The organism is Paenibacillus sp. Dod16 (genome assembly GCF_049893405.1).
Taxonomy (GTDB): domain Bacteria; phylum Bacillota; class Bacilli; order Paenibacillales; family Paenibacillaceae; genus Paenibacillus_AQ.
On the sequence record NZ_JBNDYG010000023.1, the window covers coordinates 57672 to 98770 of the forward strand.

At 51.2% G+C, this 41099-nt stretch carries 34 protein-coding genes (1 of these 34 only partly in view); 25 read left to right on the top strand and 9 right to left on the bottom strand.

Annotated features, from left to right (window positions below; translation table 11 throughout):
- Positions 1-222: the 5' end (the start) of a M50 family metallopeptidase gene (locus ACPV3A_RS17390; protein WP_426200451.1), read on the bottom strand. It extends 441 nt beyond the left edge of the window; only the first 222 of its 663 coding nucleotides appear in the window; the start codon lies at positions 220-222; its stop codon lies off the left edge, out of view.
- 138 nt (positions 223-360) lie between these two features.
- On the opposite strand from ACPV3A_RS17390, the gene ACPV3A_RS17395 reads away from it, so the two are divergent.
- From ACPV3A_RS17395 to metG, 15 genes are all read left to right on the top strand, one after another.
- Positions 361-2343, top strand: a complete 1983-nt coding sequence (locus tag ACPV3A_RS17395; RefSeq protein WP_426200452.1) for a TerB N-terminal domain-containing protein — start codon at positions 361-363, stop codon at positions 2341-2343.
- Positions 2344-2416: 73 nt separating this feature from the next.
- On the top strand, positions 2417-3754 hold the full coding sequence (locus ACPV3A_RS17400; RefSeq protein ID WP_426200453.1) for an ATP-binding protein: 1338 nt from the start codon (positions 2417-2419) through the stop codon (positions 3752-3754).
- Complete coding sequence (locus ACPV3A_RS17405; protein ID WP_426200454.1) at positions 3751-5970, top strand: DEAD/DEAH box helicase; 2220 nt, start codon at positions 3751-3753, stop codon at positions 5968-5970. Before ACPV3A_RS17400 ends, ACPV3A_RS17405 begins: the two co-directional genes overlap by 4 nt.
- Positions 5918-6775, top strand: coding sequence for a phosphotransferase (locus tag ACPV3A_RS17410; RefSeq protein WP_426200455.1), 858 nt, complete (start codon positions 5918-5920; stop codon positions 6773-6775). The genes ACPV3A_RS17405 and ACPV3A_RS17410 overlap by 53 nt, the downstream gene beginning before the upstream one ends.
- A gap of 176 nt (positions 6776-6951) precedes the next feature.
- On the top strand, positions 6952-7971 hold the full coding sequence (locus tag ACPV3A_RS17415) for a LacI family DNA-binding transcriptional regulator (RefSeq protein WP_339220952.1): 1020 nt from the start codon (positions 6952-6954) through the stop codon (positions 7969-7971).
- 117 nt (positions 7972-8088) lie between these two features.
- A complete protein-coding gene (locus ACPV3A_RS17420; RefSeq protein ID WP_426200456.1) occupies positions 8089-9078 on the top strand; it encodes an ABC transporter permease in 990 nt (329 codons plus the stop codon).
- A gap of 23 nt (positions 9079-9101) precedes the next feature.
- Positions 9102-9986: a carbohydrate ABC transporter permease gene (locus tag ACPV3A_RS17425; RefSeq protein WP_194540420.1), complete on the top strand. Its 885-nt coding sequence runs from the start codon at positions 9102-9104 to the stop codon at positions 9984-9986.
- A gap of 83 nt (positions 9987-10069) precedes the next feature.
- Positions 10070-10219 (top strand): hypothetical protein, encoded by a 150-nt coding sequence (locus ACPV3A_RS17430; protein ID WP_426200457.1) that lies wholly within the window; start codon positions 10070-10072, stop codon positions 10217-10219.
- Positions 10216-11643: a sugar ABC transporter substrate-binding protein gene (locus ACPV3A_RS17435; protein ID WP_426200458.1), complete on the top strand. Its 1428-nt coding sequence runs from the start codon at positions 10216-10218 to the stop codon at positions 11641-11643. Before ACPV3A_RS17430 ends, ACPV3A_RS17435 begins: the two co-directional genes overlap by 4 nt.
- Before the next feature lie 109 nt (positions 11644-11752).
- Complete coding sequence (locus ACPV3A_RS17440; RefSeq protein ID WP_426200459.1) at positions 11753-13102, top strand: glycoside hydrolase family 30 protein; 1350 nt, start codon at positions 11753-11755, stop codon at positions 13100-13102.
- 176 nt (positions 13103-13278) lie between these two features.
- On the top strand, positions 13279-14991 hold the full coding sequence (locus ACPV3A_RS17445) for a PrpR N-terminal domain-containing protein (protein ID WP_426200460.1): 1713 nt from the start codon (positions 13279-13281) through the stop codon (positions 14989-14991).
- A gap of 238 nt (positions 14992-15229) precedes the next feature.
- Complete coding sequence (locus ACPV3A_RS17450; protein ID WP_194540424.1) at positions 15230-16219, top strand: 2-keto-3-deoxygluconate permease; 990 nt, start codon at positions 15230-15232, stop codon at positions 16217-16219.
- A gap of 15 nt (positions 16220-16234) precedes the next feature.
- A complete protein-coding gene (locus tag ACPV3A_RS17455; protein WP_426200461.1) occupies positions 16235-17536 on the top strand; it encodes a four-carbon acid sugar kinase family protein in 1302 nt (433 codons plus the stop codon).
- Positions 17533-18537 (top strand): 4-hydroxythreonine-4-phosphate dehydrogenase PdxA, encoded by a 1005-nt coding sequence (gene pdxA, locus ACPV3A_RS17460; RefSeq protein WP_426200462.1) that lies wholly within the window; start codon positions 17533-17535, stop codon positions 18535-18537. Before ACPV3A_RS17455 ends, pdxA begins: the two co-directional genes overlap by 4 nt.
- 643 nt (positions 18538-19180) lie before the next feature.
- Positions 19181-20821 carry a methionine--tRNA ligase gene (gene metG, locus ACPV3A_RS17465; RefSeq protein WP_426200463.1) on the top strand — a complete coding sequence of 547 codons (1641 nt, stop codon included), beginning with the start codon at positions 19181-19183 and terminating at the stop codon, positions 20819-20821.
- A 1078-nt stretch (positions 20822-21899) separates the two neighbouring features.
- On the opposite strand, the gene ACPV3A_RS17470 is transcribed toward metG, so the two are convergent.
- Positions 21900-22754 carry an alpha/beta fold hydrolase gene (locus ACPV3A_RS17470; RefSeq protein ID WP_426200464.1) on the bottom strand — a complete coding sequence of 285 codons (855 nt, stop codon included), beginning with the start codon at positions 22752-22754 and terminating at the stop codon, positions 21900-21902.
- A 353-nt stretch (positions 22755-23107) separates the two neighbouring features.
- On the bottom strand, positions 23108-24226 hold the full coding sequence (locus ACPV3A_RS17475; protein ID WP_194540430.1) for an ATP-binding protein: 1119 nt from the start codon (positions 24224-24226) through the stop codon (positions 23108-23110).
- Between the two features lie 165 nt (positions 24227-24391).
- Between ACPV3A_RS17475 and ACPV3A_RS17480 the strand changes: the two genes are divergently transcribed.
- Entirely contained in the window at positions 24392-25345 is a 954-nt protein-coding gene (locus ACPV3A_RS17480) for a GNAT family N-acetyltransferase (protein ID WP_339295296.1), read from the top strand.
- Positions 25346-25537: 192 nt separating this feature from the next.
- On the opposite strand, the gene ACPV3A_RS17485 is transcribed toward ACPV3A_RS17480, so the two are convergent.
- Both ACPV3A_RS17485 and ACPV3A_RS17490 read right to left on the bottom strand, forming a co-directional pair.
- On the bottom strand, positions 25538-26596 hold the full coding sequence (locus tag ACPV3A_RS17485) for a hypothetical protein (RefSeq protein WP_339295297.1): 1059 nt from the start codon (positions 26594-26596) through the stop codon (positions 25538-25540).
- 310 nt (positions 26597-26906) lie between these two features.
- Complete coding sequence (locus ACPV3A_RS17490) at positions 26907-27671, bottom strand: DeoR/GlpR family DNA-binding transcription regulator (protein WP_426200476.1); 765 nt, start codon at positions 27669-27671, stop codon at positions 26907-26909.
- Between the two features lie 252 nt (positions 27672-27923).
- Here ACPV3A_RS17490 and ACPV3A_RS17495 point away from each other — a divergent pair, with 252 nt between their 5' ends.
- From ACPV3A_RS17495 to phnX, 5 genes are all read left to right on the top strand, one after another.
- Entirely contained in the window at positions 27924-28676 is a 753-nt protein-coding gene (locus ACPV3A_RS17495; RefSeq protein WP_426200465.1) for an ABC transporter ATP-binding protein, read from the top strand.
- On the top strand, positions 28669-30285 hold the full coding sequence (locus tag ACPV3A_RS17500) for an ABC transporter permease subunit (protein WP_426200466.1): 1617 nt from the start codon (positions 28669-28671) through the stop codon (positions 30283-30285). The genes ACPV3A_RS17495 and ACPV3A_RS17500 overlap by 8 nt, the downstream gene beginning before the upstream one ends.
- Before the next feature lie 261 nt (positions 30286-30546).
- Positions 30547-31542, top strand: a complete 996-nt coding sequence (locus tag ACPV3A_RS17505; RefSeq protein ID WP_426200467.1) for an extracellular solute-binding protein — start codon at positions 30547-30549, stop codon at positions 31540-31542.
- Between the two features lie 22 nt (positions 31543-31564).
- On the top strand, positions 31565-32659 hold the full coding sequence (gene phnW / locus ACPV3A_RS17510) for a 2-aminoethylphosphonate--pyruvate transaminase (RefSeq protein WP_426200468.1): 1095 nt from the start codon (positions 31565-31567) through the stop codon (positions 32657-32659).
- Positions 32656-33474, top strand: coding sequence for a phosphonoacetaldehyde hydrolase (gene phnX / locus ACPV3A_RS17515; protein ID WP_426200469.1), 819 nt, complete (start codon positions 32656-32658; stop codon positions 33472-33474). The genes phnW and phnX overlap by 4 nt, the downstream gene beginning before the upstream one ends.
- 224 nt (positions 33475-33698) lie before the next feature.
- Here phnX and ACPV3A_RS17520 read toward each other — a convergent pair whose 3' ends face one another.
- Positions 33699-34526 carry an alpha/beta fold hydrolase gene (locus ACPV3A_RS17520; RefSeq protein ID WP_426200470.1) on the bottom strand — a complete coding sequence of 276 codons (828 nt, stop codon included), beginning with the start codon at positions 34524-34526 and terminating at the stop codon, positions 33699-33701.
- 146 nt (positions 34527-34672) lie between these two features.
- Between ACPV3A_RS17520 and ACPV3A_RS17525 the strand changes: the two genes are divergently transcribed.
- On the top strand, positions 34673-35146 hold the full coding sequence (locus ACPV3A_RS17525) for an Lrp/AsnC family transcriptional regulator (RefSeq protein ID WP_426200471.1): 474 nt from the start codon (positions 34673-34675) through the stop codon (positions 35144-35146).
- A 142-nt stretch (positions 35147-35288) separates the two neighbouring features.
- On the opposite strand, the gene ACPV3A_RS17530 is transcribed toward ACPV3A_RS17525, so the two are convergent.
- Entirely contained in the window at positions 35289-36236 is a 948-nt protein-coding gene (locus ACPV3A_RS17530; RefSeq protein ID WP_426200472.1) for an alpha/beta hydrolase, read from the bottom strand.
- A gap of 213 nt (positions 36237-36449) precedes the next feature.
- On the opposite strand from ACPV3A_RS17530, the gene ACPV3A_RS17535 reads away from it, so the two are divergent.
- The gene (locus tag ACPV3A_RS17535) at positions 36450-36893 is read left to right on the top strand and encodes a DUF3888 domain-containing protein (RefSeq protein ID WP_339220984.1); all 444 of its coding nucleotides are present in this window, start codon (positions 36450-36452) and stop codon (positions 36891-36893) included.
- Between the two features lie 144 nt (positions 36894-37037).
- Here the strand turns inward: ACPV3A_RS17535 and ACPV3A_RS17540 are convergent, their stop codons facing one another.
- Both ACPV3A_RS17540 and ACPV3A_RS17545 read right to left on the bottom strand, forming a co-directional pair.
- A complete protein-coding gene (locus tag ACPV3A_RS17540; RefSeq protein WP_426200473.1) occupies positions 37038-38786 on the bottom strand; it encodes a M28 family peptidase in 1749 nt (582 codons plus the stop codon).
- A gap of 168 nt (positions 38787-38954) precedes the next feature.
- Positions 38955-39716 carry a kanamycin nucleotidyltransferase C-terminal domain-containing protein gene (locus ACPV3A_RS17545; RefSeq protein ID WP_339220987.1) on the bottom strand — a complete coding sequence of 254 codons (762 nt, stop codon included), beginning with the start codon at positions 39714-39716 and terminating at the stop codon, positions 38955-38957.
- Positions 39717-39796: 80 nt separating this feature from the next.
- Between ACPV3A_RS17545 and ACPV3A_RS17550 the strand changes: the two genes are divergently transcribed.
- Both ACPV3A_RS17550 and ACPV3A_RS17555 read left to right on the top strand, forming a co-directional pair.
- Positions 39797-39988 carry a hypothetical protein gene (locus tag ACPV3A_RS17550; RefSeq protein ID WP_426200474.1) on the top strand — a complete coding sequence of 64 codons (192 nt, stop codon included), beginning with the start codon at positions 39797-39799 and terminating at the stop codon, positions 39986-39988.
- Between the two features lie 215 nt (positions 39989-40203).
- The gene (locus ACPV3A_RS17555) at positions 40204-40917 is read left to right on the top strand and encodes an SAM-dependent methyltransferase (protein WP_426200475.1); all 714 of its coding nucleotides are present in this window, start codon (positions 40204-40206) and stop codon (positions 40915-40917) included.
- Positions 40918-41099: the final 182 nt, after the last annotated feature.

The window sequence follows — 41099 nt, forward strand, 5'->3', positions numbered from 1 at the left end:
CGGACTCCAGCCGCCGGAAGCCAGCATGGAATAGGTCACGCCGCTGTGATCCGGATTCAGCTCAATGCTGAGTACCCGCCCCGACATCAGTAGGGTCATAACGGCATGCCCCAGCTCATGGATCATCGTATCCAGGATACGGAACCAGGAAGAGAAGGGGATCAGCCTTGTCAGAATAGCCGCGCCCACTAGAAATAACAATGCTTTCAGCCATTTATTCATTTGAAGGTCCTTTCAGCATAAAGTCATTCGCTAGACTGTCATTCCGTCCATTATAATACAGATGAGAAACATGTGGAAACCGGGTAGTCCCTATAGGTTAAATGGTATAATTGAAGTTGTGACGGAGGTTCATGTTCGATGACAAACGATAAGCCTAACAACGACAATCACATAAAAGATATAAGACAAACTACGCACGTGAGTGACCAAGGGATTCGTTTTGCCGAATTCGAGCTGGCGGGTGATGAGCAGGACGTTTCGCTGCCGGACAAGCAGTCAGTTATGCTGAATCAGGAGCAGGAACCCATGAATCCTGTGGCATCAACGAAGAATTCCCTGATTGTGAAGCCGCAGCAGCCGCTGGATATGAATTGGGATGAGGACTTCCGCTACGTGACCAAGGAGCAGCAATTCGTTCAAAAGGCGAGGGAACTCGCATGGCATGTAGAGGGGGCAACCCCTTTTGTAGCCTTCAAAAGCTATTGGCCAATCTACGACCAGATGGCCAGCGACCAGTTCAAATGGTATTTTTACTGGCGGGAGGAAGTCAGGTCCGGGCGGTACCCGGATACGGACTTATCCTATTTGTTTGTCTATTTTTACGAGCTGATCCACGGCGTGGGCTGGAGCGATCCTCTGCAAGGCTATGAATTGATGGAGCAGGCATGGATGGCCTACCGCAAGCGTTATTCCAAGCTGGATACGTACCTGCGGGAGTGGCTATATGATTTTATGATCGTGCATGGCTTGGATATGCCGATCCGCGAAACGTACCAGCGCTTTCCGCGCGTTCTATCCAGTGAGCTGAAGGAGAAGGAATGGAAGCGTCGGTTCTCCCTCCAGCCCGTGGAGCTGACGTGGGAGCTGCTGCTCGATTTACTGGATTATGACGTGGAGAAGAGCCGTTTTTATCAGGAGAGTGGCCGCAAGGACTTGGAACAGTATGCCCCCAAAGTCATTGCGCTCGTGGACAGCTATTGGGCCAAAATAAAGGGGCAGCGCTTCATCGATCGCTTTCAGCCACGGCCCCGGCAGGTGAAACGGCATTTATTCCGCAGCGCGGTGTACGATCATGGATTATACGGGCGAAACGTCGTGCTGACGGTGGTTTCTTTAAGCGAGCACGCACCGCTGCGCTCCTATATAACAGGGCTGGTCCGATTGACCGAGAATAAGCTGCGGGAATTGAGAGGCTTCAAGGGACGGCTGCGCGGCGCGGATGTGGTTGAGCCCGAAGTGGAAGAGGTCATCACCCGTTATCTGAAAAAAGAGATTCAGGAGCAGCTGGAGGCCCAGCGCATACAGGCGATACCTGAGGTTCAGATCGATACAGGGAAGCTGCGCAGATTACAGCGGGAGTCGGACCAGGTCCGCGACATGCTGCTTACGGAGGAAGCGGGGCAGCAGCAGGCTGAAGTAATCAACAGCCAGCCGGCACCGGAGTCTGCTCCATCTGTTGGTGCTTCTTCAGGTCACTCCGAAGATACGGGAACAAGCACTAACCTGGATGTACCTTCCAAGGGACGGTCTTCCCGAAAATCGGCGGCGAAGAAACCGGACGTGTTCCAGGCGGTGATGGATTTTGATGCGGATCCTTATGAGCTCGTCTCCTTAGAGGAGCGTGATCAGCTTGATGAAGCAAATGTCATCGTTCGTTCCGTGAACACGGCAGAATCGGAATCAGAAGCAGCGAACGGAAGGTCTATGGAGCCGTCAGGGAATGCTGATGATCGCTTGATACAGTCCATGGGCTCTCTAGAAGAGCATTCATCTGAAGCTGGGGGCACCCACGTTATAGACCCGCACGTCGTAGATATAGAGGCCCTTATAGGGATGCCTACAGTAGGAGAGCAGTTGTGGCAATGGGAGGTAGAGGATGAGGAATGGCAGGAGCTTGTAGAGCGTCTCAATCCCACCCACCTGGAAGTTCTCCACGCCCTCAAGGCGGGACCGAACCGCTCGGAGCTGCAGCAAATTGCGGAGAAGGCCGGTTCCATGCCGGCGTTATTGCTCGATGAGATCAATGAAGCCGCGATGGATACCATCGGTGATCTTCTGATCGATGGAGAGGCCATTGCGGATGATTATATAGATATGCTGGAAACATTGAAGTCCGTGTAACCGGACGTGTTGAAACAGCCTGGCTTTTTATGTTTTGAGAGATGTTTGTAAGATGCTTGAAAGAGGTGGAACTATGACGGAACTAAAAATACCGAAACGGCTCACAACGGCCCTCGTAAACTCTTTAACGGCAGGGGTCGTGCCGCGGGTTGGGCTTGAGTTCATCGCAGTCGGCCGCAAGCCGGAGGTGGAGTCCATCCTGCGCGATATGGATAATATCGCCGAGGGCGGCGCCGCCTTCCGCCTGATTACGGGCCGCTACGGAAGCGGTAAAAGCTTCCTGCTGCAGATCATCCGCAACTACGCGATGGACCGCGATTTCGTGGTGGCGGATGCGGATTTGTCGCCGGAGCGGCGGCTGGTGGGCACGAAAGGGCAGGGGCTTGCCACATACCGCGAGCTGATGACCCATCTGTCCACAAGGACGCGTCCGGACGGGGGCGCGCTGGAGGCCATTTTGCAGAAATGGATTGCCGCGATCCAGCAGGACATTATGCAGGAGACAGGCATGCGGCCAGATGATCCTGCCCTGAATGATCGGGTGGAGCTGCAGATCTATGCGGTGACAAACGGCATGCAGAATCTGGTGCACGGGTTTGATTTTGCGAAGGTTCTCGCTGCTTACTGGAACGGCTATAAGCTTGGCGACGATGACCGCAAGGGAGCGGCGCTGCGCTGGCTCCGCGGGGAAGTCCCGACGAAGACGGAGGCTCGCAAGGACCTTGGCGTCGGGGTCATTATTGATGACGACAACTGGTACGATTACATGAAGCTATGGTCGGAATTTACGGCGGCCATCGGTTATAAGGGATTGCTGCTGTTTATTGACGAAGGGGTGAACCTCTATAAAATCACCAACAGCGTGTCTCGTCAGAGCAATTATGAGAAGCTACTGACGATGTTTAACGACACGATGCAGGGCAAAGCCGAGCATTTAGGCATTTACATGGGCGGAACGCCGCAGTTTGTCGAGGATGAGCGCCGGGGACTGTTCAGTTATGACGCGCTGCGCTCCCGCCTGATCGACGGACGCTACGGCAGCAGCTCGCTGAGAACGTACACGTCGCCCATCCTGAAGCTGGACATGCTGTCGTATGAGGAGATTCTGATCCTCCTGCAAAAGCTGCGGGATATCCACGCCCTGCACTTCAAATATGAAGCGCAGTTAACGGATGATCAGCTCATCGCCTTCATGCAGACGACCGTGAATAGGTTGGGAGCAGAGGAGCTGCTCAYCACCCGCGAGGTGGTGCGGGATTTCATGGATCTGCTGCATACGCTGCATCAGCATCCCGAGGCCACGTTTGAAGAGCTGCTAGGCGAGCGTGCCGCAGCGCAGCCGCAGGGCAAAGGGCCGAATGATGCCGATTCGGACGATCTGGACGATCTCCTCGCGGAGTTTGAATTATGAGTGCGAACCCTTTTTCCAGACTGGCCCCGTTCATTCAGGAGTTCATCTATAAAAAAAGATGGGATACACTCCGTGAGGCGCAGGTGGAAGCCTGCCGGGTGCTGTTCGACACGTCCAATCATCTGCTGATCGCTTCCGGTACGGCATCGGGCAAGACCGAAGCCGCGTTCTTCCCGGCGCTGACGGAGCTGTACAACGTGCCTTCCAGCTCAGTAGGGATCCTGTATATCGGCCCGCTTAAGGCGCTGATCAACGATCAGTTTGAGCGCATCTCCGATCTGTTGAAGGAGGGCCAGGTGCCGGTATGGCATTGGCATGGCGATGTGTCCCAAGCCGAGAAAACGAAGCTGATGCAGAAGCCGTCGGGCGTGCTGCAGATTACGCCGGAATCGCTTGAGGGGCTGCTCATGAACCGGCCGAACGCCATCCCGGCGCTGTTCCAGGATTTGCGGTATGTCATCATTGACGAGGTGCATGCCTTTATGGGAGCGGATCGGGGCATTCAGGTGCTGAGCCAGCTGACCCGGATCGAGCGGATGGCTTCCTGTTCCCCTCGCCGTATCGGGCTGTCGGCTACGCTTAGCGATTACGAGACCGCAGCCGGCTGGCTGGGCGCAGGCACGAAGAACGCGGTCGAAGTTGTCTCGCCGCAAGGGGGGCGGAAGCTGCGGCTGTCGGTCGAGCATTTCTCCTTCCCCGATGCGCGGGATGAGAAGCAGGCGGAGCAGCTGGAGCTTGCCCGTAAAGCCTATTACGATTTCGTATACGACAACACGCATCTGAAAAAAGCGCTGGTCTTCACCAACAGCCGCTCGGATGCCGAGCTGACCACGCTCGAGCTGCGCAGGATTGCGGCCAAGCGCGAGCAGCGGGACGTCTTCCATGTGCACCATGGAAGCATCTCCGCGATGCTGCGCGAGGAAGCCGAGGCCGCGCTCCGTGAAGGTCCGGGGCCGGCGGTTGCGGCGGCCACCCTGACGCTGGAGCTCGGCATCGATCTCGGCGAGCTGGAGCGAGTGATTCAGCTAGGCGCACCGTACAGCTGCTCCAGCTTTGTTCAGCGGCTCGGCCGTTCTGGCCGCCGCGGGGATCAAGCCTCCGAGATGATGTTCCTCTGTCCGGAGGACGAGGATGAGGAGGCCATGCTGCCTGCGCGCATGCCGTGGATGCTGCTTCGAGCTATTGCGGTCATCGAGCTGTATATTCGCGAGAAGTGGGTTGAACCGCTGGCCTTGCGGAAGAAGCCCGTGGGCGTGCTTTATCATCAAACGATGAGCACGCTTAAGAGCATGGGCGAAGCCGAGCCGCCGGATCTGGCGAGAGCAGTGCTGTCTCTCCCGGCTTTCCGCGGCATTGAGCCGGAGGAATACAAGGAGTTCTTGCAGTATTTGCTGCAGACGGACCATATCCAGCGTACGGAGGAAGGAAGCTTGATCATCGGCCTTGGCGGGGAGAAAATCGTGAACAACTACCGCTTCTACGCGGTGTTTAAGGACGATGAAGAGCATGTCGTATATAACGGGTCCGAAGAAATCGGATCGATTACGACCGTGCCGCCGCCGGGCTACTGCTTCTCGCTCGCGGGCAAGCTGTGGAAGGTGGAGGAAGTCGATACGAAGCATAAGGCCCTGTATGTAAAGTCGGCCAAAGGCAAGGTCGATACCTTATGGCTTGGCGCAGGCGGCGATGTGCATACTCGCGTGGTGCAGAAGATGCGGGAGGTGCTGGCGGACAGCGCCATTTATCCGTATCTGGCGCCGGGCGCGGTGAATCGTCTGGAACGGGCTCGTCGTCTCGCCCGGGAAAGCGGACTGCTGAAGCAGGTGGTCCTACCGGCGGGCGGCGACTCCCTGTTCATCCTGCCTTGGGCGGGCAGCAAGCAGTTCCGCACGCTGGAACGACTGCTGAAGCATAATCTGTCCGAGCGGCTGGCGCTGCGCTCCAYCGTGCCGATGGAGCCGTATTATATGGTGGTTGCGGGTAGGGTCGATAATAAGACGCTGATGGAGGAAATCAAGCAGGAACTGATGGATTGCGAGGACGCAAGCGCGCTCCTGGATCCGGACGAAGCGCCATATCTCGGCAAGTATGACGAGTTCGTCCCGCCGAAGCTCGTTCGCACCGCTTTTGCCGCCGACGGATTGGATCTGGAGGGATTGGCTGATGTGCTGGGGATGGCACATGGAGCAGCGGGAAGGGGAGCTATGGATGTGTGACAAGGAAGAAATACTTCCTGGTGGCAATGTGAACGAAGTCGTACGCATCGGTAATAACGTTCATCGTACTACTGAATGGAGTTCTTTCGTGCATGACTTGCTTCGACACTTGGATAAGCAGGGGTTTGAAGGCGCCCCTAAGTTCATAGGCATTGATCATAGCGGTCGCGAGATCTTGTCCTACATTCCTGGCGAAGTGCCGGGAAACCAATATCCTGATTTTAAACCCTATATATGGTCGGATCATGCCCTTATCCAGAGTGCTGTGTTGTTACGGCGTTATCATGACGCCGTACAGGGCTTTGCCGCAACTTCAATCCAACCGAAAGTTGCACATACCCCTCAGATTTCGGGGGAATGGGACGAAGAAGTGATTTGTCACAATGATGCCGCGCCATACAATATCGTGTTTCAAGACGAGGTGCCGGTTGCACTGATTGATTTTGATCTGGCTGCGCCAGGTCCAAGAATCTGGGACGCAGTTTATATGCTGTACACCTCAGTCCCGCTGGCAAGCTTTGCAATAGATTACACTACAGGGACATCGATACCTTATCAATCGGAATTACATGCTGCGGATCGTACGCAGAGAGTATCGCTGTTCTTTAAGTCCTATGGCATATCACCGCCTCCCAACTTGAAAGAATGGACTATTAGACGCATCAAGGCATTATGCGATACACTTACAACCGGTGCGGCACAAGGCAACAAGGCTTACCAGAACATGATCGATGACGGGCATGTGGCCCATTACGAGCGAGAGATTCAATTTCTGCAGGCACACTTTGAAGAGTGGTACCGATGAAGGGTACCGATTTGAAGAGTGTCTGCTTTTTTTCATATCTATCCCCCCCAGGGTCGTTGAGCATAACTGAAATAAATTTGTAACCCCTTCCAAAAAAGCATTGTGTTCACCTCACGTATGTGGTAACTTATGTACATAAAAACGTTTTTATCGCAAAGGAAGAATGGAATGGTTATATGGGTAAAGTAACAATCAAGGATGTGGCAAGAGAAGCCGGCGTCTCCATTTCTACGGTTTCGAATGCATTGAACGATGTAGATGTATTGAACCCGGAGACTAAATCCCATGTGCTGAAGGTGGCGGAGCGACTCAATTATGTGCCTAACCTGAACGGGAAGCTGCTGAAGTCGGGAAAGACCAAGATGCTGGGCTTCTTTACGACAAGCGTGTCAGGGCCTTACTTCTATACACTGGTGGAGTCGATGTCACGTGAATGTGACCGTCTGGGTTATGGACTGAACGTGTTTGTGACAAAGGATAAACAGGTAATCATGAGCAATATTATGGGCGGCCGGGTGGATGGCGTCATTATCTTTGAAGAGCTGAAGATCGACGATAGAGACATCGCCGCTATGGAGAAGGACAAGATTAAGGCCGTTTTTCTGGATCGCGAGGTTCAGAGTGAGACGATGGGCAGCATCATATTCGACTCTTACGTAGCCGGTTATGAAGCAACCAAGTACCTGATCAGCCTGGGACATAAGAAAATCGCCTACATTTCCGGCGTGGATACGATGTTTGACAGCGTGCAGCGGAAGGAAGGATATCTGGCTGCGCTTCGGGAGTGCCAGTTCCCGATCGACGGAGACTACATACTGCAAGGCTATTTTGAGGAAGAGGGTTCCTATAACGCCGTCAAATCGTTTCTTCACCTACACCCTGGCAAAGTGCCGGACGCTTTCCTTGCCGGTAATGACGTGAGTGCCATCGGCTGTATTCGGGCTTTGAAGTCCCATGGATACGAGGTTCCGCAGGACGTCAGCGTCGTAGGCTTCGACGATATCGATATCGCGCAGTATTTTACGCCGCCTTTATCGACCGTACGCAATCAGATTGCCAGACAGGGGATTCTGGTCGTGGACCATCTGGTGCGCATGATTCAGAAGAAAGAGAAGGGCAAGATTCAGAAACTTCCAGGGGAACTGGTCGTTCGCGGCTCCAGTCATGTGAAGATGAATCGGAATGAATCGGGTTAAGCGAGGAGACGAGACTTACCAAGTCGTTTTTTAAAAATGATTCAATAAAATCAGGGCGTTTTTTCGCAAAAAATAAAAACGTTTTTATGGCGGTTCGAATCAAAGGAGGCTAAGCAGGTGAGCAAAACAGCTGCAGTTCAGTCAACCGGCACGGGAGCGGTTCGACCCACCGGGAAAAAGCCGATGGGGCAGAGGATCAAGGAATTCTTTATGGATTACAAGCGGCAATGGGAGCTTCAATCGATGATCATTCCCGGCGTCATCTTCATGTTCATCTTCTGCTACATACCGATTTACGGTTTGACGATTGCGTTTAAAAATTACACCGTTATCGATACGTTGGATTCCGCGCCGTGGGTGGGCTTGGATAACTTCAAAATTATTTTGTCGGACAAGTATTTTTGGGATTCCGTCGTCAACACGCTGGGCATCAGCTTCTTGAAATTGGCGATCGGCTTTGTCATTCCGATCATTCTGGCCATCATGATTTACGAGGTGGGCATGGGGCGCTTCAAAAAAATCGTCCAAACCGTCTCCTACCTGCCCCACTTCTTGTCCTGGATCGTATTGGGTGGCATGCTCATTACTTGGTTCTCGACATCCGGCCTGTTCAACGAGATATTGCTTGCTTTGGGGCTGATCTCGCAGCCGCAAAACATTTTGCTTGATCCAAGCAAGTATTGGTGGATCGCAACGCTGTCGGATATTTGGAAAGAGGCCGGCTGGGGAACGATTCTGTATCTGGCGATCATGGCCAAGATCGATCCTACCTACTACGAGGCTGCAAGAATCGACGGGGCCAGCCGACTAAGACAGATCTGGAACATTACCTTACCGAACATGAAGATGATTGTCAGCTTGAATCTGATCCTGACTGTAAGCGGTTTATTGGGATCGAATCTGGATCAAACTTTGGTGCTCATGAATTCGCAGAACCGGGAAAAGGCTGAAGTCATTAACTCGTACGTGTACCGGATGGGTATGACGCAGGGAGATTTCTCCTATGCCACAGCCGTTGGTTTGGGTGTATCCATCATCTCCGTCATTCTGCTCGTTACGGCGAATAAGGTGACCAGTAAATTAAACGATAATCAATCCGTTCTATAGGTCATGCAGAAGGGGGTATAACGGTGAATTTCAAAGCAGCAAAAGGGGATCTCGACAGCCGGATCTTTGATACGATCAACATCATTTTACTGGTTACGTTTACGATCATCATTGTCGTTCCGTTATGGAACGTCGTCGTCTCATCCTTCAGCTCGGGCAGGTCCCTTGCCGAGGGTGGGTTCATCTTCTGGCCTACCGAATTCTCGCTTGAGAATTATCAGGCCGTGTTCCGGGATGCGAATATATGGAACGCCTTCTTTATCTCGGTAGCCAAAACTGTGATCGGGGTCATCACGCACGTGTTCTTCTGTGCCATGGTGGGTTACGGCTTGAGCAAAAAATACGTACGCGGCCGCAAGTTCTACGTGGCAATGGGCGTCGTCACCATGTTTTTCTCGGGCGGCATGATTCCGACGTACTTGTTGATCAAAGACTTGGGGCTGTTAAACAGCTTCTGGGTTTATATTATCCCAGCCCTGTTAAGCTTTTACGACGTCATCATTCTGATGAATTTCTTCCGCAACGTGCCGGATTCGCTGGAAGAGTCGGCGAAGATCGACGGCGGGGGAGACTGGAGGATTTTCCTGAGCATCTTCATTCCGCTTTCGATGCCGGCTATGGCGACGATAGCCCTGTTTAACGGGGTGGGGCAGTGGAATGATTTTATGACCACCAAATTGTATATCACCGATCAGTCGCTGTATCCGTTACAGATGATGCTGTATGAGATTATTGTGCAGTCCCAGACCCAATCGATGCAAAATATCGGTTCGGTCGCGATTCAGACAACGACCAAAGGGGTCCAACTAGCAACAATTGTCGTGACGACGCTGCCGATTGTTGTGATGTATCCAATATTACAGAAATATTTTATCTCCGGCATGATGCTCGGAGCTGTTAAAGAGTAGAGAAACTGCTCTTTAAAGGGGTGGAACAGAAGCAAGTCAGGGTCTGGTAAGTAAGCGCTTTTATTAAAAGGGAGGGTTACAGGATGTTGATGAACAAAGCATTTGGCAAGAAAGGACTTACGCTAATTACGGCATTGATGGCGGTTGTGCTGGTTGTGAGCGGCTGCGGCGGGTCTGGCGGGAATTCTGGCTCCAAGAAGGAAAAGAGACAACCGAGCTTACGTGGTACGTGAATGCGGATTGGTGGAATACGGATTTTGGCAAGGACGTTGTAACTAAAAAGATTAAGGAAGACCTGAACATCAACATCAAATTTATCACGGGTGACGACACCAAGCTGAATACGTTTTTTGCCGGCGGGGACATGCCGGATCTGATTACAACGTTTGACTCCAATTCTCCGGTTGTGCAAAAGGCGGCGACATGGGCGCTGCCGCTGAACGATCTGGCCGAGAAATACGACCCTTACTTCAATAAAGTAGCGGCGCAGGATACCCTCAACTGGTTCCAATTGAAGGATGGCAAGACGTACGGATATCCGAACTACTCCAATACCCAGGAGGATTATGACAGCGGTAACATTCCGGCCAAAACGGCATTTATCATCCGCAAGGATGTTTACGAAGCGTTAGGTAAGCCTGCTATGGGAACGCCGGAAGAATTCTGGACCGTTCTTGCTGATATCAAGAAGCAATTCCCTGCTCTGATTCCACTTGGATTCAACTCCATCGGCGAAGGAACGGGCTCGCTTGGCGACGTGCTGCAGGATTTCATCGGCGTACCGCTGGAGGAGAATGGCGGTTTCTATAACCGTAATCTGGATGAAGATTATCTGACTTGGGTGAAGGCGTTCAATACCGTATATCGGGACGGCGCGATCAGCGATGACAGCTTTGCCGATGACGGAACGGCTTTTGAAGAGAAGGTAAAGGCGGGCAAATACGCAACGATCATGCTGGACGGCACGCCGCAGCAGGGCGGAAACCTGCAGAGCTTCTACAGCAACAACAAAGGCAAAGAATACATCGCAATTGACGGACCGCAAAGCACGGCAGGACGCCAGCCGACGTTGAATCAATCCGGTATCACCGGCTGGATGATCAGCTTCATTACGAAAAATAATGCAGATCCTGCCAAGTCGATTCAGCTTTTCACCTACCTGTTAAGCGAAGAAGGACAAATGCTGATGAACTACGGCATCGAAGGTGAGACTTACCAGGTGAATGCAGATGGAACGGTGGAGTTCCTCCCTGCTGTAAAGGATCTTCAGATGAACAATCCGGATACGTTCAAAAAGGATTACCGCATGGGCGAATTTATGTTCTTCGGGCATGACCGCCATAAAGCGCTGAGCGGGGATGCGTTCCCGGATGCGATCAAGCAAATGCAGGAATGGGGCAAAGGCAAGCTGACGCCGCACTTTATTTTGGAGAACATCAACCCGGATCAGGGAACACCGGAAGCACGCTCCCTGACGGCCATCAATACGAAATGGAACTCCACGCTCGTCAGCATGATTCGTTCCAAGGACGACGCAGCCTTCGATAGTCTTTTGAATGAATATAAAAAGTTCCTGGACGATAACAACTGGGATAAAATCGTCGAAGTCCGCAACGAGAAGATGAAAGCGAACAAAGAGAAGCTGGGGCTGAAATAACTTTGTTGTAATGGCGGGAGGGCCCCTTTTTGACAGGAGAGGGGCTCTTTCCAAGTTATCTTTGGTAGGCCATGGATAGGAAGAAATAAGAAACCTGGAGGGAAACAACATGCTGAACATCACCATCTACCAGTCAAACGGGGAAGAAGAATTATTCGTGAAGAAAGACAAGGCGCAGCTGACACCCGTAACTACGGGTGCACAGCAGCATACGGTTGTCATCGATGAGGAGCAGACGTTTCAGGAGATGGACGGCTTCGGCGCGTCCTTCACGGACTCCGCTGCTTATCTGATCCATCAGGTGCTGGATGCGACGCAGCGTTCAGAGCTCATGAATCAGCTCTTTGATCCCAGCGAAGGGATCGGATTATCTGTACTCCGCCAGCCGATGGGGGCATCCGATTACGCGCGTGACTTCTACAGCTATAATGATATGCCTGAGGGTCAGACGGATGTAGAGCTGGAGCATTTCTCCATTGTGCATGACGAGGAAGACGTTATTCCTCTCCTGCAGGAAGCGCTCCGTTTGAATCCGGACGTCAAGCTGATGGGCTCCCCGTGGAGTCCGCCCGGCTGGATGAAGACGAGCGGGTCAATGATCGGTGGAGAGCTGAAACCCGAATACTATTCGGTGTATGCTAATTATTTTGTGCGTTACATTCAGGGGTATGAAGCTAACGGTCTGCCAATCTATGCAATCACGCCGCAAAATGAGGCATTGTACTCGCCGGGTCATTATCCAGGCATGATCATGCTGCCCGAGGCGCAAAGCGATTTCATCAAGAATCATCTGAAGCCGCAATTTGTGAAGAACGGTATCGATACGAAAATCTTTTGTTATGACCATAACTGGGACAAGCCGGACTACCCGTTGACCGTTTTTGAGCAAGCGGGAGACGCTGTGGATGGCGTCGCTTGGCACTGGTACGGCGGCAAGCCGTCGGCCCAATCCGAAGTGTTCGATGCATTCCCGGGGAAAGAGGTTCATTTCACGGAAGGATCGGGCGGGGAGTGGATCCCGCCGTTTGAGCAGGCCTTCTCCAATGTGATGCGAACCGGAATCGAGATACTTCGCAATCACAGTAAATCCTACGTGCTGTGGAATATGGCGCTGGACGAGAAGAACGGCCCTACCGTTCCGGGCTTTGGAAAAAGCACCTGCCGCGGCATAGTCACGGTAAATCAGCAGACGAAGGAGCTTACCTATACGCTGGACTACTATGCGCTGGCGCATTTTAGTAAGGTGATCCGTCCGAAAGCGGTTCGCATTGCTTCTACCAGCAATGAGTGCATCCGTTCGGTAGCATTCAAGAACACGGATGGATCGATTGCCGTTGTGTTGTTTAACGACAGCGAGCAAGAGGAGAGTACTGCACTGCACTTGCGAGGAACGGAACACCTTAACCTCAGCCTTGCGCCGAAAAGCGCTGTGTCTGTATTGATAGAGGTGTTAGGGTGAGGTAACATTTTCATAGGTTAGATAAGATAAGGCACCCTGTTCGGCGCCGTCGGCCTTTTTGGTTGATGGTTGCCTTGGCTGAGGTGCCTTTTCATATATAGAGTTGGTTATTTCATATAGAAACGGTAGAATAATAACAAGAATAAGGTTTACCAAAGAAAATACAGGTGACAATCATGACCATTAAAACGTTATTTATTGCTCCGTATCCCGCAATGAGCCATTTAATAGAAGAATGCCGGAAGGAAGAGCCGGAGCTGGATGTGCGAGTCGAGGTCGGCAATTTGCTAGAAGCGGTTCCTCTGGCAAAGGAAGGCGAACGCCTGGGATATGACGTGATCATTAGCCGGGGCGGTACGGCTAAGCTGATCGAACCCGAGGTGCGCATTCCCGTTATCGATGTCCATGTTTCAGGCTATGACATGCTGCGCGTGCTCACCTTAGCCAATCATTTTCCAGGCAAAAAAGCCATTGTGGGCTTCTCCAATATTACGCTTGGAGCCAAAGCCATTACCGATGTGCTGGATATCGAGGTTGACGTGTTCACGGTAGAGAAGGCCGAAGAGGTAGATCGGCTGCTGGAGGATCTGAAGGCGAAGGGCTTCGAATTAATCATGGGCGATGTGGTAACGATAGAAGCAGCTGCCAAGCACCATTTGGAAGGGATTCTGATTCAATCCGGGCGCGAGGCCATCTTCGATGCATTTCAAAAGGCCAAATCCGCGTTTCGGTTACATGAACGGACGCAGTGGGAAATTTCCTTTCTGCAAGCACTGCTGAAGGAAACGGCTGCAAACCTTGCCGTACTGGATGCGGAGGGGCAGGTTGTATATGAACAGTGGCCGGATTACGGTTCCTGTCCGCTCCCGGTGGAAGCCTTGCAAGCCGATTTACGGCTAAACCGGGAGGCAGAAGCCTCGGTCCTGATTCAGGATGACGGAACCCGGAAGCTTAAACAGAGAAGGACGCTGAAAGTAATACAGGGAAAGCGGTACTACCTGTACACTTTTTCCGAGTTGAAGCAAAATGGGGAGGCCGCAGGCTATCATGTCGAGGCCGTGGCCCAATTGCCGATGTTGATATCGCAAAGCGAGGCGATGCGCGGCTGCCTGCAGCGGATCGAGGACCATCTGGACAGCTGTGCCTTGATTCTCATCGGCGAAGCCGGTACAGGCAAGCAGCTGCTCTCCCGGTATATTCATTACCGAAAGAACGAAGGCCGGGGCTTGTATGTCCGGATTACCGGAAAGCAGGCGGTGGCTTTGTCGGAAAACCACGAAAAGGAAGCTTGGGACAGCGATATCCGCACGCTATATATCCATGGATTGGATGCGATCGACCCGAAACAAATGGCGGATTTGAAGCAGTGGATGAACGAGATGAAAAACCGGGCGTTCACGATCATCCTCTCGCTGGAAAAGGACGATTCGAATTATCATCCCCTCCTGCTGGATGAGGAGGCGGTAAGGATAGCCGTGCCGGCTCTACGCGAGCGTAAGGACGACATCAAACCATTGGTGACTTATTATATTGCCTCCTACCATGGCACGCTTGGGACTTCACCGATCAAGATCAAGGATGAAGCGATTCAGCTGCTGACCCAGTACGATTGGCCGGGCAACGTGTCGGAGCTGAAAATCCTGCTCCAGGACGCAGTGACGGAGGAGAAGGGCTACGTGATCGGCAAGCCGCTCATTTCCCGGCTTCTTGCCAAGAAGGAAGGTCATCCGTCAGCTGCGATGAGCCCCGAGTTTCTTCATGGTACGTTGGATGAGATCGAGAAGAGGATCATCGACGCGATTATGGAGGAGGAACAATTTAATCAGACGAAGGTTGCGGAGCGGCTGGGTATCAACCGTTCGACCCTGTGGAGAAAGCTGAAACAATAGTTTCAGCTTTTTTTGTTTTGCGATCAATAGATCTCTCCGTTTCGGCAGATATTAGGATAGAGAGGGATTTATTTCAATAAACTAGAGGCAATGCAACAATTGATTGTTTAAATTTGCAACAATTAATCTTTAATATGTTGCAAATTTAATTGTATGCACTTACAATAAACCCTGCAAGCGATTTCAATATGAGATCACTGTTTAATATTGAAACAATTATTAAAGGGGTGTTACAATAATGAAGATTAAAGCGACGTTGGATCGGATTCCTGGAGGTATGATGGTGGTACCGTTGCTTATTGCAGCAGTCATCAACACCTTTGCACCGGATCTACTCCGGATCGGGAATTTTACGGAGTCTTTATTTGTAAACGGTTCAGGTACATTGATTGCGCTGTTCCTCCTCTGTACGGGGGCACAGATTAACGTCAAATCCTTTGGCGTTTCCGTTGGAAAAGGGGCCACGCTGCTTGCAACGAAGTGGGTGGTCGGCGCGGCGTTCGGACTGATCGCTTATCTGTTTGCTGGAGAGAATGGATTGTGGCTAGGTCTGGCGCCGATTGCCGTCATTGCGGCAATGACCAACAGTAATGGGGGATTGTTCGTAGCTTTGGTAGGCCAATACGGCAGTAAGGAAGACCGTGCTGCGTATTCGCTGCTTGCCCTGAATGACGGACCTTTCCTCACGATGGTGGCCTTATCAATCTTCGGCGCCATGGGATTCGTGGACGGCATGTTCTCCTTTGTATCCTTCATCTCGGTTCTTCTTCCGATTATTGTGGGGATGGTGCTGGGTAATTTGGATGAGGAGATGCGCAAGTTTTTGGACAAAGGCAGCTCCATGCTGATCCCGTTCTTTGCATTTGCGCTCGGAATGGGCATTGATTTCGGAGCGATCGTGGATGGCGGCTTGTCGGGTATCATTCTTGGACTGCTGACGGTTTTCGTTACAGGTACCGCAGGATACTTTGTGTTTAAAGCGTTGAAATGGAATCCGATCGTGGGGGCAGCGGAAGGCTCCACAGCCGGTAATGCCGTGGCTACACCTGCTGCAATCGGGGCGGCGAATGCATCCTTTGCAGCATTTACCGATATCGCGACGGTGCAGGTTGCAGCGTCCGTGGTAACGACCGCCATCCTGCTTCCTTTATATGTCGGGTTTTTAGTGAAGCGTCTAGAGAAGAAAGGGCACTCATTTGATACAAATACAGCAGATGCCGAATCATAGAAGGTGTGATGAAATGTGATAAAACAAATTGGAATCATCGCGGACGATCTGACCGGTGCGAATGACTCGGGTGTACAATTGGCGAAGAAGGGGCTGGTTTCCACCGTCGTCTTCGATCATCGCCATTACCGTCAGGACACCCGTGCCGAAGTGTTGATCGTGGATACGGATAGCAGGGCGAAACGCAGTGTGGACGCCTATGAAGCGGCGTATGAAGCCGCTCAATTCCTTGAAGAGCAGGGCTGCCGCCACATCTACAAGAAGCTGGATTCGACCTTGCGCGGGAATGTTGCAGAGGAACTGCGGGCGGTGCAGAAGGTATATCGACCGGACTTGGTGCTGATCGCTCCGGCTTTTCCCAAAATGAACCGCACGACGGTACAGGGACATCACTATGTTCAAGGTGTACTGATCACGGAGACGGAGTTTGCCAAGGATCCCAAAACGCCCGTCATGGAAAGCTATATCCCGAAGCTGCTGCAGAGGGAAGGAGAGCCTGAGGCGGTGCTGGTTTCATCAAGTCAAGTGCGGCAGCCCGCCGCGCAATTTCTGCCATGGCTCCAATCCAAGCTGGCCGAAGGTCAAACCTGGTTTGTATGCGATAGTGAGACGGAAGAGGATTTACAGGCGATAGCGGCATTATTTTCACAGCTAGACAAGAAGATTCTGTGGGCCGGTTCCGCTGGATTGATCGAATACTTGCCGGAGGCGTTGTCCCTGACCTCCTTGGAGGAGGGGAGCCAAGACTGGGCCCAGGCGGATAAAGCGCTGATCGTATCAGGAAGCTTGTCCCAAACGACCCGGCGGCAGCTTCGTGCCGTCGAGGACATGCCCGGCTCGTTGATGCTGGAGATCGATCCGGCTGCGCTGATTCGTGAAACTTACGACACAGAAGATGTCCTGCAGCAAATCGCTCAGGATATGGACAATCGCTACTTGGTCCTGTACGTCGACGCTTCGGAAGAAAACCGCAGACTTGCAAAAGAAGCAGGGGATGAGCAGGGATTATCTTCAACCGAGGTAAGCGAAGCGATCTCGCTGGGACTCGGAAGAATGACAAAAGCCATTTTACAGGCATACGTTGACATCCAAGGGTTGGTATTAACCGGCGGGGATACGGCTAAGGCTATCTGTATGGAACTTGGCATGGGAGAAATGCAGCTGTATTCGGAAGTAGAGCCTGGCCTGCCGTTCGGAAGGCTTCAGGGCATGGGAAAAGGCTACTGGACCGTCACCAAAGCCGGGGGCTTCGGAAATGATGAATCCCTGGTAGATTCCTTGCACTATATAACAAATAAGAAAAAGGTGAGAACATGAGCCAGCATAAACCGGTTATCGGGATTACCATGGGAGACGCCGCAGGCGTAGGTCCTGAAATTATACTCAAAAGCCTCATGAATGAGGAGATGTATCATATCAGTCACCCGGTTGTGATCGGGGACGTGAAGATACTGGAGCGGGCAAAGTCCTTCGTGGGCAGTGACTTGACTATCGAAGCGATTACTGCCGATGAGCTCGAGCAGGTTGACTACCGTTTTGGCACGGTTCATGTGCTTGATCTGGATCTGCTGCCGGCGGACTTGCCGATAGGACGAGTTGCCCCGGAAGCCGGACACGCCGCGTTCAAATTTTTGGAGACGGCCATCGAATTGGCGAAGGACCATAAAATCCAGGCCATATGCACCGCTCCGCTGAATAAGGAAGCCCTGCATAAAGGGGGTCACAAATATCCGGGCCATACGGAGATTCTGGCGGATTTGACCGGAACCACGGACTACTCCATGATGCTGTCGGCGCCGAATCTGAAGGTTATTCACGTGACGACCCATGTCGGCATCATCGATGCCGTCCGGTCCATTCATCCGGAGCGCGTGTACCATGTCATTAAGCTTGCTCATGAGACGCTGCAGAAGTCCGGCATCGCCGCTCCGCGGATTGCCGTTTGCGGAATTAATCCTCATGCAGGCGAGAACGGATTGTTCGGATATGGCGAAGAGGAAGAGAAAGTCATACCGGGCGTCGAGAAGGCGCAGGCGGAAGGAATCCAGGTCGTAGGCCCGCTGCCGGCCGATACGCTGTTCTTCCGGACAGTTCGCGGTGACTTTGACATTGTAGTGGCCATGTATCACGATCAGGGACATGGTCCCGTCAAAGTGCTCGGCTTGGACGCAGGCGTCAACATTACCGTTGGTCTTCCGATTATCCGCACCAGTGTCGATCACGGTACGGCGTTCGACATTGCCGGTCAAGGCATCGCCGATGAGAAAAGCTTGATGGAAGCCATCCGTCAGGCGGCGGAGCTGGCGCCTAAAGCGTAATGATGTTGCTGCTTGGCGGTGCTTAGCGGCCGCCAATATCTTTTATCGAAGTGACTGCAGAAGGTTCCGTAGGAATCAGCTGTCATAACAAAAAGATGACTCCAACTGTGGGGTCATCTTTTTTTATTGTTTCTCAGGTTTCTTCGATGTAACGGGATTCGTACCTCATGACTGGGATAATCCGAACACGAAACTGAGGATGATGCTGGGGAAGAAGCTGGGAGCGATACGGGATGGCCGAGAAAGAGCTCGAAAAGCTGCTTATTCGTCCCCTTGACTTCATCCATGATGTTCGGGTATGATTTCCAGTAACTTGAATACCGTTAAACAAAAGCAATGAAGAGAAAGAGTGCCTTGGCGACGTCTTTGAACAGAGAGCCCCGGCCGGTGAAAAGGGGTAAGGAATGAACCAGGGGAATATGGTCTCTGAGCTGTGCACCGAAACCCTGTAAGGGTTGTAGGCTGTGCCGGATCCCGCACCCGTTAACGTGCTAGGGTATACACGCGATATATGGCGTCGTACCCGAAGAGGTGAATGCCGCAAGGCATGAATGAAATTGGGTGGTACCACGTGAGCGGCAAGCTCTCGTCCCTTTTGGGATGAGGGCTTTTTTTGTTGTCTAAAAAAAGGAGGAAGATTGACATGGCGAACATTTTTATCGGCGGTGCCTGGCCTTACGCTAACGGGTCCTTACACTTGGGGAGACTTGCAAGCCTCTTGCCCGGCGACGTATTGGCACGTTATTTCCGCGCGAAAGGCGTTCAAGTCCTGTACGTATCCGGTAGTGATTGTCATGGAACGCCTGTGGCGGTTCAAGCCATTCAGGAGGGTGTGGCTCCCGGGGATATTGCGGATCGGTACCATAGGGAGTTTGTGGATTGCTTCGAACGGCTGGGTTTCTCCTACGATTTGTACACGCGAACCGATCAGGCGTTTCATCACGCGGTGGTGCAGGAGTTGTTTCTGAAGCTGCTGGACAACGGACATCTGTATCGTAAAATCGTGCTGCAAACGTATTGCGAAACCGATCGACGGTTTCTGCCGGACCGCTATGTGGAAGGAGACTGCCCCGTATGCGGCAGCAGGGCCCGTGGCGATCAGTGCGACGCCTGCTCCACGATACTTGATCCGTCCGACCTGACGAACAGGACCTGCAAAATTTGCGGAAACCCTCCGGAGGAGCGTCCTACCGAGCATTTTTACGTATCGCTGTCGCATTTTCAGGGGGAGCTGACCAATGACCTGAATAACGCTCAAGGCTGGCGGGACAATGCGGTGCAACTGACCCGCAGATATCTGGAGGAGGGCCTTCAGGATCGGGCGGCTACAAGGGATCTGACGTGGGGCGTAGATGTGCCTGTTCCGGGATTTGAGGATAAGAAAATCTACGTTTGGATCGAAGCGGTAAGCGGCTATTTATCCGCCAGCAAGCAGTGGGCCGCAGAGACGGGCGGCGATTGGGAATCCTTTTGGCTCAAGGGGAGGGATGAGATTACGGCTTATTATGTTCATGGGAAGGATAATATCCCGTTTCATACGCTGATCTGGCCAGCGCTGCTGAAGGGTGCCGATGATCTGCATTCGCCGGACCGAATCATATCTTGCGAGTATATGACGCTGGAAGGGAGGAAGTTCTCGACCAGTCGGAATTGGGCGATATGGGTGCCGGATGTGCTAAGCCGTTACCAGCCGGACTCCATTCGTTACTTCCTCATTGCGAACGGACCCGAGAAGCGGGATACCGACTTCTCCTGGAGGGAGTTCATTCACAGTCACAATGGCGAACTGCTTGGAGCATTTGGGAATTTCGTCAACCGTACTTTGGTGTTTGTGAACAAATCGTTTGAGGGGAAAGTGCCTGAGGGCTGCATATCCGAAGAGTGGCAGAATAGAGTTGAGGCACTGTATCGCGAGGCCGGGGCGCTTATTGAGGGTGGGCGACTGAAGGAAGCGTTGGAACTGATTTTTAGCACCGTGCGCCTGGCAAACAAATATTTTGATGAACGGAAGCCGTGGATTCAGGTCAAGGAGGATCATGAAGCGTGCGGGACAACGCTGTTCATTTGTGTTCAGATCATAGCCAATTTGGCGAATCTACTGCAGCCGTTCATTCCGTTCTCTTGCGATAGGATACGGGACTTTCTCTCGCTGGAGCCGCCTGTGTGGAAGTGGTGCCAGGTTCCGGCGGGCAGGCCGATTCATGACGTAGAGCTATTGTTCGAGCGGATCGATACCAGCCGTATTGAGGAGGAGACGCGCAGGCTGGGGGAGCTGTCCCACTAATGATAGGGCTCTTCGTTTCTCAAACCCCAAAAGGCGAGTCGATGGAGTTGAGAGGGCGCGAGAAGCTATTGTCGTTATGATGCAAATCGTACGATACCCTGCGAGGTAAAATAGGAGCTGCATCAAGGGATCTAGGGATCTGGAGACAAGGAATCTGGGTATCAAGGTATGAAGAGTTAAGGATAGGATCGAGGTAAGGTATCAAGATACCGGGAGTGAGGATTAAGTAATTAAGGATGGAGAATCGGGAATTGAAAATTGAGGAATCAAGTAATTAAGGTATCGAGAGCTGAGGATTGAGGATCGAGGGATCGGTAACCGAGGATTCAGTAATTAAGTAATTAAGTAATTAATGTATCGGTAACCGAGAATCGAGGAATTGAGTAATTAATGTATCGAGAGTTGAGGATTGAGGAATCAAAGTATCAAGGCACCGAGAGCGAGAATCGAGAATTAGGAAATTAAGGTATCAAGGTAACGAGAGTCGAAGTAAGGCATCGAGGGGCGACGTCTCAAGGACTCAATGCATCTAGGTTTTTTGATGGGGCTGGTTTGTGTTTTAAAGGACAGCCGTTCCGCTATTTCTATGTTTTTGGCCATTTCGTAGTGGTTTGAGGACATGAGATCCGCTATTCGCAAAATATTCCGGGATTTTTCCGTGAATGTGTTACATTAACGGATCCAGTGTCCGTTTCTTGAACTCAAAATAGCTCAATATCAGCAAATAACGGATCCTGTGTCCGCATGTTCTCAAAAACAGCGCTCAATATCAGTGAATTATGGATCCTGTGTCCGCATGATCAAAAACGATCGAATATCCGCAAATAGCGGATATTATGCCCGCATGAACACAAAAACAGCCCAAGATATCAGCCAATAGCGCCTCCCATGTCCGTCTGGACTCAAAAAGGCGCGGTTCTCAGCGAAAAGAGCACCCATCCGCACACTGCAGTCGAAGCTGTATGAAGCGAGAGTTTCAAGAGTTTACCGACTGAAACGTGCAAATAGATGTAAGAGGAGCCCCCAGAGCTGAAGGCTCCTCTTCATTACAGTAACGCATACGTTGTATCTTCACGGGTTAGTTGTCCGTTTCATGAATCCAATCCGTCAATAGGGCGTTAAACAGATCGGGCTCTTCAAACATCGGATTATGGCCGCTTTTTTCAAAAATGACCTTCTTCACGTTAGCTTGCGAGCCGTTAATCGCATCCCAAAGCGATACGGGGCTAACGAAATAGTCGTACCGTCCAAGACCAATGAGGACGGGCTTGGCAACCTCTTTCAGCGAATCGATCAGATTGAGCCGCGCGAAGGCTTCTCCCCATAAATGATCGATGACGGGCATGTTGGTGAAGACGCCTTCCCACATCCAGGCCGCGTCATAGGCATAATCATAGAAGCTGTGCGCTCCCATTCGGATGCACATATGAGCAAACCGCCGTTCAGGCTCCCTCTGGATATCACCCTCCAGCAGGGCGATATCCGCTTCAAACTGCCGTTTCCGCTCAGGACACGCCGTCTCATTGAAAAAAGCAAAGCTCTGCTGCTGCCGCTCCGGGCTGTTGGTCGGGGCGGTGTTCAGCAGGACTACCTTCCGGACGTGTTCCGGGTATTTTTTGGCATACTCCAGCGCCATGAAGGCGTGCCCCGAATGCCCCAATATAATAAAATCCTCCAGTTCCAGCGTTTGTCTTGCCGCTTCGATATCATCCAGAACCTTATCCAGTGTGTATTCTTCCGGCTCCAGTGTCCGAGGGGGCTTAACAAAGCCTCGATGGTCCAGGAAAATCAGTTGAAATGAAGTGTAGAGTTGTTCCGAAAACAAGCGGGGGTAGTAAATACTGCTTCCCACCACCAAAATGGGCCTGCCATTTCCACGAATGGAAACATTCAATGCAAATCCTTCGCTCATTACCGTACTCTGTATGTTCATGTTTATCGTCCTCGTTTCATTTTTTAAATTAAACGCACCATCCCCTTTCCTGTTCAGATTCCATTACATTCTCCATAGAACGTTCCAACATTCTATCTCACCTCGATTAGCGTTCGTTCAAGCTCAGTATAGCACCAGACATGCGCTCGGTCGACAGCCATTCAAGCATGCCCCGGACCACACATAGCGTCTCTACATCCGGACCGGTATTCGTTCCAGGACCGTTGGTTCAGCCACGGTTTGCATAGGGAGCAGTACCCTCGATGCGGCATCTGCGCGTATCGCTGCTGTAAAAAACGCTGCTGTAAAAAGCATGGTGCAAAGGCTTCGAACTACCTATTCTCCAGCTCCCCTTATTCAGCCGTATTGCGGATCGTCAGGGTGATTCCAGGATAATCCGCGGCAATTGCGCTCTTACGCTCGATGATGCGGTTAATATCAAAGGCAGAGCTGAATAATTCGGGCTCAGGCTTGAATGTCACGCTGGTGCCCGTCTCTTGAGTCATGCCGACAATCAGAAGCCCGGTCTGCGGAATGCCGTGCCTGTACTCCTGCCGGTATATGCTACCGTCACGGCGAATTTCCACGGTCAGATGCTTGGAGAGAGCATTGACTACTGCGATGCTGATGCCCTTCTCCGCGCCGGGGGCCAGAAAGTGTGCGCTGGTGTTCAATCGGTGGACATCGGTTAGTACCGATTGTACGACTGGGATGTTGGAATTCGGAAGGGCCTGCACGGGAATGCCTCTCCCGTTATCGGTAACCGTCACGCTGCCATCCTCATGCAGGTAAATGCCAATCTGATCGCCATACCCACTCGTGTGCTCCAATATGGAATTTTCCACGACGGCCCAGAGCAGCTGATGAATATCGAAGCCGTGCGAAGTCCCAAAATACATCCCTGCATTGTTGCGGGTTTCGGTCATCTCCAGGTAATCGCTTGTATCGAGCAGATCGCCAGCAGCAGAGAGCAGCAGTAGGAACGGCAGGCTCCGATGCTTAGGAAGAGCGTACTTTCCGCCTTGCTCCTGTACAAGGAGATCCGCGCCGAGCAGCGCCTTGAGATGGTGATACAGCTGACCCGTCGTTCCCATATTCAAACGTTCTACCAGCTCGGTGCCGGATAGGGGCTCTGCCATGACGGCCTTTAAAATATCCAGGCGCTGCTTGTTGCCCAGTGCTGCGAGGATTTTGGCGGCCTTCTCGGTGTTCATGTCCAGCAATTGATCCATTCGCCGTTCCTGCGGCTCCCAGCGGATGTTTTGTCCATTCAGGTGCACTTGTCCGGAGTAGAAGACGGAGCCGTCCTCGGAGGCTGCTTTATATATCGTAGGTGTTGGCGAGATTTCTTGGCGGTGTTGGTTTGATGCGGAACCAGGTTTGCGTTCCATAAGGGCTTGATAGACAAGCTGCTGCAGTTCCGTCATTTGATTCTTTAAGACATCCATCTCATAAACCAGATCACGTGTCATGGGGAATCATCAACCTCGCTTTATCATTGTTATGTTATTACGTAATTATTATATTGCGTAATTAAAACGTTGTAAACCCATAATAAGGAAAACGGTGCATGGTTAAGCGATTTGTTCGTTTATAGTTGTTTTTTATCTATTTTTATCATTCAGGGTCGTCTTACAATGAACGCAAAGGCTGGTGACATTCATTTGGGTGAAAGAATCATTCGGAATTTTAGGCAGGGCGATATGCCTCTGCTGGGGGAGCTGTATCAGGCAGTATCCGCAGCGGATGCGTTGTTTTGGTGGGTAGGTGACCAGGAGAATTGGGGCAATGTGTTCTGTGCTATTGAAGACGGGAAGATGGTGGCCAAGGGACAGGTGGGCATTATTAACGTGATCCCGCCGGGATGTGCGCCTAATTGCAAGCATCACATTTATGTGAATCTCAAGGCTGTACCTCAGCGGGAGCGGGATTATGATCTTCTAGGTGAAATGTATAAGATGCTCTATGAACATGCCCTTGTGTTAAAGAGGACGCTGCCGAAGATGTACGGGACGTATTTGTGCGTGGGCAATTATGTTCATGAGATCGCCAATAATGCTTTTTTTACTGAGGAAATCGGATTTCAGCCGCTGGAGAAGCTGTATACCATGAAGCGGTCACTTGAGGAGCCTTTACAAGCCTTGCCGTTAGATGATCGCTATCGCTATCGACTGTGGAAGATGGTGTCTGCGGAAGAGGAAGAGATGTATCTAAAGCTCGAGGCCGAGGTTTGGCCGGAAGCGCCGCTGGGGCTTGAACGCTTACGGGAATATAAAGAGCATCCCGGCTGGACTGCGATGAATGTCCTGGAAGGGGACATGATTATAGGCAGTACCATGGCATGGCTGGAAGAGGGGAACGTCGGCGTGATTGAAGATGTGTTTGTGAGAGAGCCGTGGAGACAACGGGGAATCGCCAAACATCTGCTCTACCGTGCCATGTCCTATCTTCAGGCTCAGGGATCCACCTCAGTAAAACTTGAAGTGAAGGCAGCCAATGAAACGGCGTTGTTACTCTATCAGTCGGTTGGCTTTGTCAAAGATCAAGAGGAGCACCGATTTTATCTGCCTTTGCAGGAGGAAGGCCGCTAATAGGTCATACGACGGCCATGCGTGCGTCAAGCATGTAGGACGGTCATCCAAGCATGTTGGTTGACAGCCATGTGAAGCATCCCTCCCGTGCACTTATCGTACGCACAGGGTGTCATACGCACGATGGGATATAACAAAAACCACGCACGGATCAATCCTGGCGTGGTTTTTGTTATATGAAATTTAGAAGAGTTATGAGGTCGATTCCCGCTCGCCTGTTACATTCGGATTGGCATCCAAGATGCTTTCCGTGACGCTCCAAAGTTTCGGCAGGAAATGGAGAACCTCGTCTGCCCGCTGCAGCAGGTCATCGGTGGAGGTTATGCCGAGATCCGCAAGGATCGCATCAAAAGCAGGGATATACTGCTCCTGAAACTCAGGAGTCCCGTCGACCTCCAATATGTTGTGGCAGCGAGCGAAGGTAGCCACCATCCAGAAGACGGCTTCCCTATGGCTTCCGTTTAGGATCAGCTCGCGGCTGCCGTCAATGGCAATGGCTCTTGCATCCGGCGTAATGTCACTGCTGAAGAAGAAAGGGGTCTTCGCAATCGCAGACGCGGCATCGAAGGTTCGGGCCAATCCATTGAGATGAATCATGGCTTGTTCGGCTCTCATGTCTTTACAGCCCAAAAGTCGTAACAGCTCCTCATATACCTCCTCTTGGTTATACTCCTTGAGCACATCGCGAACCGCTGCATAGCGGAGCCTGACCGTAGGGTTTCGAAGAGCGGCGACCAGGAGCATATGGGTAGTTACGCCGGTAGGGAACAGCCAGGAGGTAACCTGGCGATGCCAAGGGCCAGAAGGATCTATGGATCGGAGTCCGGTTATGATTCGTTCGCGCACGTTCTCACAGCGGCGGGTAACCCATATCCGGTCGGAAAAACGACGTGAAACCTCCGTCTGCAGCTTGCGCAGCTGCCCAGTCGGATCGGACATCAGGGTGTCTACACGAAAGCTGCCGGCAAGATGATAGGACGTTAATACCTGCTCGGGCGAGGCGAGGTCTCGCCAGGACAGATAGGTGGCTTCGATCAAAGCGTCCTGGTAGATAAATTTTCCCAGCTTAAGAGGGGGCTCCGCATCCTGGGTAACGATAACGATGTCAATATCCGAGGACGGGTCCATCTCCGCCTCATCCGGCTTTCCGACTGTGGAGCCGCTAAAATAGGCACCCATGTATCCAGGCTCCCTGCTGGCATGCTGCAAGACCCAGTCCGTTGCCGCAGCGCGTGCTGATCCAACGTTCATAATCAGTTTCCTCCTCTACCTGCATGGTGTCGCAGAAAATAACAAAAATATCCTGTTTCCCATTCATTAATCATTATATGGACTTCCCTTCTAATGTACAACCGCTTACAAAAGGGGGGCGTCATGCACATAATAAAGAGATGGTGATGCATGGGGGGAAGAAGATAACCCGTATGGATGCAGGATACTGGAAAAGGCTCGGTACATATAAGCTGGCATCGGTCTTCGCCAGTGTGAACTAAAAAACGGACATTCCAATACTCGCTGACGTTCGGCGATCGGTAATGTCCGTTTTTTGGCGTGCTCTATTCTATTCATCCGCAATGACTAGCGTTGTATTGGTTTTTTTGAATTTTGGGATGAAGCTTGCATGGACGTTCGCATCGGTCACGATCGTATCAATCTTGTCGAGCGATGCGATGGAAATGGTGACGTCTTTGCCGAACTTGGTGCTGTCCGCCATGACAACCACCTCTTTGGACAGCTCGATCATTTTTTTGCGCGTAATGGCTTCTTCCAGATTGTAGTCGGAAATGCCTTTTTCGATGGTAATGCCGCTGCAGCAGATAAACGCCTTCAACACATTCAGCTCATGAAAGTTGAAAATGTATTCATACGCGACGACGGATTGTTCCTCCCGCCGGATTTTGCCGCCGATCATAATCAGTTCCACATCGCTGTCCATCAGCTCAATCGCAACCGGTAGCGAATTCGTAACCACCGTCAGCTTCTTCTTATGCTTCACGTATTTGGCCATCTGATACGTAGTCGAGCCGCTGTCGATATAGATGCAATCGCCGTCATGGACGAATTCGCCGCATTTGCGGGCAATCCGGTCCTTCTCTTCCAACTGGCTGACCATGCGCTCGTCCATGGAGGATTCGCCGAACCGGGACTCGACGAGCTTAACCCCGCCATATATTTTCTCGATCCGCCCCTGCTTGGTCAAGGTGTTCAAATCCCGGCGCAGCGTATCCACCGAGACGTTCAGCTCTTCCGTTAGCTCCGTGATCTTCAGCACTTTTCGAATCGTAAGCAGCTCAAGTATTTTCTTTTGCCTCTCCAGTGGAAACATTCGCTCACCCATTCAATCCGCATTAGTAGTTGGTGCCTGCATTCATGTCTAGTTTACCGATTCGCTCGGCCATGTTCAATAGAAATACCTATATTATTCGTAAGTTAGGCAACTAACGTGGATGAATATGGTCAATAGTTGGTCTTAATTTATGAATGATATATGCATAATTTACTTACATTTAACAGTTCTCATGATTCTTGTTTACATATGGTTTCTATACTGAGGATGTGTTTAAGGGAGGTGAGCCGTTTGCTGAAGCTAGAGCATATTAGCAAACAATTCGACGATAAAGTGGTTTTGGATGACATCAACGTAGAAATCGGTTCGGGCGAGATCGTGTCACTGCTCGGTCCGAGCGGCAGCGGAAAGACCACATTACTGAATATTATTTTGGGACTCACCCGGATGGATCAGGGAAAAATCGTGTTCCAAGATCAAAATCTGAGCAACGTGCCGATGAGAAAGCGGGGGTTTAATATCGTTTTTCAGGACTATGCCTTATTCCCCAATCTGAATGCCTACGACAATATCGTATACGGCCTGCGCAACAAGAAGGGGAGCGTGAGTCAGCAGGAGGTACAGGAATATATCGAGTTTCTGGAGCTTCAGCCTCACTTAAACAAGCGGATCGGCGAATTGTCGGGGGGGCAGAAGCAGAGAGTGGCCCTGGCCAGAACGCTGGTTACGAAACCGAAGATTCTGCTGCTCGATGAGCCGCTCAGCGCGCTGGACGGCGTGATCAAGGAGTCGATCAAGCAGCGGATTCAATCGATTGCCAGAGAATTCAAACTGACCACGATCATTGTGACGCATGACCCGGAGGAGGCGCTGACGCTTTCGGACAAAATCCTGATTATCCATCAGGGACAGATTGCCCAATTCGGCACACCCCAGGAGATTGTCCATCATCCGAGCAATGATTTTGTGAAGCAGTTTATTATCAAGCAGTTGCACATCAAAAGGCAGAACATCTACAACCTGTTCGGTGAGCAGTATGCATAACGTGAAACCGGAAATGCGGATTATCTTTACCGTCATCCTGTTATTGTTCGCCGTGTTTCTGTTCTTGCCGCTGCTCATCCTGCTCATCCGTTCCTTCGAATCCGATCAGGGGTTTACCCTCGGGCATTATGTATCCATAGGGTCGAATCGGGAATTCATCACAGCGATTGGTAACAGTTTGAAGATATCGGGCATCACGGCGGTGATCACAACCGTCCTGGGGTTTATACTCGCGTATTCCATTCATTGCACCAAAATATACCGGCCTGTTAAAGGCCTGCTGAAAACGGTCATCATCATCCCCATGCTGCTCCCGACCATTACATATGGGTTCGCCATTATGTATTCGTTCGGTAATCAGGGATTGATCACCCGGCTTGCCGGGCGTAATTTGTTTGAAATCTACGGATGGAACGGACTGCTCATAGGCTACGTCATTTACACGCTGCCACCAGTATTCCTGCTGATCCATAACGCGTTTAAGTATATTGATAAAAAGTTCATCATCGTCTCCAAGTTAATGGGTGACGGTACGATGAGGAGTTTCCTGAATACGATTTTGCGCCCCCTCGCCGGAGCGCTTGGCGGAGCCTTTGTGCTTTCTTTTATCCTAAGCTTTACGGATTTTGGCATTCCGGCTTCGGTTGGCGGTACCTATCCGGTCGTGGCAACGCAGCTGTATCAGGTGATGCTGGGCTCCATTCCGGACTTCAACCAAGGCGCTGTCATTGCGGTGATCATGCTGATCCCCGCTGTGTTCGGCATCTGGCTGTTGAACTACCTGGAAAAGTGGAATTTCCACTATGACAAGCTGTCGGATATCGAGCTGCCGCGGCAGCGCATTCGGGATATCGCCTTCGGCATAATGTCATCGGTCATCGTGCTTGGCATGCTATCGGTTTTTGTCGTGATGTTCATTGCGCCATGGCTGAGCAGCTACCCCTATGACCTGACGTTTACGCTTAAGCATGTACGGGACGTCTTACAATCGGGTGATTTGACGGGGGTATACCGCAATTCGCTCTGGGTGGGCTTGCTGACGGCTTTGTTTGGCACCTTGATGGCCTACGGATCAGCGCTGCTGAATGTGCGTACGCCGTTAAAAGCCCGATCCACGGTGGATATGGTATCGATGATCACGAATACAGTGCCCGGCATGGTGCTGGGGATATCCTACCTGCTCTTCTTTAATGGAAGCAGCCTGAAGGGAACCTTCATCATTATCGTTCTGTGCAATATCGTTCATTTCTTTACGACGCCGTATCTGATGGCCAAGAACTCCTTGTCCAAGATGAATCCCTCATGGGAAACCACGGGAGAACTGCTGGGGGACAGCTGGTTCAAGACCGTTTATCGGGTGATTCTGCCAAACTCGGCTTCAACCGTCATTGAGATGTTCAGCTACTATTTCATCAACGCTATGGTGACGATCAGCGGCATTATCTTTCTTGTATCTGCCCAGACGTCGCTTGTAGCCAGCAAAATCAAAGAGCTGCAGCATTTCGCCAAGTTTAATGAGATTTTCGTGCTGTCGATGCTGATCTTCTTCACGAATCTGATCATCAAGCTGGTTTGCGACGCATGGCAGAGGAGAACGGCGCAGCGCTAAAGCCGCCATTACGTTCATGTCCGCTGCGATGCCGGATCTGCGGCTGGCAAAAAACATACTCGAACACCGAGCGGAGAGGACGAATCGTATTGGAGAAGCGTATGCGTTCGCCTTTGTCTGCGGGTTTCTACAGTGGATTCATTCTAATCAGAGAAATCTGAAGACAACAGCGATCGGAGGTACGATACGGTATCGCAGCGGACATCAAGCACTGAACCTGTTTTTTTAATACCAATACAAATTCAAGGAGTGGAGTTAATCATGATGAAGACGCTTAAGGGAATGCTGCTGTCATTGATCGCAATCAGTATGGTGTTTGCTTTGGCTGCTTGCGGAAGCGGAAGCGCGGGGGAAGCAAAGAAGGTGGTCATCTACACCAACGGGGATGAAGAGGCCGTCGCCGCTATGGAAACATCGTTGAAGAATGCCGGTTACGAAGGGCAGTATCTCGTGCAATCCATGGGTACATCCGAACTTGGCGGGAAACTGATGGCTGAGGGGAACAAAATTGAGGCGGATCTCGTCACGATGAGCTCGTACTTTATCGAAAGCTCACAGACCAAGCATTCCATGTTTAAGGATTTGGCTTTTGACGCAGGCGCTGTCGGAACTTATCCGAAATATTACACACCGATTCTGGCGAATACCGGCGCCATCTTCGTGAATACGCAGGTGCTGAAAGACAAAGGTTTGCCGATACCGACCTCCATCACGGACCTGACCAAACCCGAATTCAGCGGACTCGTATCGATTCCGAACATTATGGATTCCTCCACCGGTTGGCTGCTGGTTCAGGCGATTATTAACCAATACGGCGAAAATGCGGGACGCCAAGTGCTCCATGATCTGATTGCCAATGTGGGACCGCATCTGGAGAGCTCGGGCTCGGGTCCGATCAAAAAAGTACAGGCTGGAGAAGTGGCTGCGGGCTTCGGACTCCGCCATCAGGCGGTAGCGGCCAAAGCTGACGGTGCACCGATTGATTACGTGGATCCGGTCGAAGGAAACTTCTCGCTCACCGAGTCGGTTGCGGTGGTGGACAAGAAGAATGCCACGACGGATTTAGCGATGAAAATGGCAGAGACCATTGTGAAGGATGCCAGAAAAGACCTGATCGTGAACTATCCGGTGGCCCTGTACGAAGGGGAGACCGTGGATGAAGTCAACAAACCTGCATACTCGATGACCTTTGAGAAGCCGCTGACCGTAGAGCTGCTAGAAGAGCACCAGCAATTCTTCAACGGATCCAAAGAATAAGCCAGCATAGGAGCGATGTGAAATGAATACCTACAAGCTTTTGACCCCAGGACCTTTGACGACAACCAAGACGGTGAAAGAGGAGATGCTCTTTGACCGCTGTACCTGGGATGATGAGTATAAATCGATTACGCAAAAAATCAGATCACAGCTCCTGGCACTTGCCGGGGCGGATCAAGAGCGGTACACCGCCGTGTTGATGCAGGGAAGCGGCACCTTTGCCGTCGAAGCCGTCATGACGTCAACCATCTCTAAAGATGATAAAGTGCTGATCGTAACGAACGGCGCTTATGGTGAGCGGATCGTGAAAATGGCGGAGTATATCGGACTGAATTATGTGGAGTACAGAGTGAATTACGACGAACATCCAAGCGAGGATGAACTGCGAGCCATACTGCACAAGGATGCGCGTATTACGCATATCGCGATGGTACATTGCGAGACGACAACCGGGATTCTGAATCCGTTGGAGATGGTTTCGTTGTTGTCCAGAGAATACGGCAAAACCCTCGTAATCGATGCGATGAGCAGTTTTGGCGGAATGGAAATCGATGTTCAGGGTCTTGGCATCGACTACCTGATCAGCAGTGCGAATAAATGCATCCAGGGCGTTCCGGGGTTTGGCTTCGTCATCGCCAAGCTGGACAAGCTTGCAGCCTGCGAAGGGATTGCACGCAGCTTGGCGCTCGATCTGTATGATCAGTGGAAAGGCATGGATCAGGACGGAAAATGGCGATATACTTCGCCGACCCATGTTGTGGCCGCCTTCTCCAAAGCGTTGGATGAGCTGAACGAAGAAGGCGGTGTATCGGCGAGATTCAGCCGTTACCGGAATAACAATCGCCTGCTGCGGGAGAGATTGGCGCAAATCGGTATCCAGGCTTACATTACCGATGACAAGCAATCCCCGATCATCACCACGTTCTTATGCCCGAGTGAAGGGTTTAGCTTCGAGCATTTTTACGCTTATATTAAAGAAAGAGGCTATGTGATATATCCCGGCAAGCTGACCGACGTGGATACCTTCCGCATTGGGAATATCGGAGAAATCTATGAGCAGGATATCGAACAGTTATGTCATATTATCGAAGAATATATGGGGGTGACGGCACAATGAGCCGAATCGAAGGCGTTATATTGGACTGGGCCGGAACGGCTGTGGATTTTGGATGCTTTGCACCGGTGAACGTGTTCGTCGATATTTTTAAGAATGCGGGCATTGAAGTGACGATGGATGAGGCGAGAGCGCCGATGGGGATGCTGAAGATCGATCATATTCGTGCCATGCTGTCCATGCCGAGAGTGTCGGCGCTGTGGGAAGCGAAGTACGGAAGAGCCTTCGATGAGCAGGACGTAGAGCGGCTGTACGCGGAATTCGAGCCGGCCTTGATGGCATCCTTATCCGAGTACACGGACCCGATCCCGGGTGTCATCGAAACGGTTGAAGTTTTAAAGAGTCAAGGCTTGAAGATCGGTTCTACGACAGGCTATACAAGCAGCATGATGGAGGTCGTGGTCGCCAATGCCCGGCAAAAGGGCTACAGCCCGGATGTCTATTTCACGCCGGATGACACGAATTCCCAAGGAAGGCCTTATCCTTACATGATTTATCGGAATATGGAGTCTCTCCGTTTATCGGCATCCTGGAAAGTCGTTAAGGTAGGGGATACCGTCTCGGACGTGAAAGAAGGCGTGAACGCAGGCGTATGGTCGGTTGGCGTTATCATCGGCAGTTCGGAAATGGGCCTGAGTGCAGAAGAGTTCCATGCCCTGTCAGAATCAGACCGGGAAGCCGCGATTTTGAAAACCGAACAGACGTTTATCCGTAGCGGTGCCGATTTTACGCTTCGGACGATGAACGAGCTGGCGGAATTAATCGAGAGAATTAACGGTATGCTGGCTGAGGGGAAAAGACCGGGGCTTCAGCGCTAGGAAGCCATTGAGGCCTATCGATATGCCGGTAAAGCATTGCGGGAACATATAACCCGAGAGCTGAAGGAAAGGGAACGGTGCTATAGGTTACCCCTCACCTCGCTAAAAAAGAGCAGTCCACATGGACTGCTTTCGCCCCAGTAATGATAGAAGAACCAAGTATATACGATCCCATACTTGGTTCTTTGTGATATCCACGTATACCCACCTCGTAATTCACTTTATTATTTCGACTGCAAAAACTCCAGCACAGTACTCAGGAACTCGGATTGATATTCCACATTCGTTAAGTGTACGGATGGGAACAAGACGAACGTGGAATTCGGCACCGTTTTAGCGATCAATTCACCGTGGCTCGGAAGCGTCACGGTATCATACTGCCCGCTAATGACGAGTGTTGGGCTGCTGATCAGGGAAGCCGTCCGGCGCATATCCATATCACGGATAGCAGCCCAGCTTCCTGCGATTCCATGTGGGCGAGTCGTCAGCACCATCTCCCGAAAAGAAGCAACGATCGCGTTTTCTGACTCCACCATATGTGAGGGAAACCAGTTCTTAATGAATGTATCGGCGAACTCGGGAAGGTTCTCAGGTTGCAGCACAGATGTGATTAAACCTTGCCATTGCTCAGCCGGTCCCAGATAGGAGGACGTATTGCTTAGGACGAGCCGGTCGATCCGCTCCGGAGCGTGGATCGCAAGCCATTGTGCGACCGCACCGCCTAACGATAGCCCAAGGAAATGCACGCGGTCAATGTGAAGCGAGTCAAGCAGCTCGATGACATCCCGTCCCAGTCGGTCGAACGAATAGGGAACCTCAGGTGTATCCGATTCGCCATGTCCCCGATAGTCGTAGCGAAGCACGAGGAAATGCTCTGAAAGATCAGCTATTTGGCCGTCCCACATGTGTATTGTGGTTGCAATTGAGTTCGCCAGCATCAGTACCGGTTTACCGGCTGGACCATCCATTCGATAAGCAATTCTAACTCCATCAATGGTCGTGAAAAAGTTTAACCCATTTATCATTGTGCTCTCATGTAATTTCGTAGTCATATTCTCCATCTCCCTTGTCGGATTATAATGAAATTATATTTGAATTATTTTACAATCGAAATGGAGTTATAAAGGAGTTTGGGGTCAAAAAACTTAATAATTACGTTGCTTACGCCATTAACTTTAAAAAATGAGGTGCATGGATTATGGATCACATAGACAATAAAATCTTATCGATCCTTCACGAAAATGCTCGAATTACGATCTCCGAGATGAGCCGATTAATCGTGATGTCCCAGCCAGCCGTGACAGAACGGCTTCGGAAGCTGGAGGAGCAGGGAGTTATAACGGGGTATCGTGCAGTGCTTGCCCCATCGAAACTCGGCAAGTATACCACTGCGTTCGTACTGTTTAAATCGAATAACTGCAGGGAGTTCGAGGCATACGCAGAGTCGGCTCCGGAGATCGTCGATTTCTACAGGACGAGCGGAGAGTACAATTATTTATTGAAGGTCGTCACCGCAACGAGTGAAAGCTTGGAAACCTTCCTTGAAACGTGCAACACGTTTGGCCATTCATCGACGCTTGTCGTTCTGTCCACACGATTCGAGGATAAAAGTCTGGTCTCAAGCCAGGATGCATCGAACACCATTCCACGCATTAATCCGCCGGATATTTGAGCTGCATCGTTGGAGCAGCAAGATCTCTAGAAATAGAGCAAGAATTACCAAGTAAATGATATTTCCGGCACTGCTTGTACACTATCGCCTAACACAATTCCGCTAAAAAAGAGCAATCCACATGGACTGCTCTTTTTTCCTCTTATTGCACATACGCACCAATAAACTCCGTCACTTCGCGGTCATATCCCTCGGGATCGAACTGGCGCGCCATGCCGTGGCCTGCTTCGGGAACGATGAACAGCTTCTTTTGCTCCGGACCATTCTCGTACAGCTCATACACCATCTCGGTAGGTACGAACAAATCGCCGCCGCCGTGAATGAACAGCGTTGGTGTTTTGGATTTCTTCACCTGCTCGAGTGCGGATGCTTCGCCGAAGGAGTATCCGGCGCGGATCTTGGTCAACAGGCTCGTGGATTGAACCAGTGGGAAGGAGGGCAGCTTATACATGCGCTTCAGCTGATATTTCAGCTCATCCGTGACCGAGGTATATCCGCAGTCCTCAACAATGGCTTTTACCTGGGGAGGAAGCTCTTCGCCACTGGTCATCATGACCGTTGCACCGCCCATGGATACTCCATGAAGGACAACTTGCGAGCTTTCACCCGTATGCTCGATGACTTGATCGATCCATTTCAGATAATCCTTGCGCTCCGGCCAGCCGAAGCCGATGTAATCGCCTTCGCTTCGTCCATGACCTCGCGCATCGGGCAGAAGCACGTTGTAACCCAGGTCCTTATGGTACATTTGGGCGAATCCGCTCATCTGCTCCGAATGCCCGGAGTAGCCATGAGCAATGATGACGGTTTTATCCGTCGATACCTCGGCAGGTAAATAGTAAGCATGCAGCTTCAGACCGTCGTCTGAAGTAAGGTTCCATTCCTCGAAGCTCTGCTGGGCCCACCAATCCTTGCTGTCCGCAAAGGGATTGTCGATATTCGAATTGGCTTCCAGCTCCGGGTTGCCGTTCAGAAAGCCCTTGTCGGCGCGGGCAATAGCGACGTTATAGAAGTAGAAGCTTGCTCCGACAATAATGAGAACTAGAAATGAGATGATTGCTGCTGACATGATCATAATCCTTTTTTTCATGTTGATGGTTATCCTCCCCGTATCCATGGGACAAGCACGATGAATGTGATAAGGAAGGCATAGTCGATACGATATCATTCCTTCCACCTATCATATCGCACGTCCCCTGATTAATCTATATCGCGGATCACGTTCGTTTCATGGGTGTTACATCAATTCTATCGGTTGGGGTAGCCTAAAGATAAAGAGCTAGAGCAGGAGGCGAGGGAGAATATGAACAAACGCTTCATCAGCCTAATTCTTGCCGTCGTTATGGTTATGGGTTTAACGCTGCCGTCCTATGCCGAGGAGACCTATTCTTCACCGAAGAAGGATAGTGCGCAGCTGCAATATCAGGATATGCTGATGCTATTTCTGCTTCCTCATATCGATGAGGCGGTTCGCGGGCATTATATCCACACGTTGAAGGAGCAGCCGCTGGTTTATCCATACTTTGTGGATGTGACCGAAGTGAAGAGGGTGAATGGATTCCGCGGTTTTCATTTCATCATTACGCTTGAGGCCAATCCAACGGTTGGTCCCCATATTTCGGTTGGAAAGGATCGGCTTGTGTTTGAAGTGGCTCCGACGATTCCCGGCGGTATGGTCAAGCTGGTGGAATACAAACATTTGAAGACATATGAACTACCTCCGCATTGGCAAAATATCGTGAAGTAACGGCGGCGGAATCGATCCAATGTCAAAAAACAAGCAAACGCGGTTCGCGCGTTTGCTTGTTTGGCATGGAGATCATGGTGCGTTTATCGGGTCTCACACCCTCAAGCATTGAAGCAGCAGGTAGGGTACCTGGCGAGGTAATGCTTACCAGTTCTCATAAACCGGTCGATCCGGTCCCGGTTCGGCCTGGATCCAGCCGATGGCGAGCAGAACGATGATGGCGATGAAGGCAGCTGGCAGTACCCATTTCCAGGCAGATGCGAGCATTCGCACAGCAGGGGACATTAGGGCAAGAATCAGCCCGATCAGCACCACGCTGAACAGGTGAATCCCTGGCGGCAGCATAAGGAACACAATATGAAAGACCGAAGTGAACATCAGAACAGGGACCAGGGACGTTCCCAGTACGACCGCCGGATGGTTTAAGGATTCGATCGGGTCCCGGGTAAATGCCGCCCATGTCAGTGCCGCGTAATGGACCAGCAGCGGAATCGCAAATAAATAGCTTGCGCCCGGCAGGAACCCGGTTGAGCCGACAAGCAGCAGCAGGAACAGGAGTGAGCCTCCCAGCAGCATCTCCATTTCATTCACTTTCCGCACGATCCAGCGGGTGAGCGCAACATGAACGATGAAGGTTACCAGGATGAAGCTGACACTGTACAGAAGCGAATCATAGGTTGCCCCTGTGGGCTGCGTCATTTTGCCGGCCCACAACGTATCAACCAGCGACCACAGGCCAAAGCTTAGCGCTGCCGAGAGCACGATGGCCGCAATCGGGGTTAGCAGGCCGAGCAAACTTCCCTTGAGGGAGAGTCTGGAGATACGGGCAAACAATACTGCGAAAGCCATCCATACCGCCGCGAACACCACGGTGATCGGGATCGCCCATTTTGCAGGGTAATGAACCAGCAGGCCAAATAGATTGAAATAAATACGGTTGTCTGTTGAAGCCAGGTCAGTCAAATCAAGATTGCCAAAATGCTTTGCCACGGCCAGCGCATTCTCGCCGTGATGCTGCATGGTTTCAAGGGAGACGTTCTCCGTGTTGTCCATCGGGGTATGATAAGCGACCCACCCATCGCCATAGGCAAAGTTTAGTCCCGGGAGACCATGCTCAAGCGCCACCGTCAAATCGGTATCGTTCGGCAGTTGTTTGTAGAGGTCCACCAAGAGCGAGTTGCTGACAGGATTGGATACGGCTTGTGCGTATTCTTCAATGATCCGACTATTGCTGTCGCTGGTCTGAAACATGAAGGAGGAACCCTTCGATCCCCGGGCTTCAAAATTCGCAATCATGCCAACCTCAAGGTGCTGCGGGTCACGGAAGAACACTTCCGCCCCCAGTAGGCCCTTCTCTTCCCCGTCTGTCAGCAGAATCCATATGTCATTCTGCGGCGGAGGTCCGGCTTGGATCGCTCTTGCCGTCTCCAGCAACGAAGCTACGCTTACCGAAGCATCATTGGCTCCGGGTCCGGTAGAGACCGAGTCATAATGGGACATAAGCAGGAGCGGTTTGCCCGATCCGGTGCCCTTAATGACACCCAGAATGTTCGTAAGCTGAATGTCGGCGTCGATGTACTTGGTTGTCAGTCGGCCATTAAATTCTTGAACGTCCGGGTTCAAGCCGAGCTGCTTCATCTGTTCCACCAAGTAAGCTCTGACTTCCGCATTGGCAGGCGAACCCATCGGATGGGGTTCTTGTGCGATGCGCTCGACATGCGCCATCGCGCGTTCGGCAGAGAACTCGGTTGCGGGCGCATCGATATTTCTGGCTTCTGGCGGCTTCTCGAACCACAGCATGAGGGAGATAACGAGTATGACGGTGAGGATGGTTGTAAGCGGCAGCCAATAAGGAGGTCTGTAATCCGGCGGTCTACTCAATTGAATTTGCATGATAAGTACTCACTTCCTTTTTATGATCATTCAGGCGTTTCGTAAAGCGATCTTTCATCGTATGTAAGAAAGCGGCTCTTACACAGCGTAGTTCCAGAATATGACATGTGTCAATATAAGATTGAGAATGATCAGCATTCCATGCATAACACAAAGCAAGAGCCTCCATCAGAATGGAAGCTCTTTTGATTTATATTCAATGTTCATTTTTTCATACCATGCGTTCAGACCGGTCCAGAGCTGTTCGCAAAGCTCATACACATGATCGATCTGGAGAAGCTGACCCCGCATCACCAATTGTGCCAGCTCATCGTATCCCGAAGGCCTGGATTTCAGGGACAGTGATTCCTCCAATGTCTTGGCTCTTGTATTGTAAAACGTTCGGTTGGCAAGTCCAATCAGCTTGGCCGTCTGCCAGGTCAGGTCCTTGGCTCCAAGCGGGAGGTAGCCTAAGTTACCGGATTGGACGTTGTTTCGTATTTTGCCCATCGTTTCGTAGGGTTCCCAGATCATGAATTCCCGCATCGTTTCTTTGATGGCTTCGTCTGAAACCTGGAGGGGCAGCTTCCGAATCTCAGCAAGCAGGTTCGCCGGATCGTAGATTTCCTGTAGATGGACATAAGCGCCCGCTGTAATCGCCCATGAGTCGTCCACCGACGCTGCATCCTTGAATATGTCCTGCTTTTGTTCCATTCCGATTTCGATTTTGAAAGGGGGGTATATGAATTCATATCCGGGCAGGGAGACTCCGTCCTGTGTAACAACTTGAAGTTCAATGTCCGAGTAAGGACCATCAATCCCTTGTGCAATCGAACCGTACAAGCCAATGGCCAAAATGTTATCGCCGTGCAACTGAAGCAGTCGGTCTTTGATTTGATGAATGATGTTCATTTTCTCTTCTCTAGTCGTAGCAGCAGGATAAGGCAGCATAAGGAAATCCCCTCCGAAGAAAGTTAGTTATCTATATTATAGTATAAATAGAACGGTTGTATTAGGGGGGTGACGGGTTTATGAAGTTTAGGAGAGTTCTAGCCTGGTTCGTCTTGGTGATAGTGATTGGTTGTTCTGGTTTGAGCAAGATAGCTGTGCCTGAGGACCTGCTCGCGGAGGGGGAAGATGAATTACGAATTCATTATTTCCATGAAGATGCCCATGCCGCGAATGAGCTGGATGAGCAAGCCCGGATTAGGCCGAAACTTTAGGACTTAGAAGATTTTCGTTTTTTGTAGTGGTGAACCACAAAAAAATTGCCTTGAAAACAGCTGACTTGAATGATGTTGTAGACTTTCTAAAGAAGAACAGGTAGAGATCGTAAAATCCTTATCCCCTCATTCCATCTTATGGTAATATATCCTTGCGGAGGTGGGGAAGTAGCCATTGGACCCGCTCCCGCAATAAATAGCTGAGGTGAGTAGAGATGAGTAGAGCTGAGCAGAGTCAAGGCAAGACCAAGCAGGAACTGGACCGAGTTGTATTCATTGGCCGCACGTTTGAAGAGTACACGCATATGTTTGATTTGGAAATGTCGGACCTAGCCGGCAAAAGCGTATTGGATTGCCCTTCCGGTGCGTGTTCGTTCACCGCTCACGGTGCGAAGCGTGGTCTCGATATAACGGCCAGTGATATTGCCTATGACCACAAGCCGGATGACCTGGAGGCCAAGGGGCTGCAGGATATCGGGCATGCGATGGAAACGATGGAGCAGGCGAAGAGAAATTATGTCTGGGACTATTATGGAGATGTGGTGGGGCTTCGTCAGCATCGCCAGCAAGCGCTCCGTGATTGCGTTCAGGATATGAGGGAGTTTCCGGATCGCTACGTCGCCGCGGTACTGCCAGAGCTGCCTTTTGATAACAATCAGTTTCATCTGGTGCTGTCCGCCCATTTTCTGTTTATGTACAGTGACCGATTGGATTATGACTTTCATGTCCAGACGATTCGGGAGCTGCTGCGTGTTGCCTCGGAAGAGGTGCGCATCTTTCCGTTAACCGATTTGTCGGGGGAGCGCTACGCTCATTTGGAGCGCCTGATTCATGAGCTAGAGGCAGACGGTTTTCGGGTGGCGGAAGTTAAAGTGCCTTATGAGTTTATGAAGAACGGCAATTCGCTGCTAAGCATTCGTAAGTTCTAGAAGAATGAAGGTAAGATGTGGGGAGCCGGCAATATGGTATTATCCCCTTTTAGTAGACAAGAGAAAAAAGACATCTGTTAAGATGGACTTAATCTTGCCTAACGAAGGGGATTTTTTCATGGCTAAAAAAGGACAAGCTTACCGACGGTACTCCTTGGAATTAAAATTGGAGGCGGCCCGGC

What these genes read in the sequence shown, in the direction of transcription:
- ACPV3A_RS17450 (WP_194540424.1), top strand. Translation starts at nt 15,230, where the DNA reads ATGAAGATTAAAGCGACGTTGGATCGGATTCCTGGAGGTATGATGGTG.
- phnX (WP_426200469.1), top strand. Translation starts at nt 32,656, where the DNA reads ATGAGCCGAATCGAAGGCGTTATATTGGACTGGGCCGGAACGGCTGTG.
- ACPV3A_RS17475 (WP_194540430.1), bottom strand. Translation starts at nt 24,226, where the DNA reads ATGACACGTGATCTGGTTTATGAGATGGATGTCTTAAAGAATCAAATG.
- ACPV3A_RS17445 (WP_426200460.1), top strand. Translation starts at nt 13,279, where the DNA reads ATGACCATTAAAACGTTATTTATTGCTCCGTATCCCGCAATGAGCCAT.
- ACPV3A_RS17470 (WP_426200464.1), bottom strand. Translation starts at nt 22,754, where the DNA reads ATGAACATACAGAGTACGGTAATGAGCGAAGGATTTGCATTGAATGTT.
- pdxA (WP_426200462.1), top strand. Translation starts at nt 17,533, where the DNA reads ATGAGCCAGCATAAACCGGTTATCGGGATTACCATGGGAGACGCCGCA.
- ACPV3A_RS17395 (WP_426200452.1), top strand. Translation starts at nt 361, where the DNA reads ATGACAAACGATAAGCCTAACAACGACAATCACATAAAAGATATAAGA.
- ACPV3A_RS17485 (WP_339295297.1), bottom strand. Translation starts at nt 26,596, where the DNA reads ATGAACGTTGGATCAGCACGCGCTGCGGCAACGGACTGGGTCTTGCAG.
- ACPV3A_RS17410 (WP_426200455.1), top strand. Translation starts at nt 5,918, where the DNA reads ATGTGCTGGGGATGGCACATGGAGCAGCGGGAAGGGGAGCTATGGATG.
- ACPV3A_RS17535 (WP_339220984.1), top strand. Translation starts at nt 36,450, where the DNA reads ATGAACAAACGCTTCATCAGCCTAATTCTTGCCGTCGTTATGGTTATG.
- ACPV3A_RS17555 (WP_426200475.1), top strand. Translation starts at nt 40,204, where the DNA reads ATGAGTAGAGCTGAGCAGAGTCAAGGCAAGACCAAGCAGGAACTGGAC.
- ACPV3A_RS17440 (WP_426200459.1), top strand. Translation starts at nt 11,753, where the DNA reads ATGCTGAACATCACCATCTACCAGTCAAACGGGGAAGAAGAATTATTC.
- phnW (WP_426200468.1), top strand. Translation starts at nt 31,565, where the DNA reads ATGAATACCTACAAGCTTTTGACCCCAGGACCTTTGACGACAACCAAG.
- metG (WP_426200463.1), top strand. Translation starts at nt 19,181, where the DNA reads ATGGCGAACATTTTTATCGGCGGTGCCTGGCCTTACGCTAACGGGTCC.
- ACPV3A_RS17490 (WP_426200476.1), bottom strand. Translation starts at nt 27,671, where the DNA reads ATGTTTCCACTGGAGAGGCAAAAGAAAATACTTGAGCTGCTTACGATT.
- ACPV3A_RS17415 (WP_339220952.1), top strand. Translation starts at nt 6,952, where the DNA reads ATGGGTAAAGTAACAATCAAGGATGTGGCAAGAGAAGCCGGCGTCTCC.
- ACPV3A_RS17505 (WP_426200467.1), top strand. Translation starts at nt 30,547, where the DNA reads ATGATGAAGACGCTTAAGGGAATGCTGCTGTCATTGATCGCAATCAGT.
- ACPV3A_RS17540 (WP_426200473.1), bottom strand. Translation starts at nt 38,786, where the DNA reads ATGCAAATTCAATTGAGTAGACCGCCGGATTACAGACCTCCTTATTGG.
- ACPV3A_RS17480 (WP_339295296.1), top strand. Translation starts at nt 24,392, where the DNA reads ATGAACGCAAAGGCTGGTGACATTCATTTGGGTGAAAGAATCATTCGG.
- ACPV3A_RS17530 (WP_426200472.1), bottom strand. Translation starts at nt 36,236, where the DNA reads ATGAAAAAAAGGATTATGATCATGTCAGCAGCAATCATCTCATTTCTA.
- ACPV3A_RS17550 (WP_426200474.1), top strand. Translation starts at nt 39,797, where the DNA reads ATGAAGTTTAGGAGAGTTCTAGCCTGGTTCGTCTTGGTGATAGTGATT.
- ACPV3A_RS17525 (WP_426200471.1), top strand. Translation starts at nt 34,673, where the DNA reads ATGGATCACATAGACAATAAAATCTTATCGATCCTTCACGAAAATGCT.
- ACPV3A_RS17430 (WP_426200457.1), top strand. Translation starts at nt 10,070, where the DNA reads ATGTTGATGAACAAAGCATTTGGCAAGAAAGGACTTACGCTAATTACG.
- ACPV3A_RS17545 (WP_339220987.1), bottom strand. Translation starts at nt 39,716, where the DNA reads ATGCTGCCTTATCCTGCTGCTACGACTAGAGAAGAGAAAATGAACATC.
- ACPV3A_RS17520 (WP_426200470.1), bottom strand. Translation starts at nt 34,526, where the DNA reads ATGACTACGAAATTACATGAGAGCACAATGATAAATGGGTTAAACTTT.
- ACPV3A_RS17500 (WP_426200466.1), top strand. Translation starts at nt 28,669, where the DNA reads ATGCATAACGTGAAACCGGAAATGCGGATTATCTTTACCGTCATCCTG.